Consider the following 56980-nt stretch of genomic DNA (forward strand, 5'->3'; position numbering starts at 1 on the left):
GGACAATTAAAAGAGGGTGAAAACCGGGTAATTTCCGGCTCAGTGTTTGGCGGGCGTTTTGGCGGTGCCGCGGTACGTTACCTCGGTCGCTTCCACAACCAAGTCAGCGTTTTGCGCGAAGGACGGGATCGAACTTTCCTTCACTATTTGCGCCCTGGCCTCAAAAACTTCTCGGTTCTGTCGATTTACGTTTCCAAGTTGCTCGGCGGCAAATTTGATTTCACCACCTCTACAAATGGTAGTGAAAGGGCCATGGTTCCAGTGGGCTCCTACGAAAGAGTCATGCCGCTCGACATACTGCCTACTCAGCTGCTCCGCTCTCTGATCGTCGGTGACACTGAAACTGCTCAGCAGCTCGGCTGCCTTGAGCTGGACGAAGAAGATCTTGCGTTGTGCACTTTCGTATGTCCTGGGAAATACGAGTACGGCCCAATTTTGCGCAAGAATTTAACGCGCATCGAACTTGAGGGGTGAGGCATGAGTTTGCGACGCTTATTAGACAATCTGGAGCCACACTTCCACAAAGGTGGCCGTTATGAAAAGTGGTACTCGCTTTACGAAGCGGTAGATACCATTTTCTATAAACCAGCTGATGTAACCAAAACCACATCCCATGTGCGCGACGGCGTTGACCTCAAGCGCATCATGATCACGGTCTGGTTGTGTACTTTTCCCGCAATGTTTTTTGGGATGTACAACGTCGGCTATCAAGCCAACACCATTTTGGCAGAACTGGGACAAGCTGGTCTGGAAGGCTGGCGCGGAGCCTTGGTGGCGGCCTTAACCAGCCACAACCCTGCGAGCATTTGGGATAACTTCCTGTTAGGTGCTGCTTATTTTGTTCCCATCTACGCCACGGTATTTATTGTTGGTGGCTTCTGGGAAGTCCTCTTTGCGATCAAGCGCGGTCATGAGGTTAACGAAGGATTTTTCGTTACTTCCGTGCTGTTCTCCCTGGCGTGCCCACCGGACCTGCCACTGTGGCAGGCAGCCTTGGGTATCAGCTTTGGTGTGGTGATCGGTAAAGAAGTTTTTGGTGGTACTGGTAAAAACTTCCTCAACCCAGCATTGGTTGGTCGTGCATTCCTGTTCTTCGCTTATCCAGCGGATATGTCCGGTGATGCTGTATGGACCGTTGTTGACGGTTACAGTGGTGCGACTCCTCTCTCCATCGTTGCGCAAGAAGGCATGACTGCTCTGTCCGGCCATGTTACTTGGATGGATGCGTTCCTTGGCTTCGAACAAGGATCCATTGGTGAAACATCAGCTCTGGCCCTGGCTATCGGTGGTGTCATCCTGCTGATCACGGGAATCGCTTCAACGCGGATCGTTCTCGGCGTGATTATCGGCACTATCATCACGACCTTGGTGTACAACTGGGCTGGTTCCGACAGCTCTAATCCGATGTTCGCGGTTCCGTTCTGGTGGCATTTTGTTATGGGTGGTTATGCGCTTGGTCTGTTCTTTATGGCAACGGATCCTGTGTCTGCATCCATGACCAATACAGGAAAGTGGTGGTTCGGAGCGTTGATCGGCTTTATGGTTGTTACCATCCGAGTGGTTAACCCTGCGTTCCCAGAGGGCATGATGCTGGCGATTTTGTTTGCCAACATGTTTGCTCCAACCATCGACTATTTCGTCGTTCAATCCAATATCAAGCGGAGACTGGCGCGTGGCTAAGCAAGAGACAGCAAAGTACACCATTACCGTGACCTTGGTCATGTGTATCGTGGCGTCTATTTTGGTGGCTGGCTCTGCGGTTCTTTTGAGGCCGCACCAGCTGGCGAATAAAACTCAAGACTTCAAACGCAATGTTCTGATTATCGCTGGCATTTACCAGCCCAATCAGTCCGTTGAAGAGCAGTTCAAACAGATCGATGTAAAACTCGTTGATCTCGAAACTGGGCGCTTCAGCGATGCAGTGACGGATCTCGATAAGTTCGACCAAGTGGCTGCAGCGAAAAAGCCGGAACTGTCAGACAGATTGGCCCCGGAAGAGGATATCGCCAAAATCGTTCGCCGGGAAAAATACGCGAAAGTGTATCTGGTGAATGATTCTTCTGGACTTTCGAAGCTGATATTGCCAGTTCGCGGCTACGGTTTGTGGTCCACTATGGTCGGTTTTATCGCCTTGGATAAAGATCTCAACACTGTGCTCGGTTTTGGTTTTTACGATCAAAAGGAAACTCCCGGACTGGGGGGTGAGGTAGATAATCCGAAATGGAAATCACTTTGGGTCGGCAAAAAAATCTATTCCGAATCCGGTGACGTGAAAATTGACGTGGTGAAAGGTCATGTCGAGCCCAACGTGCCCGATGCGGAATACAAAGTGGATGGCTTGTCCGGTGCCACTTTGACGAGTAAAGGTGTCGCGAATCTGTTGCAATTCTGGATGGGCGAGAAAGGTTACAAGCCTTTCATCGATAATCTGAAAAACGGGGAGGCTTGATTATGAGCGCTAAAACGAAAGAACTCCTGGTCAAACCCATATTTGAAAACAACCCGGTTGTTTTACAAATTCTGGGCATTTGCTCTGCTCTGGCAGTTACCTCCAGCGTAAAAGTCAGCTTGGTATTGGCTATTGGCCTGACACTGGTATCTGCGTTTTCCAACTTCTTTGTGTCGTTGGTGCGCCACTACCTGCCGAACAGTGTTCGAATCATCGCCCAGATGATCATCATTTCTTCACTGGTGATTGTGGTCGACCAGATTCTCAAGGCTGTGGCATACGACGTTAGTAAACAATTGTCAGTGTTCGTTGGCTTGATTATTACGAACTGCATTGTGATGGGTAGAACGGAAGCATTCGCGCTGAAAAACCCACCTATTCCGAGCTTTCTTGACGGTATCGGACATGGTCTCGGTTACTCGGTGTTGTTGCTGGTGGTTGCCACCATTCGCGAACTCCTCGGATCTGGAAAATGGTTTGGAATAACAATTCTTCCAACAGCGGCGGATGGTGGTTTTTATATCCCCAATGGTTTGCTGCTGCTTCCTCCCAGTGCATTCTTCATTATTGGTCTGGTGATTTGGGCATTGCGCACTTGGAAGAAAAATCAGGTGGAGAAGCCCGAATATAAGATTGGCCCTAACTCCACTACTACGCAGGAGATCGCCTAATGGAACATTTTCTCAGTTTATTTGTTCGGACTGTTTTTATTGAGAATATGGCTTTGGCGTTCTTCCTTGGCATGTGCTCATTTTTGGCTCTGTCAAAAAAGATCAACGCTGCTATAGGTCTCGGTATAGCGGTTATTGTGGTGCAAGCGGTTACCGTACCTGCCAATAACCTCATTCTGAACTATTTGTTGAAGGAAGATGCTCTTGCTTGGGCTGGTGTCTCCGGTGTAGATCTCACTTTCCTCACGTTCATTTCGTTCATTGGGGTAATTGCTGCGATCGTGCAGATCATGGAAATGGTCATGGATAAATACCTGCCTGCTCTGTACAACGCGCTGGGCGTGTTTCTTCCATTGATCACTGTGAACTGCGTAATCATGGGTGGTTCTTTGTTCATGGTGGAACGCGACTACACCTTTGGCGAAAGTATTGTTTACGGCGTAGGTTCCGGTGCAGGTTGGGCGCTCGCCATTCTTTTGCTCGCTAGTGTTCGCGAAAAGCTCAAGTATTCCGATGTCCCCGAAGGCTTGCGTGGCCTGGGCATCACTTTTATCACCGTGGGTTTGATGTCATTGGGCTTTATGTCCTTTGGCGGCATTTCCCTCTAAGCCTGACGAGGACGACTCGGTATGAATTTAGAAATTATTCTGGGCGTCGTGATGTTCACGGCTATCGTTGTGTCTCTGGTGGTCATTATTTTGGCCGCCAAAGCCAAGCTCGTGAGCAGCGGTGAAGTTCAGATCGTTATCAATGACGAAAAAACAATTTCAGCCGCCGCGGGTGGCAAGCTTCTGCAAACTCTGGCTGCGAACAACGTCTTCCTGGCATCTGCCTGTGGTGGTGGCGGTAGCTGTGCCCAATGTCGCTGTATTGTGACGGAAGGTGGTGGTTCTATTCTTCCAACCGAAGAAGCCCATTTCAGTCGCCGCGAGCAAAATGAAGGCTGGCGTTTGAGCTGCCAGGTACCTGTAAAACAGAACATGAAAATTCATGTGTCGGAAGAGGTATTTGGTGTTAAGCAGTGGGTTTGTACTGTGGAATCCAACCCCAACGTTGCCACCTTTATTAAAGAGTTGACCTTGCGACTCCCGGAAGGCGAGAACGTGGACTTCCGTGCAGGTGGTTACGTGCAGTTGGAAGCTCCGCCGCACCATGTGAAATTCTCGGATTTCGACATTGCGCCGCAATTCCGTGGAGACTGGGAGCGTTTTGGATTCTTTAACCTCGAATCCAAAGTTACTGAGCCGGTGATTCGCGCTTACTCTATGGCGAACTATCCGGAAGAAAAAGGCATAGTGAAGTTCAACATCCGGATTGCCACTCCGCCGCCGCGATCACAAGGTATTCCGCCAGGCAAAATGTCATCTTTTGTGTTCAGCTTGAAACCGGGCGATAAAGTGACGGTTTACGGACCATTCGGTGAGTTCTTCGCCAAAGATACAGATGCCGAAATGGTGTTTATCGGTGGCGGTGCTGGTATGGCGCCAATGCGCTCTCATATTTTCGACCAGCTGCGTCGAATCAAGACCAAGCGCAAGATGACCTTCTGGTACGGTGCGCGTTCGCTGCGCGAACTTTTCTACAAGGAAGAGTATGACCAGTTGCAAGAGGAAAACGAAAACTTCAAATGGTTCATCGCGCTGTCCGATCCGCAACCGGAAGACAATTGGACTGGTCTGACTGGGTTTATTCACAACGTTCTCTATGAACAATATTTGAAGAACCACCCGGCTCCAGAAGATTGCGAGTACTACATGTGTGGACCGCCGATGATGAACGCAGCTGTGATCAAAATGCTGAAAGATCTCGGTGTAGAGGACGAAAACATCATGCTGGATGATTTCGGGGGCTAAGCTGATTTGCCTTCGTGATCTATCGATAAAGCGAGGCTGCACATGCAGCCTCGCTTTTTCTTTTTGAGATTGGCTGATTCGAGTTGTCAAAGTAGCGGAAGAGGCATAACTTGAACTCGAATGGCTGTTGAGAGGTGAACATGACGACTATATTTTTAACGTTCGTTATTTTGTTGCTGATAGTTGCAGGTATGGCTGTCGGCGTTATTTTTCGCGGTAAGCCCATCAAAGGCACCTGCGGTGGTATCGCTTCACTTGGCATGGGGCAGGCATGTGAAATCTGCGGTGGCGACAAAAACAAATGCGAGAAAGAGAGTGGCTCTGCTGCAGCGGAACCTGCTCCGAAGAAAAATCTGGCTTATAACGCTGCGGAAAAATAATAGATTTTTCGGTTACATACTTTAATTTGATCCCTGGATCGATTCGATGACATTGTGGTGAGGAAAATAGACATATGGCGGACTACACCTACGATTTTTTGGTGATTGGAGCAGGACCGGCCGGAGAGGCAGCTGCTATGGCAGCGACCAAAAGTGGTTTGAAAGTTGGTGTGGTGGATGATTCGGGTAGTTTGGGCGGCAACTGTACGCATCGCGGCACTATTCCTTCCAAAGCAATCCGGCATGCGGTAAAGCAGGTGGTTCACTATCGCCAACAGCCTGATGTGCTGCAGATGACATCCTTGCCGCCGATTTCGTATCCCACAATTTTGGCTGCGGCGAAAAAAATCATTCCGCGCAAAGTAGCTATGCATAAGTCCTACTTTATGCGGAACCGGGTATACGTCCATTCGGGCACCGCGCAATTTGCGGGCCCTAATCAAGTCGATGTGCAAATGCCCTATGGTGTTATCGACAAAATTACCGCCAAGCATATTTTGATCGCCACAGGTTCAAGACCTTATCGCCCAAAAGATGTGGATTTTTCCCATCCGCGTATCTATGACAGTGACACAATCCTGGAAATGAACCACACCCCACGCACGCTCATTATTTACGGTGCGGGCGTGATCGGATGTGAATACGCCTCTATTTTTTCCGGGCTGGGTGTCAAGGTTGATCTCATCAATACACGTGAGCATCTGCTCGAATTTCTCGATAGTGAAATTTCTGACGCTTTGAGTTACCACTTGCGCGAAAAGGGTGTGCTGGTGCGTCAGCTGGAAGAATTTGAAAGCCTGCAGGCAACGGATCACGGTGTGAATCTGCGACTCAAATCGGGCAAACGAATCAAAGCCGATGCACTGCTGTGGTGTAACGGTCGTTCCGGTAATACCGAACAGTTGCAATTGGAGAAGGTCGGTCTGAAGGCGAATCATCGCGGTCAAATTGACGTGGACGAAGAGTATCGCACCAGTCAGCCGTACATTTACGCCGCTGGTGATGTTATTGGTTGGCCAAGCCTTGCAAGCGCGTCCTATGACCAGGGGCGTGCTGTAGTGGCTTCAATAACGGGCCAGCCTGTCCGCCGTGTCATCGATGCTCCGACAGGGATTTATACCTTGCCTGAGATCAGTTCTGTGGGTAAGACGGAAGCGGAATTGACCGCGGCCAAGATTCCTTACGAAGTAGGGCGAGCTTTTTTCAAAGATATAGCCAAGGCACAAATCAGCGGCGAAGAAGTCGGCATGCTGAAGATCCTGTTCCATCTGGATACTTTGGAAATCCTCGGCATTCATTGTTTTGGTGCGGAGGCGGCCGAGATTATCCACATCGGCCAGGCGATTATGAATCAGCCGGGCTCTGCCAATAGCATCGAATACTTTACCAATACCACGTTCAACTACCCGACTATGGCGGAAGCTTACCGGGTGGCTGCATTGAACGGTCTGAATCGCCTCTACCGGCAATAGCCGGTTAGAGGTGATCTGCTTTGCGGAAAAGCTTTGGCGGAAAGAAAAAGCTTTTACGAAAGTTGTATCAATCAGTTTTTTTGGGGAATTTTGGCCACACTGTGGATGACGTAGTCACCTTCAAAATAAACGGTGAATTGTTCGTAATCCCAGGTATAGATCGGCGGAGTTCCTACCGGCCCCTTCTTGTCCAGAGGGGATCCATATTTCGCTTCTACCTGATCCTTTCTCATTCCTGTCTTCGGTGATTCTATATTCCAAGCTTTGCCTTGCTGGCCCAGTGGGATAGTGACGGTTTCAGCAACAGAAATGCCGCTCAATAAAAGGGTTGATAAGCCGAGACAGCAGCTTAAAACCAAGGAGCGGCTGCGATGGGTCCGATTGATCATAGGTTACTCTCCGGTGTTGCCTCGTTTGCGATGTTGGATTTGTGCCTTGATGAGCTGCCGGGCAATTTCTTGGCGGTCTTGCTCGCGCAGTCTGTGAAACTGAGCTCCGATGCGATAGCGGTTGTCACCTTCATTATCGCAGCGACACACTGTCGCGAAGACTACCACGGGCGTATAACTGGGTAAAAAAATCAGTCGCAAAACCAAAAAGTTGCCTTTATAGAGGGCACGATCACTGGGAAAAGACACTCCGCCCTCGCTGATATTCAGGCGGGTCACCTGTTCCGAAGCTCCGGCTGGAAACATGCTTTGGCGGGCGATCAGGTCAATCTTTTGATTCAATTTCTGCAAATAATCCGCGATCAGCCTTTGCTTGTCCGAGATGACTTTCAGCAATTGCTGGGCCTCCCGATCGATGCGCCGCAGTTCGGTCATCATCTGCATAGCGCCGCCAATGCCGAAGGCAGTTTCCGGATCGCACTGCTCTGCCGTATGGGTATCGACTTGGCGGAAGTCGAAGATGACGTCCTGGTTGAGACGAAAGGTGTTGCGGCGGTCTGATGGGGAATTCGTGGTCATGGGACCCTATCTCGTTTCGCGGATTAACCGGTCTCGTTTGGCCAGTATTCTGATTAATCAAATATAGCCCATATCAAAGGTGCGCCTGGCGTTATCGGTTACCAATGTGGGCTTTGGTTGCCGCTTGGCGTTCATCTCCGACTATAATCCGCGATCTTCAAAATCGAGCCGCGGTAAATGATTCAACTACAAGCTTTGGGGCTGCAACTGGGCAGCAAGATCCTTCTGGAAAAGGCGGATTTGACCGTCTATCCCGGCCAGAAGTGGGGCATCATTGGAGCCAATGGCAGCGGCAAGTCCAGTCTGTTCAAGCTTTTGCTCGGCGAACTCCAGCCGGATAGCGGCTCCTTGAGCATTCCACGCGACTGGATATTGGCCCATATGGCGCAAGAGGTCGGGCATCAGGAACGCCGGGCGTTGGACTACGTCATCGACGGTGATGAAGGCCTTCGCGAACTGGAAGCCCTTATTGTCCAGGAAACTGATGGCGAGGAGTTGGCGCGTCTCTATGGTCGTCTGGAAGCAATTGATGGCTATACCGCCGATGCCCGTGCGCAAAAGTTGCTGAGAGGTTTGGGCTTTTCCGCTACTGACGCCATGCGCAACGTCACGGAGTTTTCCGGTGGTTGGCGCATTCGCCTCAACCTCGCCCGTGCCCTGATGTGCCGCTCAGACTTATTATTGCTCGACGAACCGACCAACCACTTGGACTTGGACGCAACGGTTTGGCTGGAGCAGTGGCTCAAGCAATATTCGGGAACCTTGTTGATTGTTTCCCACGACCGGGATTTTCTCGATAACGTGGTCGGCAATATCGTGAATTTCGAGAACACCCGGCTGATCAGCTATAGCGGCAATTATTCCGCGTACGAGCGGCAAAAGGCGGAGCGTTTGGCGAACCAGGCGGCCGCATTTGCCAAGCAGCAGGAGCGCATTGCCGAGATTGAAGATTTTGTTCGCCGTTTCCGCGCCAAAGCCAGTAAAGCCAAACAAGCGCAAAGCCGCCTAAAAGAATTGGAGCGCATGGAAAAAATTGCGCCGGCGCATATAGATTCACCCTTTAATTTTCGTTTCCCCGAGCCCGACCGTGTTCCGCAGCAGTTGCTGAATTTTGCGGAAGCCAATATAGGTTACGGGCAAAAAACAGTTCTTCAGCAGGTCAATATCAATATCTTCGGCCAGTCGCGCATAGGTTTGCTCGGCCATAACGGTGCGGGTAAATCGACTTTTATCAAAGCGCTGACTGGCAGTCTGCCTTTGGTTTCGGGTGAGCGTGTTGAATCTCCTCATCTGAAAATTGGTTATTTCGCCCAACATCAGTTGGAGGCGTTGGATTTGGATGCTTCATGTGCGCTTCATCTGCAACGCCTGCGCCCCAGTGCATCCGAACAGGAAATTCGCAATTTTCTCGGCAGTTTTGATTTTCGCGGCGATCGCGCTTTTGAATGTATTCGCCATTTTTCCGGCGGCGAAAAAGCGCGTTTGGCGTTGGCGATTCTGGCTTGGCAAAAACCCAATCTGCTGGTGCTCGACGAGCCGACTAACCACTTGGACTTGGAAGTGCGCCACGCCTTGACGGTTGCATTGCAGGCATTTGCCGGCGCTATTGTGGTGGTTTCCCACGACCGCCATTTGTTACGCAATACAGTTGATGAGTTTTGGTTGATCGATTCCGGCAAAGTCCAGCCGTTTGCCGGTGATTTGCAGGATTATCAGGTGTGGATGTCCGGCGCAAAAACCACCGCGAAAGAGGTGGAGGCAAAACCTACAACAGAAGACAAAAGTGTCGACAAAAAGGCGCAGCGTCAGTCCGCTGCAGCTTCCAGGGAAAAGCTCAAGCCCTTTACCCAGGCCATTAAACAGTTGGAACAAAAAATTGACGCCGCACAGAAACGCTTATCTCAGGTCGAAGAAAAGCTGGCGCAACCTGAGTTATACGAAAGCGCCGGCGGCGAATTGCAAAAGCTGCTGAAAGAGCAGGGCACTATCCGGCAGGAATTAAGCGAATTGGAAGAAGCGTGGTTGGAAAAAACCGAAGAGCTGGAGCAATTGCAGCAATCGCTTTAATTCATCGAGAACCAATGGCACATCTATGACACGACATTTTTATAAGGCGTTGTTCTGCACTTTACTTGGCTTGGCTGCGGTTGCCGACTCTGTGGGTGCCCAAACTCCAGAGTTTCGCGGGCAGTGGCAGCAAGGTGGGACAATTTTCGGCAAGGTTCCTGCGGGACATGGTGTGCGTGTCGATGGCAGGCAAGTGAAAACCACGCCGAACGGCGATTTTGTTTTCGGTCTGGGACCGGATGCGGCCAAAGAGGTGAAAGTGGAAGTCGTCGCGCCCGATGGTACCACTGCGGTTTTCGCCCGACCGGTCGTGCAGCGGGAATATAAGGTTCAGCGCGTAAACGGCGTTGAGGAAAAACATGTAACGCCACCGGCTGAATTGACTGAGCGTATTCAACGCGAGGCCGAATTAGTAAACGCTGCGCGCCGTCGCGTCGATGAGCGTGCGGATTTTCTCCAGGACTTTATCTGGCCGGTGACGGGGCCAATCACCGGTGTTTACGGCAGTCGGCGTGTGTACAATGGCACACCGCGGTCGCCACACTACGGTTTGGATATAGCGGCTCCGACCGGTACCAAAGTGGTCGCGCCAGCGGCCGGTATAGTGACCCTAGCTGAGGGTGACCTGTTTTATTCCGGCGGCACGCTGATTGTCGATCACGGCTATGGGCTTTCGTCGACCTTTATTCACCTGCACAAAATTCTTGTCAAAGTGGGCGAGCGGGTGGAGCAGGGACAGGCCATAGCCGAGGTGGGCGCGACCGGCCGGGTGACCGGCCCACATTTGGATTGGCGTATGAATTGGTTTGATGTGCGCCTGGATCCCGCGTTAGTCATGGCCGATAAACCCATGCCCAAGGGCACACAGGATTGAGTTATGAGTGAAACCATCGATAAAAAATTGTTGGCCATCTTGGTTTGTCCGGTCAGTAAAGCCCCGCTTGTCTATGATCGCGACAATTCTGAATTGGTATGTCCTGCGAGCGGCTTGGCTTATCCGATCCGGGACGGCATTCCAGTGATGCTGGAATCCGAAGCCCGTCAGATTTCCCTCGAAGAAAAAGAAAAATACTCTTAATCAAGTGGAGCGTGCCCCATGGCAGAACGGTCTATATTTAGCCGTATCATCGACGGCGAGATCCCAACGGAATTTGTTTACCAAGACGATCTTTGTGTCTGCATTCGCGACATAGCGCCGCAGGCCCCCACGCACTTGTTGATCATCCCGCGCAAGTCCATCCCCAAGCTGGTGGATGCCACTGCGGAAGATCAGGCTCTGTTGGGGCATTTAATGGTAAAAGCCGGGGAAATTGCCCGCCAGCTCGGCGTCGGTGATGCATTTCGGTTGGTGATCAATAATGGCGCTGGAGCAGGACAAACCGTTTTCCATCTCCATATTCATTTGCTGGCCAACAAAACCTTCAAAGAAGGCTCTTTGGGTTTTTAAAGGGCTGCTGCTACTTGGCGCCTGCAAGGGCGCCATCACACTCCCTATGCTGGAAAGGACACACCCCGTATACTTAGCGCTTTTTTGCGGCGACTGGGGTTAGGTCCTATAACGCCCCCATATCCTCTCGGAACTCGTTTATCTATGAAAAGCGCTGATATTCGCGAAGCATTTCTGTCCTTTTTTTCCAAGCACGGACATACCGTAGTGCCCAGCAGTTCGCTCATTCCGGGCAACGATCCAACATTGCTGTTCACCAACTCTGGCATGGTGCAGTTCAAGGATGTCTTTCTCGGTTCTGATAAACGAGCCTACACGCGGGCGACCAGCGCGCAGCGTTGCGTCCGTGCAGGCGGTAAGCACAACGACCTGGAAAACGTCGGCTATACCGCGCGCCACCACACCTTCTTCGAAATGTTGGGGAATTTCAGCTTCGGCGATTACTTCAAGCGAGATGCCATCAAATTCGCTTGGGAATTCCTGACTCAAGTTTTACATCTGCCGCCGGAGCGTCTCTGGGTAACCGTCCATATCAGCGATGACGAAGCGGCGGACATCTGGATCAAAGAAGTCGGTATAGACCCGACGCGTTTCTCTCGTCTCGACGCAGACAACTTCTGGCAGATGGGTGATACCGGACCCTGCGGTCCAAGTTCAGAAATTTTCTACGATCACGGCCCCAATGTTCCCGGTGGCCCTCCGGGCAGCCCTGACGATGGCCTGGACCGTTATATCGAAATCTGGAATCTGGTATTCATGCAGTTCGAGCGCCAGCCCTCCGGCGAACTGATTCCTCTGCCCAAACCGTCAGTTGATACGGGTATGGGACTTGAGCGCATCGCCGCAGTATTGCAGGGCGTGCATAGCAACTATGAAATCGATTTGTTCCAGGCTTTACTGCGCGCCGCGGCCAGCGTCACGGGATGTCAGGACCTGGAAGAAAAATCCCTCCGCGTTATCGCCGACCATATTCGCTCCTGCTCCTTCTTAATTGCCGATGGCGTGTTGCCTTCCAATGAGGGGCGCGGCTATGTGTTGCGTCGTATTATCCGCCGGGCAATTCGCCACGGACACAAATTGGGCCAGGACAAGCCGTTTTTCCATAAGCTCGTTGCTTCCTTGGTTGAGCAAATGGGAGATGCTTACCCCGATCTGGCCGCGCAGAAAGCTCATATCGAAAAAATCCTGCTCTCTGAAGAAGAGCAGTTTGCCAAAACTCTGGATAAAGGCTTGGCAGTTCTGGCGAGCAAGCTGGAGTCGCAAACCGGCACCGTTATTCCTGGAGACGTCGTTTTCACGCTTTACGATACCTACGGCTTCCCAGTCGACCTGACCAACGATATCGCCCGCGAGCGCGGTTTGACCTTGGATATGGACGGCTATGAAGCGCTTATGGAACAGCAGCGCGAGCGCGCTCGTTCCGCTGGTGCGTTCAAGGTCGACTACACCGCCGGCTTGGAATTGGAAGGTGAAACCGGCTTCCGCGGTTATGAAAGTTTGGAATGCGAAACTTCCGTTGCTGCATTGGCGCGCGGCAAGTTTCAGGTTGATCGCCTCGCTGAGGGCGAAGAAGGTGTTGTTGTGTTGGCCGAAACACCTTTCTACGCCGAGTCAGGTGGACAGATTGGCGACTGCGGTTATATCGAAAGTGCCAGCGGCCGTTTTGAGGTTCTCGATTGCCGCAAAGAAGGCTCCCATCACCTGCATATCGGGCGTGTTACCCGCGGAGAATTGGTGCTCAACGCTCAAGTTACCGCAGTTGTGGAAACTGGCCTGCGTCAGGCAACAGCGTTGAACCACTCTGCGACCCACTTGTTGCACGCAGCGCTGCGCCAAGTGCTTGGCACTCATGTGACGCAGAAAGGCTCTTTAGTGGATTCGCAACGCCTGCGTTTCGACTTCACCCATTTTGAAGCTGTATCCGCAGAGCAGCTGCAGGAAATCGAAAACATTGTGAACGAGCAGATTCGTTTGAACACTGAAGTGAAGACGGAAATCCTCGATATCGAAACCGCTAAAAAGAAAGGTGCAATGGCGCTGTTTGGGGAAAAGTACGGTGACAAAGTGCGCGTACTCACCATGGGCGAAGGATTCTCCATAGAACTGTGTGGCGGAACCCACGCCAAGCGTACAGGGGACATCGGCCTTTTCCGCATTGTCTCCGAATCTGGCATTGCTGCAGGTGTGCGCAGGATTGAAGCGGTAACTGGCGCTGGAGCATTCGAATATATGGCGCAAGCACAGAAAAAATTGCTCGCGGCCTCACAAATGTTAAAAACCGCACCGGATGCGCTGCTGGAAAAGTTGGATGCTCTATTGAATCAAAATCGCCAGCTCGAAAAAGAACTCACACAGATAAAAGGAAAGCTGGCTGCTGCCTCTATAGATGAATGGATCGCCGAAGCGGAAGACTTCAAAGGTATACGCCTGCTGGTGAAACAGGTTCCTGGAAACGACGCAAAACTCCTGCGTGACCTGGTGGATAAATTGCGCAACAAGTTAGGCAACTCCGCAGTATTGCTGGCGGGTACTGACGGCGAGAGAGTCAACTTGGTGGCTGGCGTCAGCAAAGAGGCCACCGCACTCGTCAAAGCCGGTGACATGGTAAGGGTCGTTGCAGAAAAGATTGGCGCCAAAGGCGGCGGTCGACCTGATATGGCTCAAGGCGGTGGTGCAGACAACGGCCATTTGCCCGAAGCTCTGACCGCTCTTAAAGAGTGGCTGCGCCAAGCTTAATGAGAATGAAAATATTTTGCGCAATCGGTCGATTTTTTCACCGGACCAGTTAACAATCGAAAGCAATTGGTGTTTAATTGGCGCCCCTTAGAACCTGGGTGTTTCGAGCGTCTCGCTTGAGCAGTGGCGGTTTGGCGGCAGCGCCAGTACCTTAATCGCGATTTTTTGGAATAGGCACAGCATGAGTCTGATCGTGCAGAAATACGGTGGTACCTCTGTGGGTAGCATAGAGCGTATCAAAGCAGTGGCGGCAAAAGTGTGTAAATTCCGCCAGCAGGGGCATGACGTAGTGGTAGTGGTTTCTGCTATGAGTGGTGAAACCAACCGTCTGATTTCCCTGGCAAAAGAAATTCAAAAGAATCCAGCCCCTCGTGAGCTGGATGTGTTGGTGTCTACGGGCGAGCAAGTCACCATTGCGCTGCTTTGCATGGCGTTGATGGAGCTGGGACAAGATGCTCGTTCCTATACAGGTGCTCAAGTCAGAATCCTGACGGACGATGCGTTCACCAAAGCTCGAATCCAGGAAATCGATGTCGACCGCATGAAAGCTGACCTGCAAGCGGGTAGGGTAGTCGTGGTTGCAGGGTTCCAGGGTGTGGACGAAGCCGGCAATATCACCACTCTTGGTCGTGGTGGCTCTGACACCACAGGTGTCGCATTGGCTGCGGCCCTCAAGGCTGATGAATGTCAAATCTATACCGATGTTGATGGTGTCTATACCACTGACCCACGGGTTGTGGAAAAAGCGCGTCGCTTGGATCGCATCACCTTCGAAGAAATGCTCGAGATGGCAAGTCTCGGCTCCAAAGTTTTGCAAATTCGTTCCGTGGAGTTCGCGGGCAAGTACAACGTCCCCCTCCGTGTTTTATCGTCCTTCCAGGAAGGCCCTGGCACTTTGATTACCATTGATGAGGAATTCTCGACTATGGAACAACTTGTAGTCTCTGGCATTGCATTTAATCGTGATGAAGCCAAAATTTCAGTCCGCGGAGTTCCAGATCAGCCCGGCGTTGCTTCTCGCCTGTTAGCCCCGATTGGTGAAGCCAATATTGAAGTTGATGTAATCGTGCAAAACCTGGCAGCAGACCAGACCACCGACATCACCTTTACCGTAAACCGCAACGACATGAACAAAGCCCGCCAAGTTCTGCAAAAAGTTGCAGACGAACTGGGGGCGCGCGAAGTTGTAGCGGACGATACAGTGGTGAAAGTCTCTGTTGTAGGCGTTGGCATGCGCTCTCACGCGGGCGTAGCCAGCACCATGTTCAAAGCCTTGGCTGCGGACAACATCAACATCCAGATGATTACCACTTCCGAGATCAAAATATCGGTCATCATTGACGAAAAATATCTCGAATTAGCAGTTCGTAGCTTGCATACCGCGTTTGGTCTGGATAAGGCTTCCGCGTAATCGCTCGCTGAAATGGCGCGTCGGTCCCGCAGTTGTGCGGGACTCGCATCAAGAGTCCAACTGGACTCGCTCACAGGCTTTAGCCGGACCTGTTTCCCCTTAGAGGGATAATTAAAAGAAAAATCTGGCTGGCATAAAGCCGACGAGGGCAAGGTTTAGGCCCTGCCTTCGTTCTCACAGGATGAACGTAAGGAGAATAACCGATGTTGATTTTGACCCGCCGTATCGGCGAAACCTTGATGGTTGGTGATGATGTCACTGTCACTGTGTTAGGGGTAAAGGGCAATCAGGTGCGAATTGGGGTTAACGCACCAAAAGAAATTGCCGTTCACCGCGAAGAAATTTATCAGCGTATTCAACGCGAAAAACAACAACAGCATCAGCACGAGCCAGAACCGGGTAATTCTCTGTAAGACGTGGTTTCCATTTTTATAGAGACGCTGCATTTTTGTAATAATACTGGCGGGTCTTCAAATATTTTGCATTATAACTATTTGAAATTCGCCAGATTATTGATATTATGCCGCTCCTCCTTCAGCGGTAGGTTTAAAACGAAGGAGTCCTACAAACTGCGGGAAATGAAATAAATTCTTGTTGTTTGCACACAAAAATTTTTCTACTGAAAAATTTTTGCCGGAGAGGTGGCCGAGTGGCCGAAGGCGCTCCCCTGCTAAGGGAGTATACCCTAAACCGGTATCGGGGGTTCGAATCCCCCCCTCTCCGCCATCGTTCTTCCCCTTTCTTGCTTCGCTCTAATAAGCCTTCCACCACTTCTTGACGCTATTAGACGCCTCTCGTCTGGCTTTCCCGCCAGCGGTAGAATTTTGCCGCTTTTCGCTGGGTCGGTCGTCAGTATAAAGCTTCATCTCAGGGCTAAAGTTTCCCGGAGGCCCGTCGATAACCAAGATGTCACTGATCATCCAATAGCGGAGAGAGACATCTCGTGAATACCCAAGCTGCATTGAAGTCTTACGCCAAGGTCCAATATCGAGCCAATGTTGAAATTGCGTCTCCGCATCGTCTTATCGACATGCTGTACGAAGGGGCAATAGAGCGGATCGTACAGGCCAAAGGCGCTATGGAATTTGGCAATGTCGAGTTGAAAGGTGCCAAGATCAACAGTGCAGTCAGCATTGTTGGCGGTTTGCGTGAAAGCCTCAACACCGATGAGGGCGGCGAGCTGGCCATGAATCTCGACAATCTTTATGTATATATTCAGAGCCTACTGAGCACAGCTCATTTGAAGAATGATCCGAAGAAATTGGATGAGGCTATAACCCTTCTCAGTGATCTACGCTCTGCCTGGAAACAAATCGGTTGATCTCTCGGGCGGCTGTTCGGCCGCCTTTGGCATTATCTCTGCATTATCCCTCCTGAAATTCAAAAAGCGGCAATTTCCCGCCGCTTTCATAAACTGCAGGAGATAATCCATGGCTGTTGCTCAAACCAAAGCGGCTTCTTTTATTCAAGAACATTCCGAAGAGATTTCCTCTCATCGTGTTATTTCCCTTTTGATGGACGGTGCGCTCGAGCGTATTGAGCAAGCGCAGCAGGCCTATGCCGATAAAAATATTGCAGATCTTGAAGTGTTGGTCGGTAAATTGGTGGCCATCATTAATGGTTTGAGAAATTGCCTGAATATGGATGCCGGAGAAATTGCCGTCAATTTGGATGCGCTATACGAATATATGGTTGAGCGCATAACTCTAGCGACAATGGAAACATTGCCCTCAGTGTTGGCTGAAGTGGATGGGCTTGTTGGTGAAATCAAATCGGGTTGGGATCAAATGGATTTTTCAGCGATTCCAGCAATGGAAACGAATGTTGCCTAATTGACGCTGCAGAAATAGCCCAAACTGATATTTAAGTTCGCAAAATAAAAGCGGCAAAATATTGCCGCTTTTTTGTGTTTTCTCAATTTTTTAAGTTTTTTCTGCAAATTCATTTTTAATTTTTCTCAAGTTTTTAAGCTCTTTGCCGTTAACTCCTTCAGTGATGCTAATTCTGGAGTTTGCCATGAGCCTTGTTTCCCTCAGTCATCTTTCCCTGGTGCGTACCCGTCGCGAAATGGAAAAATCTTTTGTTAATCAGGATTGGGACGCGGTGAAAGATTGGGATCAATTGTTGGCTCAGCAGTTGACTCAGGCATTTGACGATCCAAACCACGATCCTAAAATGCTGGTTGGTGAAATGGAGAAAATTTTGGCGCTTTATTCGGATATGGTGCGCCGTCTCCCCGAGGCCACCATTGAAAACTGGCTTTGCCCGGAACAGGCTCGCTAAACAGCGCTTATACAAATGGAGTCGTAATTATTTTTGATCTTTTTATTAAAAGCCCAGGTTGATCTGGTAGGTGAACGCTTCAGATCGGCTGGGCGGACCAAGTCGGGAAGTATAGGCAAGGAAAAGGGAAGTTGCCGCCTGTCCAATCCTCAATCGAGTCAATTTCGTTCATCCTGCATCCTTTCTCTCCTCAGCGCCGCCATTGATCGCCAGAAATTTGACCACTGGCGAGGCTTTGACTATTACTTACTGTGGCTGTATAGCCGCGCCGAAAAAGGTCAAAAAAAAGGCGCGTTACTAATGTTTTTGATCGCGTAGAGCGTTTCGCTTCTGCTGACCACGTGATCCTTCTGAGGCAATTTTGCATGCTGGATGACAAGCGCATTCTGGTGGTTGAGGACAATGCGGCTGTTAGGCATGACCTTTTGGTCATTTTAAATTTTCTGAGTGAAAATGCGGTTGCTGTGGATTTTGCTGAATGGAACCGCTTTCCCGAGAATTTGCGTCAATTGGCACCGGATATAGGTGTCGTTATTTTGGGACACACCGAACAGGCAAGTGATCTTCAGTCCGAGTTGAAAACGGTGCGTGAACGCTTTGGCACCACGCCTGTTGTCACTTTGGGAAGTGGCTATCCGGATGATTGCGCCGAGGCGGAAAGTTCGCTGCGTCAGCGAGTCATTGCCACGCTGGAGCTTCCCTTATCCTACAACTCCTTGATGGATGCACTGCATCGGGCACAGCGTTATCGCGAAGCGCTGGCGCTTGCAGAAAAGTCACACGAAAAACGACCCGTCCATCTGTTTCGCAGTTTGGTAGGCACCAGTCGCCATATCCAAGCGGTGCGGGCGATGATGGCGCAGGTTGCTGATAAAGACGTAACGGTTTTAATCGTGGGAGAGTCGGGCACTGGTAAAGAGGTGGTTGCCCGAAATCTTCACTATCATTCTCCGCGTCGTGATAAGCCATTTGTTCCGGTGAATTGCGGCGCTATTCCTGCCGAATTATTGGAGAGCGAACTTTTCGGTCATGAGAAGGGCGCATTTACCGGTGCGATTAATTCGCGCGCAGGCCGTTTTGAAATGGCCGAAGGCGGAACATTATTTCTTGATGAAATTGGCGATATGCCCCTGCATATGCAGGTGAAAATTCTGCGGGTATTGCAGGAAAAAACCTTTGAGCGTGTCGGTGGCAATAAAACCTTTCAAACCGATGTGCGCATCATCGCGGCGACGCACCGCAATTTGGAAGAGATGATTGAAAAAGGCCAATTTCGCGAAGACCTTTATTACCGGCTCAACGTATTTCCCATTGAAATGCCTTCGCTGAAGGATCGGGCCGAAGACATTCCGTTGTTGATCAATGAATTAGTTTCGCGCATGGAGTCGGAAAAACGCGGCTCGATTCGATTTAATTCCGCAGCCATTCTGTCCCTCTGCAATCATTCCTGGCCGGGTAATGTGCGCGAACTGGCGAACCTGGTGGAACGCATGGCGATCATGCATCCGTACGGTGTTATCGGTGTGCAGGACTTGCCGCCGAAATACCGCCACGTGCAAATTGAAGAAGATTTTCCCGTCGAAGAAGTGCGAGAAAGTTCGGGCGGCCCAAATGTGGTCAGTATGAGTGACCGTGTGTTATTACCGGAAAATGGTATTGACCTGAAGGAATATATTAACGGTCTGGAGCAAAGCTTGATTCAGCAGGCTTTGGATGACAGTGGTGGTGTAGTGGCAAGGGCAGCCGAGCGCCTTGCAATGCGACGCACTACGCTGGTGGAAAAAATGCGCAAATACGGCATGCAGCGTTAGAGACTTCTGTGAGCAATAGTATCGGCATGACCTAACAATATTGCCGATGCTATGCCAGAATTGTCGATGGTTTATCAACTGTCTATTGCCAGCCATCCAGGCAATGCCATAGCATCCGGGCGCTAGGATTTTCCTTATTTTCTATAGTATCGGTGACGCACGTCGGCGATACATACTTGGACGTGGCAATATGAAAGAACTCTCTCTTTATGAAACCCGCATCATTGGGTCCTTGATCGAAAAATCCCTTACCACCCCCGAACAATATCCTCTCTCCCTCAACGCTCTCACCAACGCTTGTAATCAGAAAAGCAATCGCGAACCCGTTCTGGAATTGGCTGAGGCAACGGTACAAGACACGGTAGACGAACTGGTCAAGGCGGGACTGGTAACGGCGCTGACGGGCTTTGGCAGCCGTGTCACAAAATACCAGCATCGTTTTTGTAATACTGAATTCAGTGAGTACAAATTTTCGCCACAGGAGCTCGGCATTATTTGTGTTTTGTTTTTGCGCGGTCCACAGACACCAGGCGAATTGCGCACCCGTACCAATCGGTTGTGCGAGTTTAAAGATGTGCAAGAAGTGGAAGTAGTACTTTATCGCATGATGAATCGCTCTGAGCCGCTGATTGCCAAGCTTCCTTTGGAACCGGGTAAGCGAGAGTCCCGCTATATGCACTTGTTCAGCGGTGACGTGGAGCAAGCCTTAAAAGCCATACCTCATTCAACGCGCGCTGAAGCAGGCGGGGAGGGGTTGGCGGAAAGGGTGACAACGCTTGAACAGCAGGTCGCCGATCTGCAAGCTGAAGTAGCGTCCCTGCGCCAATTGCTGGATGATTTGACCTCCTGAACCTCCCGCTCTTGTTGAGGTCCGTTAAACCCGTCGCAGCACAAGTCGGGATAGATGCGTGCATTTTGCTCCTTCCCCTCCTGTGCTAACCTTGGTCACTTCATCAAAGCGGGGCTTCCCTTGGCTGTGCTGTCATCAAAAACCTCTGCTCTTTTTTCGGTATTCTTGTCCGTTATTTTTTGTTTAGCGTTTGGCGCAAGCGCGCAAGATTCTGAAGAATCCCTCTCGCCCGACAAGATTTTTTCCAGCTTGGAACGTTCGTTGTTTCAAATCCGCATCATTGAGAAAAAGTCCGGTAGTCAAGTGGCTCTGGGCAGCGGTTTTCTGGTGGAAGGAAATCGCCTTGCCACCAACTATCACGTGGTTTCGTCGGTGGTCATGGATGCGGAAAAATATCGCATCGAAGTCGAGGTGGATAAAACCAAACAAAGTCTTTCGGTATTAACCGCGGATGTCGTAAACGATCTCGCGCTGTTGGAATTCGCTTCCCTGCCGGAAAATTTACCGCCAGTTTTTAAATTGGCGCAAAACATCCCACGCAAGGGCGAAGTTCTTTACTCTCTCGGCAACCCCCATGATTTGGGCATGACCATAGTTGCTGGCAATTACAACGGACTGGTTGACGATAAATTTCTCGATCGTATCCACTTCAGTGGCGCCATCAATTCAGGAATGAGTGGTGGTCCGACGGTCAATCGACGTTCGGAAGTGGTGGGTATCAACGTTGCGTCCGCGGGCAACCAAGTCGGCTTTTTAGTGCCGGTAAAAGCGCTCAGTGCACTGTTAGCCCGCGCCCGAGATCTGCCGGAAAATTACCGTCTTTTGGAAGATATGGCTAACCAGATTGGCAATCTGACCGATGCCATGCTTGAGGAAATGCTCAAAGGTGAATGGAAGAGAGAGGAAATGGGGCAGGTGATGATTCTCGGCGAAGTGGTCGCCTGGCTCGAATGCTGGGGTAACAGCGATTACGACAAGGAGGCATTGACTTTGGAGATCGCCCGCGGCTGTAACAATGTTGATACGGTTTACGTCAATCGCGATTTCACCACAGGTTTCTTCGAATACGAGTATTACTACTTTGAGGCGGAAGAGTGGTCTCCACCGGCGTTTTATCGCCATTGGCGAGCCAATACCGCAGGAGCCAGGCCTGGAAACAAAGCAGGTAAGGACAATGTGGAAAATTATTCCTGTGTCGACCGCATTGTCACCACTGCGAATCCTGACAACGAAAAATCCATGCGGCGGCGTCTCAGTTATTGCGTGCGTCCTTACAAAGAACTCAAGGGACTCTACGATGTTTTTTATATGGGGGCCACCGTAGATCAGGACAATCGCGCGGCAATGGATCACTTCACTCTTGCTGGAGTGAGAGCTGACGCAGCTCAGCGTTTCCTTGCGCGTTTCGTTGAGGTGATGTCATGGCGCTAGTGGTACAGCAGGTAAATCGCGCTGGCGCGGTTATTTCGACACAGAAATTTCCGGGGCATCGAATTGTGCTGGGCAGAGCATTGGATTGCGATGTCATTCTGCAGGATCCTCACATCGAGCCTCATCATTTGGTGATAGAGCAGGATCCCGTGACTGACCGATTGTCCGCAACGGATCTGTCTTCGCTCAACGGCTCCTGGCGTATCGAACAGAACCGCCGTGGCGTGCTCGGGCACAAGAAAACCAAGCTGACTGCAAACAGCCCGTTTTTTTCCGGCCAAGTGTTCGAGTTGGGACGCAGTCACGTGCGTATTTGTTCTGAGTCCCATACCGTTGCGCCTGCGATTCCGCTGTCGCGCTGGGAGGCATTGGGACATCGACTGTCGCATTGGTGGGTTTACGGGACTTTGGTGATTTTGTTGATTGCCTTGCAGGTCTGGGATTCGTATTTGTCGAATCCGGAGCGCAAAAAATTATCCCAATTCCTTCTTAGTGCTTTGTATCCGGTGTTGGGTGCTGTGGTATTTGCGGGTATTTGGGCATTTATCGGCAAGAACATTCGCCACGACACAAAATTTTCCACCCACTTGAGTACTGCTTTGGCAGCCTTGCTGGCGGTGGCAGTGTTCGAATTTATTGCGCCTTATTGGGTTTATCACTTCGGGGTGTGGAACTGGCAGGGAGGGAGCGTCACCCTGTTCACTGCCGCGACTGTTTTTGCGCTGGGCTATATGACGCTCAGTTTTGCCACCCATTTGGTGGGGCTGATGCGGGTGGGCGTTGCCGCTGTTGTGCCTATGGTGTTGTTGATTCCTATGTTGCTCGAAATTCTCGGGCAACCTGAATTCAATTCGTCACCGCCTTACGACCGGTCAATGGTCGAGCCGGCAATGCAGTTTCGCAAGGCAACCGATGTGGCTGAATTTATTGAGGCCAGCGAAAAACTATACCAACAAGTTTCCGATCAATCCGATCAGTCCATTGGAGAGTAAACATATGAAGAAAGTGATCATCCTGGCCTTGGCTGCTGCTGTATCGACCGGGTGCACTTGGGTGAAGCCTTCAGCCAAAAGTCATGAAGTTGCCTTACTAACACAGGACCGAGTCGTTAACTGTGTGAAAAAAGGTGTCACTACATCCAAGACTTTGTCCAAAATCGTCATCATTCCTCGTTCAAATGACAAAATGTTCAGCGAGCTCGTCATGCTGGCGAAAAACGAAGCTGTTGTGCTCGGTGGCGATGCCATTGTTGCCGAAGGTGTAATGAGTGAAGGCAGTCAGACATTCGGTGTCTATCGCTGCAAATAATGCTCCGCTCTATCCGTCTTACCTATTAGCTAAATAGCTCTCCGCCGGCTTGCCGGCGGTTGAAAAATCCCATCCCATCCCCATCTTGGCCTCCATGTTTTTAAAAAGGCATTCACTAAGGAGCCAAGATATATGACTGCTGCCGTCGCCAAAGAAACCCGTGGATTTGCCACAGAAGCCAAGCAGCTTCTGCACCTGATGATTCACTCCTTGTACTCCAACAAGGAAATCTTCCTGCGTGAACTGATATCCAACGCGTCCGATGCGGCCGACAAACTCCGCTTTGAAGCCTTGGAAAACTCCAGTCTGTATGAGGATGATCCCAACCTCCGCATCCGCGTTTCCTTTGATAAAGACGCCAACACCATCACTATCGAAGACAACGGCATCGGTATGAGTCGGGAAGAGGTGATTGAGAACCTCGGCACCATTGCCAAGTCGGGAACTGCGCAATTTATGGCCAAACTTTCCGGCGATCAGAAAAAAGATGCGCAATTGATTGGCCAGTTCGGCGTTGGTTTTTATTCCGCATTTATAGTGGCCGACAAAGTGGAAGTGTTTACCCGCCGCGCGGGAGCGCCCAAAGATCAGGCAGTCCATTGGGTCAGTACCGGTGAAGCGGAATACACAGTCGAAAATACCGAAAAGGCGAGCCGCGGAACTCAAGTGGTTCTGCATTTGCGCAAAGGTGAAGAAGACTTTGCCGACGGCTGGCGTCTGCGTTCCATCATCAAAAAATATTCCGATCACATTTCTCTGCCCATCGTGATGGAAAAACAACGCTTTGGTGACGAAGCGGAGAAAAAAGAGCCGGAAGACGAAACCATCAATAAGGCGACCGCGCTCTGGACTCGTTCACGCAGCGATATCACGGATGAGGAATACAAAGAATTCTACAAACACATCAGCCACGACTTTTTGGATCCGCTGACCTGGAGCCACAATCGGGTCGAAGGCAAGTTGGACTACACCTGCTTGTTGTACCTACCTGCACGCGCACCTTTCGATTTGTACAACCGTGAAGCGGCGCGCGGACTGAAGCTTTACGTGCAACGCACCTTCATCATGGATCAGGCCGAACAATTCCTGCCGTTGTACCTGCGTTTTATTAAAGGTGTTGTCGACTCCAACGATTTGTCATTGAACGTTTCGCGCGAAATTCTGCAGAAAGATCCCAATGTCGACAGTATGAAGTCAGCGCTGACGAAACGCGCGTTGGATATGTTGGCAAAACTTGCCAGCAACGAAGAGGAATACAGCAAGTTCTGGAAAGAGTTTGGTCAAGTCCTCAAAGAAGGACCGGCAGAGGATTACGCCAACAAAGAAAAAATCGCCAAGCTGTTGCGCTTCTCCACCACTCACACGGATTCGCCAGAGCAGAACCAGTCGCTCGATCAATACATCTCACGGATGAAAGAAGGGCAGGAAAAGATTTATTACGTGGTGGCGGAGAATTTCAACACTGCGAAAAACAGCCCGCACCTGGAAATCTTCCGCAAGAAGGGCATCGAAGTGCTGTTGTTGACCGACCGCGTCGACGATTGGCTGATGGGCCATCTGATGGAATATCAGGACAAGCCGTTCCAGGATGTCAGCAAAGGTGCGTTGGATCTCGGTGCTATAGAGACGGAAGAAGAAAAGAAAAATCAGAAGGAAACAGAAAAACAATTCGAAGGCATGGTAGGCCGCATGAAAAATGCGCTTAAGGACCTCGTCGAAGATGTGCGCATCACCCATCGTTTGACCGATTCACCGGCCTGTCTGGTTGTTGGTGAACATGATATGGGCGCGCAAATGCGCCGCTTGTTGGAATCGGCGGGGCAAAAAGTCCCGGACACCAAGCCCATTATTGAAATCAATCCTGAACATCCCTTAGTGGTCAAACTGGATCAGGAAGCCGACGAAGACCGTTTCAATGAGCTGGCGGCGGTATTGTTTGACCAGGCGACACTGGCGGAAGGCGGTCACTTAAAAGATCCCGCCGCCTATGTTCAGCGTCTGAATAAATTGCTGCTCGAGTTGTTCCGTTGAGTTGGGACGACGCTAAAAAGGCGTGGACTCTGCTCCACGCCTTTTTTATTGCCTGCAATTTAACCGAATTTGTTTAGGCTCCCGGCAGCGGCTTGTCGCTATCATAAGGGTCTGATAGTTTCTCGACGCCGCACCTGCTTCGTAGGCCGCACGTGGGCACAACTGGAACACATTAAAACGAGGGTTCGAGATTGAGTATTACTAACCCAAATTCAGCGGAGAATCGGGTACAAAAAGTCGCGGTATTAGGTGGCGGCAGTTTTGGCACTGCGCTGGCCAATATCGTTGCTGCCAATGGTCACGCGACAACTTTGTGGTTTCGTGATCGAGAGCGCGCCGAAACCTGTGAACGTACGCGGGAAAATGCCAACTATCTTCCCGGTTATCGTTTGCACGACAACTTGCGTATCTCTGCGGATTTGGTGGAGAGCCTGCGCGATGTCAATGTGGTTGTCGTAGTAATACCCAGCCAGTCCTATCGCGAAGTCGTTCGCCAGGCGGCACCCTATATTCGCCCGGGCACCATGGTGATCAGCGCGACTAAGGGAATAGAAGCTCCTAACTTTACCTTGATGAGCGAAATCCTCGCCGAAGAACTGAAAAATGTGCAGATCGGGGTTTTAAGCGGGCCCAACTTCGCGAAGGAAATCGTCCAGAACCAGCACACCGGCAGTGTGATCGCCAGCGACAGCGATGACGTGCTCGCGGTCATCCCGAAAATGTTTTCGTCCAAAACCTTTCGGGTCTACAAAAGTCGCGATAGGTTTGGCATAGAGCTCGCTGGTGCTATCAAGAATATCTACGCCATAGTGTGCGGGATGGCAGCTGCCTTGGGCACAGGCCATAACACCCACGCAATGATCCTGACACGCAGTCTGGCGGAGATGGGGCGCTTCGCTAATAAGCTCGGAGCGAACGCCATGACCTTTTTAGGTCTTGCCGGGGTTGGTGATTTAATTCTGACCTGTAGCTCGGATTTGAGCCGCAATTATAGAGTTGGCTATTCGCTCGGCAGCGGCAAAACCCTGGAACAGACCTTGGCGGAAATTGGTCAGGTTGCAGAAGGTGTCAACACGCTGCAAATCGTCAAAAAGAAAGCTGACGAACTCGGTGTCTATATGCCGCTGGCTTCCGGTCTGCATGCCATTCTGTTTGAGGGGGCTGATATTGGCCGCGTGGTGCAAGGTCTGATGACAGGTGCCATGGCAAGTGATGTGGAATTTATTTGACCTGAAGCGGTTTTCGCGACACTGTACCTGAATGAGTTTGAGTCAATAACAAAACGACTAGAGAAAGCGGGGAATTTTATGGATCCACAACTCAAATCCAACCTCACCAGTTCCAAACACTGGATTCGCTTGATCTACATGCTGCTGTTCGCATTCTTTTTGTACGTGGCATCGCTGGTGGTGGGGGCGTTGGTAATCGTGCAATTTATCTTTGCCTTGATTACCGGAACCGATAACAAAAAGTTACGGGATTTTGGCTGGAGCCTGACCCAATATATCCATCAAGTTTTGCTGTTCCTAACCTTCAACAGCGAAGAAAAAGCTTTTCCTTTTTCCGACTGGCCAGCTCCGCCGGCAGGTGAGCCAGAGAAGCCTACTGAAGTTGTGGTTACCCCAGCAGCTCCCGTTGCCGAACCGGTGGTTGAACCCGAGACTGCGGAAAGTCAGTCGACCATTATTGTCCCTCCGCCAGGTACGGGCACGCTCAATGATGGTGATGAAGGCGAAAATAAACCATCCAATTGACGCTCTGCGTCTGCCTTACATCATCTAGATAAAAATAAAAGGGTGCGTGTATGGAAGTGTTTTTATTGCGCCACGGCTGTGCGGAGCCGTCGGCCGCCAGAGATCGGGACCGCAGGCTGACGGCGGAGGGGCGGGAGGAGTTGCACCGGGTTCTTCGCGATGTCTCCGGGGAATTGGCAGTTGTTAATCGCGTCTTGGTAAGCCCTTATGTGCGCGCGCAACAGACCAGCGATATTGCGATGGAGTATCTTCCCCATCTCTCCAGCAATCACAGGCAGACGCTCGATTTTCTGACTCCCGGCAGCAACCCGCAGCGCTTGTTGGATTGGCTTGCCGGGCAGCCGGACGATCTTTGCGCGCTCTTTGTGACTCACCAACCCCTGGTCGGCACCCTACTGGATGAACTCTGCGGCTTTGAGACCGGTCGATACAGAATGGGAACGGGGGCATTGGCGCATTTGCATCTGCCGTTGGTAGGCCGCGGACTGGCCGATCTGATTTTTCTCAAGCAGCCCTAAATGACATTTTCTGAGCAGACTTTTGCGGTCGGCGGCTTACATCTGAATGCGAAGCGTTGGGGGACTCCTGGCGGCCTACCGGTCATCGCGCTGCACGGTTGGCTCGATAACGCAGGTTCCTTCGATTTTTTAGCCCCGGAGCTCAAAGGCTGTGACCTGATATGCCTGGATTGCGCCGGCCACGGAAAAAGCGACCGCCGGCCCCATTTGGGCGCCTACAACGTTTGGCAGGACGTTGCCGAAGTTTACGCAGTGGCGGATTATCTCGGCTGGGCGGAATTTAATCTGGTCGGCCACTCCCGCGGTGCCATGATCTGTTTTCTTGCTGCAGGTACCTTTCCCGAGCGGATCAAAAATCTCATTCTTATCGAAGGCGTTTTCCCGCGCACCGCGCCGCCGGAACAGGCTCCCCAGATTCTGGCGGAAGCCATTCGTTCCATTCGCCTTGCTGTGACGCGCAAGCGCCATCACTACTCCGCTTTTGCGGATGCTGTTGCCACGCGGACAAAAGGCACCTATCCGGTGGCCGAATGCGACGCTGAGCGCTTGGCTCTTCACGGTGTGCTGGAAACCCCCGACGGCTTTACCTGGTCCTATGATCCGAAGCTGCTGGCGGGTTCCGAGGTGCGCTTAACTATTCCGCAATTGTTGGCTTTTCGCGACCAGATAACGGCTCATACGTTAGTAGTCCTGGCAGATAAAGGCCTGCTCCTTGAACAACCGGACGTACTCAATCTGTTCAGTCCCAACTGGCGGGTTGAAACCTTAAAAGGCGGCCACCACCTGCATATGCACGAGCAGGCACAGGCCGTCGCTCATCTGATTAACCGACATTTTTCGATAACAGGAGAAGTTTTTGAGAGTCTTTAGTTTGCTACTGATCTTCAGCTTGGCAACGAGTGTGATGGCGGCTGTTCCTTACACCCCGAATTCGGATCTTGTACTCAGCGGTCGAGTGGTATTCCAAACACAGCCCAGTGTCGGTGAGTATCAGTTGGTGCTCAGTGCAATTAAAAAGGTCAATAATCAGTGGCGCGCGAAGCAGGAATTTAAATCGCACGCGCTTATATCCCGTCTCACCGTAGAGCTCGACGAGCGCATCCCCTTTACAGATGCCCGGCGCAAGCTCGAAGAAGACATGGAAAAAGCACAGAATTTTACCGTGCTGTTTCAATGCTTTGGCTTGGATTGTGGCAGCAGTAATGGCTGGGCGAATGAGTTTTTGCGGGTCAAACAGCTCTACGGACTCGATACCAGTCAGTTTTATGCGGTGCAAGTCGGCTTGGACAGCCAGCGCAGAGAAACCTATGTCGTCTGGTATCTGGTACAGCGCGGCAATGGCCGCACCTATCTGCAACAGGATGTCATTCATGCAGGTCCGGATGCGGGTGTCGGCAAATCCTTCGCGCCGGATGTGTGGTGGGAGCTGCTGTCCGACAAAGGTTATTTCGTCCTACCGGGCTTTGCGCTGGCGGGTGATGAGGTCACCGTCTCCGGGGAATCCATTGATTTGCTAGCTTCCCTGTTGGATGCGCATCCAAAGGCGACTGTGCGAATCGTAGGACACGACTACCGCGCAGGCGCATTTGCTGAGCGCGAGCGCCGCTCGCAGTTCTACGCGCAAAAAGTCCGCGATTTACTGGTGGCAAAAGGTGTAGCGGCGAGCCGCTTGTCTGTCCATGGTCTTGGCCATCTGGCGCCGGCCGGAAAGGTCGAGCCGGCGCGTGTGGAAATCGTACTCGACTAGTTACGACTTGATCAGAGAAAGGAATTCCGTACGAGTGGCGGCGCTGGTGCGAAATGCGCCGTACATGGCGGAAGTTTTCATGGACGAATTCTGCTTCTCAACCCCGCGCATCATCATGCACAAGTGTTTTGCTTCAATGATGACCGCCACACCTGCAGCGCCAGTAACCGTTTGAATGGTTTCCGCGATCTGATGGGTCAGTTGTTCCTGAATCTGCAAGCGGCGCGCATACATATCAACAATTCGCGCAACTTTGGACAGGCCGAGCACCATTCCTTGTGGTATATAACCCACGTGAGCGCGGCCAACAAAAGGCAGCAAATGGTGTTCGCACATGGAGTACAGCTCTATGTCCTTGACGATGATCATGTCAGTGGAATCCGACGGGAATAGCGCGTTGTTGACGACCTCTTCAATTGTGCGCTTGTAACCGCTGGTCAGATATTCAAACGCCGCTGCGGCGCGCGCGGGCGTATCAACCAGGCCGGGGCGGGTAGGGTCTTCGCCGATTTGCGTAATAATTTGGCTGAAAAGGTCTTTCATGGTGCTCTCTCACAAGGCTCGCTGAGCGATTACTCGGTAATAACAAAAAGGGACGTACCCTACGTTATACCCCGGCCAAAAGAAAGTGAAATTTAACCGGTGGAAGAGGGTTTTTTCGATGAAATGCGGTTGGTTCGTCTGGCGCTGACGATCAAATTTCTCAGGAACTCGATGTTGGTGCTCGTGGCAGGAGCGTTTTCCGCTAGAATGCGACCTTTTTTAGACCGGTGGGGGACACATGGGCGAGCCGATCATCAACGAGTTGCTATCCGTGCGCGACTGGATCCGTTGGGGTGCATCCGAATTTCAGCGCGCCAATTTGTTTTACGGACATGGAACCGACAATGCTTGGGATGAAGCGGCGCAGATCATTCTGTGGGTCATCAAAACCCCTTGGGAGCGCCTCAATCAGATCGTCGATACCCGCCTGGTCACGGCGGAAAAGCAGGAGATCCTGGCGCTCTTCCAGCAGCGTATCCAGAAGCGAACGCCTGTGCCTTACCTGACCGGCACTGCGTTCTTTGCCGGACTGGAATTTAAAGTCGACAGCAATACCCTGATCCCTCGCTCACCCATTGCCGAGCTGATCGAAAAAGGCTTCCAACCCTGGCTGATCGAAGAGCCGGAATATGTGCTGGATCTCTGCACCGGCTGCGGTTGCATCGGTATTGCGGTCGCTTCCGTATTTCCTTCGGCGCAAGTCGATATCAGCGATATTTCTACCGAGGCGCTGGCGGTAGCTGAAGAGAATATTGCCAAACATCAGTTGGAAGGTCGTGTCACCCCGATTGAATCCGATCTTTTCGCAAATATTCCTGGCTGTTATGACCTGATCGTATCCAATCCGCCCTATGTCGATGCGGAAGATATGGCCTCGCTGCCGCAGGAATATCACGTAGAGCCGCGTTTGGCGCTGGAATCAGGTGCGGACGGTCTGGATTTTACCCGTCGTTTATTGGCTGAAGCGGCTGATCACCTCAATGACAATGGTGTCCTTATAGTCGAAGTAGGCAACAGCGCGGCGGCGTTGGAAGCGCAGTTTCCTGATGTGCCGTTTACCTGGATTGAGTTTGAGCGCGGTGGCCACGGCGTTTTTCTGCTGACCCGGGAACAACTGGTTGAGCACGCGGCAGATTTCAAGCAGAAACTCCTATAATGCGAAGTTTTTCTGCATCCGAGGCAGCATTTGCTGTCACTAAATATATTCACCAACATTCCTTCTAGGTGATCAGCGATTATGGCGGGCAATACATTTGGCAAACTTTTTACCGTAACCACTTTCGGCGAAAGCCATGGCGAGGCGTTGGGCTGCATCATCGATGGTTGTCCTCCGGGAATCGAGTTGAGTGAAGAAGATATTCAGCACGATCTCGACCGCCGCAAACCCGGTCAGTCGCGCTATACCACGCAGCGACGAGAGGAAGATGAGGTAAAAATCCTGTCTGGTGTTTTTGAGGGCAAGACCACCGGCACGCCCATCGGCATGATTATTCAGAATACTGATCAGCGCTCGAAGGACTACAGCAAAATCAAAGATGTCTTCCGCCCGGCGCACGCCGATTACACCTACATGCAGAAATACGGTATTCGCGATTACCGCGGCGGCGGTCGCTCCTCCGCACGTGAAACAGCTATGCGAGTCGCTGCGGGTGCGGTAGCGAAAAAGGTCTTGAAAGAAGGCTGGGGAATTGAGATTCGCGGTTATCTGTCGCAGCTGGGCCCCATAGCTATAGAAACCGTGGATTGGAACGAAGTCAGCAACAATCCTTTCTTCTGTCCTGACGCCTCCAAAGTGCCTGCAATGGAGGAATATATGCAGGCGCTCAGCAAAGAGGGTAATTCTGTTGGCGCCAAAATTACGGTGGTGGCTACCAATATGGTGCCAGGCTTAGGCGAACCTGTATTTGATCGACTCGATGCCGATATCGCCCATGCATTGATGAGCATCAACGCGGTAAAAGGCGTCGAAATTGGTGCTGGCTTCGCGTGTGTCAGTCAGAAAGGAACAGAGCATCGCGATGAAATTACCCCTCAAGGATTTTTGAGCAATAACGCTGGAGGGATATTGGGCGGAATTTCGAGCGGTCAAGACATCATTGCTCACATCGCATTAAAACCAACTTCCAGTCTGCGCATTCCTGGACGCAGTGTCGATGTCAATGGCAATCCAGTAGAGGTTGTTACGACTGGACGTCACGATCCCTGCGTCGGTATAAGGGCTACTCCAATTGCTGAGGCTATGTTGGCATTGGTGTTGGTGGACCACGCCCTGCGTCACAGAGGCCAGAATAGCGATGCTGCGCTTTCTGTCCCGGTTATTCCCGCGTTCGTCGAATAAGGCGGCAGTTGGGCAAATTAAGATGCTGTTTTGATACTTTTTTCTGATAATGGTTTGACTTGGTTAACATTTAAAGGTTGTTGTGGCCTGATTGGGGGTGTAATCTCGGGGGAAGATTTTAGTACGTCCCGTATGGATTATATGGACGATATAACTATAAGGTGAGGCCATGAAAGCACATCTTGTTTTAATTGGATTGTTTCTTCCTCTGTTCAGTGTTCCGGCGATATCGGCTGATTCAAAACAGTGCCCCGTAGTCAATTGTGACTGCGGGGCTATTTCGGATGCGCAGTGGCGCAGTCATTGTGTCAGTCGGGAAAAAAAGGTCATTGAGGACTGCATTGCCAACCAGGGAAATCCAAAAAGTTATTGCGGGTTACACGGCCCAGCGGCTTTTCCTGTAGCGACATCTCTTCAGCCTGATAAAAAACCTCTCGTCATCGAAGATAACGACCCCGCCATTATTGAAAAGCTCATCGCAACCCAAAACTGGTCATTGGATGAGTCCTTTAACATTTTGAAATCCCGCGAGAGCGCCAAACAATATGGCGACGCCGTAAAAATGGCTGGTTTGCTTGAGCGCGACCTGGAGCGTTTATATCAACTGCATCGCCAAGCTGATGCAGTCTACAAGCAACAGGAGCGGGACGATGTCAGCAAGGTGACCGACGCTTTTGCTTTGGCAATGACCGACAGGGCTAAGGCATTGCGGGAATATGCTGCAAAACTTTGGCAATCTGCCGCGAGTGCGGATTCGGACAAAAATCAAAAAGCCCAGCGGGTATTGGCTTTCAGGGTATCCCGGTTGGCTGCGACCGTTTATGAGTATTCAGGTGAGCTCTACAGCTTGGCGGGATCCTCAATTCGATCTGCGGAGTTGTGGCAGGCCGCTGCGGAGGTTTCCCAGATTTTGCGACATTGGGAGCAGGAGACAGAAAACAAACTGCAGCATGTGACGTTTTATCAGGCGCAAGCTGCCTCGCGCTTGCATCGCGCAACCTACCACTTGATCGAAGCTGGACAGGATGATTCCGTTGTCATAACGGCACAGCGTGCTCAAGCTCTCGAAGGTACGCTGGCGGATATCGCCGATACTAGCCACGCCAATCATGAATCTGCGGAAGATATGCGCGCGATCAAACGAGGATCGCGTTAACTAAAGCACCGGCCAATGCCGGTGCGATCAAAAACGCAGGTGCGGTTCAAAAATGCAGAACAAGTTCTGCGAAGGTGCCTGACATTTTGGCGTCTGCGTAAAGATCATCAAATTTCTCGGCGCGTAACGTTAGTACCCGATAGCCGACATTTACGCCTATATCCAGCAAAGGCGTTACTTCAAAAGAGTAGCCGAGGCGCACAGATGCATCCGTCATCTTATCTCCCCGGTAAGTTATCCCTTGTGCGGTTGCTCCTACACGCCAGCCTGAACCTGGAAAATCCAGTTGGAGATTGGCGTAAGCCATGGGCAATACGCCTTCGAGTGTCGCTCGCGCGGGCTGGCTCAGCTCGGATTGCACCTCTACATAGCCTTCCAAAAAGCGCGCTGTGATACCCAGATCGAAGGTTACCCAGTTATCCAACAGCTCGTAGTAGAAGGTCGCATCTGTATGCGAGAGATCTATATCGGTCAGTACTTGAACCTGGGCGTCAATTGGCACTCCGCCAATAATGAAACTCTGTGAAGTGATGGACGATTCCGTTGCAGAAATCGTGCTGTGCATTAAACGCAAATTGGGGATAACCGGAATCGGATGTTCGAGTGCAAGCCAGAACACGTTGCTGTTCTCATTCTCGAACCCGAGGTCGTTCAGCGTCGTAGTAGCGCCGTTTTGTCCCACGTCACCTTGAAGGTCGATATACCAATGGCCAACGCCACCATACAAGCCGAATATGGTATCTCCCCATGCTGTGCCGCAAGCGCTTGCGAGACAGGCTGCCAATATTAAATTTCGTGTTTTTTTATGTTTCATAACAGTTGATCCGTGTACCGAAAGCTCGGCAATCAGTTTCTTATAGCAGAGAAGTTGTTCAGTCTGTGTGCGCTTTACCCTCATGGGGAGCGATTGGCGCGCAGGACTTCATAAAAAGCTTCAGCAGCATTGCTCAGTTGTCTACGTTGATGGCGGGCCAAGCCCAGCCTGCGGGTAAGAACAACGCCGCCAAGTCTCAATGGGCGAATTTGCTCATCCACCATGGACTCTGGCAAAACGCTCCAACCGAGACCTACCGAAACCATCATTTTGATAGTTTCCAGATAATTCGTCGTCATATTTATTGTGAGCGGAAGATTGCGGTCATCGAAACAGCGTTTGACCAGGCGGCCTGTATAAGTGCTGAGGTCGGGGAGGATTGCCGGTGATTCGCTCAGGGCGAGCAGGTTGGTGTTGGTGGATAAATCCGAGTCCAAACTGGTGACGAAGCGCATATTGTCTTGCCAGAGCGGTTCAAATTCCAATTGATCAATAGGGTCCGGAGCCAGAGTTACCACCGCCAGTTCACACTGCCCGCGATGGACGCGTTCCAGCGCCACTTCCGAATCCAGAAACTCGAATTTGAGATTGACCTTCGGATAATTCGACGCAAATGCACGCAGCACCGGCGGCAGTTTGTGCAAGCCTACGTGGTGACTGGTCGCCACGCGCAGTTCACCTTTCACCTCACCGGATAAATCCGCCAGCGCCCGTTTAGCTTCGTCGAGCTGGCGAACGATTTGCTCCGCGCGGGGAAGTAGGGCGCGCCCGGCCTGGGTGAGTTGAATCGTTTTGCCCAGGCGATCAAAAAGAACCGTATCCACCGCCTGCTCAAGTGCGGCAATACGCTTGCTGACGGCGGGTTGGGTGATGCACAGATCATCCGCCGCCAGGGAAAACGACTTAAACCGGGCGACGCTGAGAAAGGCGCGTAGGTTCTCCAATTCCATAAGGATTCCTATTGGGAATTCAATTTATAAAAATAATGAATTGGAGTTATTTTAGATGCTCTCCTACCATAAGCGCTATTCGCCGGATGTATTTTCGGTGCACCGCATTTTCAGGTTACAGCGTTTGGAGATCTCAATGGCTGGAATGACTCTTTATGACAAGTTGTGGCAATCCCACCTCGTGTTGCAGCGGGATGATGGATCGGCACTTATTTACATTGACCGCCATATCGTTCATGAAGTGACGTCGCCACAAGCGTTTGAAGGTCTGCGTCTGGCCGGGCGCAAGCCTTGGCGGGTAAACAGCATTGTGGCCACGCCAGACCACAACGTGCCGACCACCCCGCAAGAGCGCTCTTCCGGCGTCGATGGTATCGCAGACCCCATTTCTAAAATCCAGGTGAAAACACTCGACGAGAACTGCGACGAACTGGGCATTCTGGAATTCAAAATCAATGACCACCGTCAGGGCATCGTCCACGTGGTCGGCCCTGAAACCGGCGCTTGTTTGCCCGGCATGACCATCGTCTGCGGCGACTCTCATACCTCTACCAACGGCGCATTGGGCGCTTTGGCGTTCGGTATCGGCACCAGTGAAGTCGAGCACGTAATGGCGACTCAATGTCTCGTAGCCAAAAAAATGAAAAGCATGCTGGTTCAGGTCGATGGCCAGCTCGGTCCCGGTGTGACCCCTAAAGATGTCGTTTTGGCCATCATCGGCGAAATTGGTACTGCAGGCGGAACCGGATACGCCATTGAATTCGGCGGTGAAGTCTTCCGTTCCATGTCCATGGAAGGTCGCTTGACCGTTTGTAATATGGCCATCGAAGCTGGCGCGCGCGCCGGTATGGTCGCTGTGGATGACATTACGTTGGAGTATGTCAAAAACAAACCTTTCGCTCCCAAAGGCGCTTTGTGGGATAAAGCAGTGGCGGAGTGGAGCCAATTGCACAGCGATCCTGACGCAAAATTCGATCGCGTGGTTCGTCTCAACGGCAGCGATATCAAACCGCAAGTTACCTGGGGTACCTCGCCGGAAATGGTATTGCCCGTTTCCGAGAGAGTGCCCGATCCCGCTGTGGAATCCGACGCAGTGAAAAAGGCGAGCATCGAGCGCGCGCTCCAGTACATGGGCTTGAATGCAGGGCAACCCATTAGCGAGATTGCGATTGATAAAGTCTTTATCGGCTCCTGCACCAACTCCCGTATTGAAGATATCCGCAGTGCCGCTCTTGTGGTGAAAGGCCGCAAAAAAGCGCCATCTGTAAAACTCGCCATGGTGGTTCCAGGTTCTGGACAAGTTAAGGCTCAAGCGGAAGCCGAAGGTTTGGACAAAATCTTCCGCGACGCAGGTTTTGAATGGCGCGAACCTGGATGCTCCATGTGCCTTGCCATGAATGCCGACCGGCTCGAACCCGGTGAGCGCTGCGCTTCCACCTCCAATCGCAATTTCGAAGGCCGGCAGGGTTATGGCGGTCGCACGCATTTGGTGAGCCCGGCAATGGCCGCAGCAGCGGGTATCGCTGGCCATTTTGTCGATGTGCGCCAGTTGCTGGAATCCGGTCAGTAATGGGGAAGATGTTATGAAAAGTTTTACGCGTTTAGTTGGATTGGTCGCGCCTATGGATCGGGCAAACGTCGATACGGATTTGATCATCCCCAAACAATTTCTGAAATCAATTGCGCGCACAGGCTTTGGTCCCAACGCTTTTGATGAACTGCGTTATCTCGACAAAGGCGAGCCCGGCAAGGACAACTCAACCCGGCCGCTCAACCCTGATTTTCCGCTGAATTTTCCGCGTTATCAGGGCGCGAGCATTTTGCTCACGCGCGAGAATTTTGGTTGCGGTTCCAGTCGTGAGCACGCGCCTTGGGCTTTGGATGAATACGGCTTCCGCTGCATCATCGCGCCCAGTTTTGCCGACATATTTTTCAACAACTGCTTCAAAAACGGCTTGTTGCCTGTCGTGCTTCCCGCCGATGTCGTCTCTGAGCTTTTTGAAGAACTCTACGCCAACGAGGGTTATCAATTAACCGTCGATTTGGAGCAGCAGACCGTGACGCGCCCGGATGGCAAAAGCCATTCGTTCGAAGTCGACGCGTTCCGCAAGCATTGTTTGTTGAACGGCTTGGATGACATAGGTCTGACATTACAAGACGCCGACCACATCCGCGCTTATGAAGCCAAGCGCAGAGAAAGCGCGCCATGGCTGTTTGGTATCACTGAATAATTAACGGAGCATTCATGCCAAAAAAAATCGTTTTATTGCCTGGGGACGGTATTGGCCCGGAAATCGTTGCTGAAGCGCGCAAGGTTCTCGAAAAGGTCGATCAGCTCTTTAAGTTGGATTTGTCTTTCGAAACCGATTTGATCGGTGGCAGCGCCCTCGACGTCCACGGCGTGCCTCTGGCGGATTCCACCTTGGATCGCTGCCGCAGTGCTGACGCCATTTTGATGGGCTCTGTAGGTGGTCCTAAGTGGGACCATTTCGAACCTGCTTTACGTCCGGAAAAAGGTTTGTTGCGTCTGCGTTATGACCTCGGTCTGTACGCTAACTTGCGCCCGGCGATTCTCTATCCGCAATTGGCGGATGCGTCCACGCTCAAGCGCGAAGTGGTTGCCGGACTGGATATTTTGATCGTGCGCGAACTGACCGGCGGTATTTATTTCGGTAAACCGCGCGGCATTCGCACTTTGGAAAACGGTGAGCGCGAAGGTTTCAACACCTACGTTTATGCCGAGCATGAAATCGAGCGTATCGGTCGCACTGCATTTGAAATGGCGCGCAAGCGCAAAGGCAAATTGTGCTCCGTGGATAAGGCCAATGTGTTGGAAGTGACCGTATTGTGGCGTGAAGTGATGGATCGTCTCGCTCCGGAATATCCGGATGTTCAGCTGAGCCATATGTACGTCGACAACGCCGCTATGCAGTTGGTACGCGCGCCTAAACAGTTCGATGTCATTGTGACCGGAAATATGTTCGGTGACATTTTGTCCGATGCTGCTGCTATGTTGACCGGTTCAATCGGTATGTTGCCATCCGCTGCGCTGAATAAAGAAAGCCGTGGTTTGTACGAGCCTGTACACGGCTCCGCACCCGACATCGCAGGGCAGGGCATAGCCAACCCGCTGGCGACCATTCTGTCTGCCTCCATGATGCTGCGCTATTCGCTCGCACAGAAAGAAGCCGCTGATGCGATCGACGCAGCTGTCGGCCGAGTTCTGGATCAAGGCTATAGAACGGCCGACATTTACAGTGAAGGCATGAAAAAAGTTGGTACCGCTGAGATGGGCGACGCAGTTGTCGCAGCTCTGGCAAACTGATTCGCTCTTTTGGAGATTTAAAACATGATGCAAGTAGGTTTTGTTGGTTGGCGCGGAATGGTTGGTTCCGTTTTGATGGGTCGCATGCGCGAAGAAAATGACTTCGCGACAATCAACCCGGTGTTTTTCACTACCTCCAATGTTGGTGGTCAGGGCCCTGATGTCGGCAAGCCAGTAGCTCCACTCAAAGACGCTTATGACATTGAAGCGTTGAAAGCGATGGATGCCATTATTTCCTGTCAGGGTGGCGATTACACAACCGCCATCATCGACCAATTGCGTGCAGCTGGCTGGCAAGGCTATTGGATTGATGCGGCGTCAACTTTGCGAATGAAAGATGACGCCATCATCATTCTGGACCCCGTCAATGACCAGGTAATCCGCAATGGACTTAAAAATGGCATCAAGAACTATGTCGGTGGAAACTGTACTGTCAGTTTGATGCTGATGGGCTTGGGCGGACTGTTCCAAAATGGTCTGGTGGAGTGGGTGAGTTCCATGACTTATCAAGCCGCCAGTGGTGCCGGTGCGCAAAATATGCGCGAGCTGATCAGCCAGATGGGAACTATCCATTCTTCTGTCGCTGATAAATTGGCCGATCCTGCCAGTGCGATTTTGGAAATCGACCGCCAAGTTGCCGAGACCATGCGTTCAAGCGATTTCCCGAAAGAGCATTTTGGCGCTCCTTTGGCGGGCAGCTTGTTGCCTTATATAGATAAGCAGCTCGACAACGGTCAGAGCCGTGAAGAGTGGAAAGCGCAAGCTGAAACCAACAAAATTCTCGGCAACGCCCAGCCGATTCCAATGGATGGTATCTGCGTTCGCATCGGTGCTATGCGCTGCCACAGCCAGGCGCTGACCATCAAATTGACCCAAGACCTTCCTTTGGCTGAGATCGAACAGATTATTGCTGGAGCCAATGAATGGGTTAAGGTAATTCCCAATACCCGCGAAGCCTCCATGCAAGAGCTGACACCTACCAAAGTCACTGGAACTCTGTCGATCCCGGTGGGCCGTTTGCGCAAGATGAATATGGGGCCACAATACCTGTCTGCTTTCACTGTGGGCGATCAGTTGTTGTGGGGAGCGGCAGAGCCTTTGCGTCGTATGTTGCGCATCCTGCAACAGCATTAATTCATTTTCCTTCCAGCGCCTCATATCTTTGGGGCGCAATTTTATTTCCCCTTGCTATAGTTTCATTATATTGGCGTTATTTTTTGGTTCGACCATGGCTTGGAAACTTGGTAAAAGCCGAGCTGGCGACAAAACATCGATAACCAAAAGTGTTGTTTAAGTGGCTTATATCTGGCCTTAAGTTGATAAAACGCTACTTATAATGAATACTTACAGCGATAACTGAAAGACTATTCTAGGTTTTCGGCCGTCTGTAGCCTCGCCGTTTACTGGGCGCATCTTTGGCTAATAACCATACATGATAAGGATTCCTCCTATGGGGCTTCGCACTAAAGCGTATTTCATCGGCGCGTATCTGACTTTTTTCTCGTCAGTTGCCGCAGCGCTCGGCTTAGGTGAAATCAAGCTCAACTCCTTTCTCAATCAACCCCTCGATGCCGAAATCCAGCTATTACATGTCCGCGATCTGACCGAGCGCGAGATTTTGATTGGAATTGCTTCGCCAGAGGAATTTCAACGAGCAGGTGTTGATAGAACCTACTTCGTAACAGACCTGCAATTTGCAGTGGATCTGAAAGCTGCAGGTGGCCCGGTAGTAAAAGTAACCAGCCGCCAGCCGGTGAGAGAACCCTTCCTCAACTTCATAGTGACAGCGCGCTGGCCCAGCGGTAAGTTGCTGCGCGAATATACCTTGTTGGTCGATCTGCCGGTGTTCACTGGTACTAAAGCGGGCCCCGTACAAGCTGCGAGTCAGCCGAAAGCAGCGGAAAGACCAGACAGATCTACCTCGAGCACCTCGCAAGCCTCAGAGCGTCGCCGCGAAACCGCTCCTGTTGAAACGCGCAGACCTGCAGAGACCGTTAGTAGTTTTTCGAGTGACACCTACGGCCCTGTAGGAGCTAATGAAACACTCTGGACTATTGCCTCCAAAGCGCGGCCTGATAACTCCGTTTCAGTACAGCAAACAATGCTGGCGATTCAACGTTTGAATCCTGAGGCTTTTATTAACGGCAACATTAATTTGTTACGCCGTGGTCAGGTATTGCGCATTCCCGATAAAGAAGAAATCCAGAAATTGACCGCGCGTGAGGCTATTCAAAAAGTTGCTGAGCAAAATCGCAATTGGAATCGACGTGCAACTCCTGCCGCAGAACAAGCTCAACTTGAAGGCAGCCGAAATGTGGCGCCCAGCCGTTCCGAACCTGCTGCGGTAGAAGGTCGGGTTAAGTTGTCGACCAGTACATCCGGTGCCCGTACTGCCCAAGGAGCTGGTGCAGACGGTGGTGAGGGAGAAGCCGTTGCAGAAGCACTGACTCAGACCCAGGAAGAGTTGGATGCAGCAGGGCGTGAAAATGCCGATCTGAAATCGCGAATCCGCGCGATGGAAGAGCAAATTGAAACCATGGAGCGGTTGGTTGAAGTCAGCAGTGAAGAGATGCGCGCTTTGGAACTTGCAGCTCAGCAAGCTAATGAAGCCCGTTCCCAAACAGCGGAAGAGGTTGCTGAAACCACTTCAGCGACTCAGGAAGAGCCAAAATCTGAACTCGCACAAGTTCAAACGCCGCCGGTACAAACTCAACCGGCACCCATTCAGCCACAAAAATCTTGGCTCGATCTCGCCAAAGAAAACATTGTGTACATAGGTGCGGGACTGGGCGCTCTCATACTCGGGTTGATTGCTCTGATCTTCCTGCGCAAACGCAACGAAGCTGCCGACGACGAGTTCTACGACAGCTACGATGGGGATACAGCTGCGGATCTGAATTTTGAAGAGGATATCCGAGCGGAAGACGACAGGACTGTTCCCTATATTTCCTCCAGTGAAATAGAGAGTGAGGAACCGGAAAGAACATTTGCGGAAGCTGAAACTGAAGACGTCGTTGGTGAATGCGATATTCATATCGCCTACGGTCAATACGACTTGGCTGAAGACAAACTGGTGCGTGCTCTGGAGAAAGAGCCCGACAATGTCGCCGTCCGACTGAAACTGCTTGAAGTCTTTGCTGCTCAAGGGGATGGTGAGCGCTTCGACCATCACTACGCCACCTTGAGAACAATAGGTACACCTGAGGCGATTGACCGCGCGGCAGCTATGCGTGAATCAATAGAGGGAATTGGCGAATTTGATCCAGCTGCGCATGAAGTTTCCGATGCGACCGTTGTGAAAAATCGGGCTCAAGAGGAAACCTTCGACTTTGGCGAAGAAGAGGTAGTACCTACCGATTCCTTGTCCGACGATACGCTGGACTTTGATTTCAATGATGTGGATGAGTTGGTTGATTCATCCAGCGCTCAGAACGAAGGCGCGCTCGACACCCTCGATTTCGATCTGACATTGGAGGGGGAGGAGACTCAAGATACTGATTCTGCATCCTTGGCAACGGACGATTTTGATTTAGACATCAGTAGTGACGAATTGCGCTTGCAGCCAGAAGCGGGAGCCGAGTTTGCAGACGCAGAAACTGAATTTGCAGAGGGCTCAACTGAGTTCGCTGACTCAAATGATCTTGCCGATCTGGATTTCGATTTAGATACCCCTGAAGGGGAAGGCAAATCTGACAGCGATTTCGATCTGGACTTCGCTGATGTTGATCAAATCACCAATGCCGATACAGCCTTTGCTGATGAGGCGCCGGCTGACTTTGACTTGGATCTTGATGATCAAGAAGAGAAGCTAACAACTGAATTCGCTGATGATCTGGTGGCGGAGCGAGCTGCACCCAAGACAGAAGAGGATTTTGAGTTTTCAGACGTAGATCTGGCTCTGACTGATGATCAGGCCGAAGCGAATTTTGCGGATTTGGATGAAAGCCTGGACTTCGACTTGGATGGTGACTTAAAGCAGGAAACAGCGCTCGAAGATGAGCCTCCTGTATTGTCCAGCGACGATCAAGCAGAGGATGAAAATCTGTCTGCGCTTGAATTAGAAGATCTGCAGGATCTGGATTTCGATTCTGATGTGGAATCCGAGTCTGCAGTGGCCAAGGATTTTGAAGACGAATTTGATTTCGACAAAGAAGTCAATCTTGATGAGCTGGATCACGAGCTGGATGCCTTGGCCTCGGACATAGGCGCAGACCATATGGAAGAGCCGGTGCTGGACTTTGACGACAGCAGCAGCTCAACCGCCTCGGAAGAAACAACTTTCGCTGAGGATGACGGGTTCTCTGCGGACGATTTCCTCGCAGATGAAAATTTGGAAGATCTTTCTGCTGTTGATAACGAGGTGGCTGAGACTCAAGAATCCGAACTGTCTCCGGTGGATCAAGAATCTGCGGATTCAGAGGCTGATTTCGAAATCCCGGATTTTGATCCAGAAAATGACGATGACAGCAATTTGGATTTCCTCTCTGATAATGATGAGACGGCAACCAAGCTGGATTTGGCTCGAGCTTACATCGATATGGGCGATGCCGATGGCGCAAAAGACATATTGGATGAAATCATGGAAGAGGGTAATGACGAACAGAAACAGGAAGCAGAAGCTTTGCTGGCCCGCATCGGTTAAGTTCTACAACTTTTGAGTTTGCTAAGGCTTTGCATGTACGCATGCAAAGCCTTTTTATTTAGGTCCTATGACATATTCTCCAAACTGCGAAATAAAACCGGGAATGTCGTTGCCTGAGGGGGTGCGGCGTTTTGCCTTGGTTGTCGAATATGACGGCAGTCAGTATCAGGGTTTTCAACGACAGGCCAGCGCCAAAAAAACGGTGCAAGGTGAATTGGAACGCGCTTTATCACTGATTGCCGCGCAGCCTGTAACACTTGTTTGCGCTGGACGAACAGATGCCGGCGTGCACGCCACTCATCAAGTGGTCCACTTTGATTGTTCTGCCCCGCGGGCAGAAAAAGCCTGGTTGGACGGGACCAACACCAAGCTGCCGGATTCCATTCGGGTGAAATGGGCTGCGCAGGTGCCAGGAGAATTCCACGCGCGTTTTTCTGCATTGGCGCGCACCTATAGGTATTTCACCTATATCAGCAAGGTCCGTTCAGCCTTTTTGCCAGTGAGCGCCACCTGGTCGAGGGATGACCTGGACGTAGAAGCTATGCAAGAGGCCGCCAGGCGTTTAGTGGGCGAGCATGACTTCTCGTCTTTTCGCTCTAGTCAGTGTCAGGCACATAGTCCTGTGCGACGAATCGATTACATCCGGTTTGTGCGCCAAGGGGATTTCATCGGCATGGAGATCAAGGCCAACGCCTTTCTCCATCATATGGTGAGAAACATCATGGGATGCCTGTTTGAGATCGGACGAGCGGCGCGTCCTGCTGAGTGGTTGGATGAGCTGCTCACCGCTCGGGATCGCCGTCTGGCCGCTCCTACGGCACATCCGCACGGGCTCTATCTTGTGGGGGTGGACTATCCTGCCGAATTTGGGATTCCGGCTGGATCTGCCCACAAAGGCATGTTTGGGTTCTCGGAGGCTGATTTCACAAACCTCAAGGTCGATTGAGCTGAATTCAGCTTGATTTGTGAACAGTGTCTGGGCGCTGCTATGCTGTTTAGGTGAAACTGCAAACAGATGTTGCGGTGGCGCTCCCAACGCGCCGGTAAGATGTTTCCATTCCGATAGATCCAACAATAACGAGAGGAAGGTACTCTATGAGCCATCAAGAAATTGAAATGCAGGAAACAGGTGACAGTGTTGCCGATGCGGTAGCAGCAGTGGTTCTGATAGCTGTATTTGTAGTTACCTGCATTTTTTGGGTGAGCGGACAATAGATCTTCGAGCGAGCAGGCTATTGCTTGGGCGGGCAGCAATAGCCTTAGCTGCTTTGGCTTATGGGGCTATGCTTTTCGCTATTAAGACAAGCCCGCCAATAAATAAGCCCGCCAAGATGATCCCTACAATCATGAACGGCAATATGCTGCTCTGTTGAAAATCAGCTTGGCGATTCCGTTCGCTCTGTACGCCAATAAAAGCAGCCAAGGTACTCAGCAATACGCGCCCGAGTGATGCTTTTTGCGGTTCTTCTGCCATATTTCACCTATTAAGGTTATGTCGGGCTGTAATCGAGATTCGGTTGCAGCCATCTTTCTATTGACTGTTTATCGACGCCTTTTCGTTTAGCCAGTTCTTCAACTTGGTCTGCGCCGATTTTGCCAACACCAAAATATTTCGCTTGCGGATGCGCAAAATACCAGCCGGACACTGCTGCCGTCGGGAACATGGCGAAATGTTCCGTCAGTTTCACTCCGGTCTCATTGGTGGCATTTAACAAACGAAACAGAGTGGCTTTTTCCGTATGGTCCGGGCAGGCTGGATAGCCCGGAGCGGGTCGAATTCCTTGATAACGCTCTTTGATCAAGGCTTCGTTATCGAGGCTCTCGGCCGCCGCATATCCCCAAAATTCTTTACGGACACGCTCATGCATACGTTCGGCAAAAGCTTCGGCCAAGCGATCCGCCAAGGCTTTTACCATAATTGAATTATAGTCATCGCCTTTGGCTTCATACTCTTTAGCGAGTTCTTCAGCTCCGATTCCTGCTGTAACTACGAAAGCTCCAATGTAATCCTGTTTGCCTGAAGTTTGCGGAGCTACGAAGTCCGCGAGCGAATACAAGCGTCCATCGACGGTGTTTTTGTCCTGCTGCTGGCGAAGATGATGCAAGCGTACCGGAGCAGAATCCTGTGGCTGAACCAGAATATCGTCGTCATCCACAGTATTGGCGGGCCAAAAGCCAATGACTGCGCTGGCTGAGATTCGGTTGTGGGCGATTATGTCATCCAACAAGCGGCGCGCATCTTGATACAACTGCGTTGCTGCCTGCCCAACGACTTCATCCTGCAGAATGTCCGGATATTTCCCGGCTAAATCCCAGCTCATAAAAAACGGCGTCCAATCGATATAGTCGACCAGTTCTTTTAATGGGTAATTCTTGAAGGTGCGAATACCTGTAAAACTCGGTGCCGGAGGCGTGTAATCATCCCAATTGATTTCGGGGCGGCGTTTAATTGCTTCTTTATATGGGATAAGCGGGCGGCGCTGCCGGTTGGCATTGCGCTCGCGCACTTTTTCGTATTCCGCTTTTACACCCGCGACAAATTGGTCGCGCTGCTCCGTCGATAAAAGTTGGCTGGCAACGCCGACAGCGCGCGACGCATCGGGAACATAAATAACTTGGTTATTGTGATATTGCGGTTCGATTTTTACCGCGGTATGCGCTTTTGATGTAGTAGCTCCGCCAATCAACAGGGGGATATTAAAACCCTGGCGCTGCATTTCAGAAGCGACGGTCACCATTTCATCCAGAGACGGTGTAATCAAACCCGATAGACCGATAATGTCGCAAGATTTTTCCCGCGCGACTTGCAGAATAGTTTCGCAGGGCACCATAACGCCGAGGTCAATCACTTCAAAGTTGTTGCACTGAAGAACAACACCGACGATGTTTTTGCCAATGTCGTGCACGTCGCCTTTTACGGTCGCCATTAAAATGCGGCCGTTGGTTTTGGTGTCGGCAGTTTTTTCCTGCTCAATAAAAGGCCGTAAATAAGCGACCGCTTGTTTCATAACACGAGCGGATTTTACCACCTGAGGCAAAAACATTTTTCCCGCGCCGAAAAGATCTCCCACAACGTTCATGCCGTCCATTAGGGGGCCTTCGATAACGTCAAGCGGACGAGAGGCTTGCTGCCGCGCTTCCTCAGTATCTTCGATGATATGAGTGGTGATGCCTTTTACCAGCGCATGTTCCAGTCTTTTATTGACGGGAAGTTCGCGCCAAGCCTGATCTTCTTTTTTGGCAGTTGCGCCGTCGTCGCGATATTTTTCCGCGAGTTCAACAAGATTTTCCGTCGCATGCGGATGGCGATTCAAAATGACATCTTCCACCGCGCCGCGCAGTTCGCTGGGCAGATCATCATAAATTGCCAGCTGGCCGGCGTTTACGATACCCATATTCATGCCGGCTTTAATGGCGTGATAAAGGAACACGGAATGAATGGCCTCGCGCACGGGATTATTGCCGCGGAATGAGAAAGACACGTTACTCACTCCGCCGGAAACGGATGCGTAGGGCAAATTTTCACGAATCCACTGGGTAGCTTCTATGAAATCAACCGCATAGTTGTTGTGCTCATCAATGCCTGTAGCTACCGCAAAAATATTGGGGTCAAAAATGATGTCTGCCGGATTCATTCCGACTTGCTGCGTCAAAATCTTATAGCTGCGTTCGCAAATTTCTTTTTTTCTTGCTGCAGTGTCCGCCTGGCCTTTTTCATCGAACGCCATCACAACAACCGCTGCACCGTATTTTCGGCACAGAGTTGCTTGCTTGATAAATTCTTCTTCGCCGCCTTTTAGACTGATGGAATTGACAATGGCTTTGCCCTGGATGCATTTGAGGCCGGCTTCAATAACGTTCCATTTGGATGAATCCACCATAATGGGAACGCGGGCGATATCGGGTTCCCCGGCGATCAGGTTGAGAAATCGCACCATGGCTTTTTCGGCATCCAACATGCCTTCATCCATGTTGATATCTATAACCTGCGCGCCGTTTTCCACTTGTTCCAATGCCACTTCGAGAGCGGTGGTGTAATCGCCGCTGACGATGAGTTTTTTAAAGCGAGCAGAACCCGTAACGTTGCAGCGTTCGCCGACATTAACGAACAGTGAGTCTTTGGAAATGTTGAAGGGCTCCAAGCCAGACAAACGACATGCAGGTTCGATTTGCGGCAGGGAGCGCGGCTTATAGGCTTTCACCTTTTCCGCGATGGCCGCTATATGCGCAGGAGTAGTTCCGCAGCAGCCGCCGACGATATTGAGAAATCCGCTCGCGGCAAATTCGCCTACGATTTCTGCCATTTCCTCGGCGGATTGATCGTAGGCGCCAAATTCGTTGGGCAATCCCGCATTGGGGTGAGCAGACACGTAGCAAGCGGAAATGCGCGATAGCTCTTTGATATAGGGGCGTAATTCAGCTGCACCCAGCGCGCAGTTGAGGCCTATGGAAAGTGGTTTTGCATGGGCGAGCGAGTTGTAGAAGGCTTCGGTTGTCTGACCGGACAGGGTGCGACCAGAAGCATCGGTAATGGTGCCCGAAATCATGATCGGCAGCTCGCATGCGTTATCTTCGAAATAATCGAAGATCGCGAATATGGCAGCCTTGGCGTTTAAAGTGTCGAAGATGGTTTCGACCATCAATATGTCTGCGCCACCTTTTACGAGTCCATCAATGGCCACTTTGTAGTCGCTGACGAGTTGGTCGAAAGTAATATTGCGCGCGCCCGGGTCGTTTACGTCCGGAGAGATAGAGCAGGTTCGGCTGGTTGGGCCTAAAACTCCCGCAACAAAACGAGGCTTATCAGGTGTCTGTGCAGAAAATTTGTCAGCTGCCTGGCGTGCGAGTTGCGCTGCAGTGAAATTTAATTCGAATACCAGCTCTTCCAGATGGTAATCTGCTTGAGATACCGCTGTACTATTAAACGTATTGGTTTCGATGATATCCGCACCCGCCGCCAAATAGGCTTCATGGATCTCCGTGATGATATGAGGCTGGGTGATGCACAGTAGGTCGTTATTTCCCTTGAGATCAGATCGGTGCTCGGCGAAACGCACGCCCCTATAATCTTTGTCGCTTAACTTATAGCTCTGAATCATGGTGCCCATGGCACCGTCCAGAATCAGAATACGCTGACGAAGCTGGTCGTGAAGAGAGGTTAGGCGACGGTTTTGGTCCACGGAAATATACCTATATCAAAATTTTTTGATGCAGAGTCGAAATTGTAACAGAATCCCGTTACGCCATGCTGTTTAAATCCCTTGGAATTGGCTAAAATACCCGAGTAATTTACTCGGTCTTTGTTCGTTTATAGTTACGAACGTTTGTTGTGAGAAGGTTTTTATGTCCCAAGCTGAAAAGTGGGTTCCTGCTGTCACTATTACTGAATCCGCCCAAGCATACTTGGCGGAGCTTTTGCGCAAGCAGAACTGTGAAGGCATTGGTATCCGAATGTTCGTCGCTAGCCCCGGAACTCCCCAGGCGGAAACTTGCATTGCTTACTTGCGTCCAGGTGAGGAAAAGGAAGGGGATGTGTGCGTACCGTTAAATGGCTTCAATGCTTGGTTTGAAGGAAAGAGCATCCCGTACCTGGAAGATGCCAAGGTGGATTATTCTCCCGACCGTATGGGCGGACAACTCACTATCCGGGCACCCAATTCTAAGATGCCCAAAATCAGTGACGACAGTCCGATCGAAGACAAGGTCAACTATGTGCTTTACAACGATGTAAACCCTGGTTTGGCAGCTCACGGTGGTAACGTAAGCCTTGTGCAAATTACCGAAGATGGATATGCCGTATTGAAATTTGGTGGCGGTTGTCAGGGATGCAGTGCAGTTGATTTGACCCTTAAAGAAGGGGTTGAAAAAACCTTGGTATCAAAAATCCCCGAATTAAAAGGCGTGAAAGATGTAACGGACCACAGCGATACATCAAATGCTTACTATTAATTAATCGACTTCTGAATCTGAGGTGATGCGGGAATGCGTCACCTACGCATCAAGGATGAGTTTCTCGCTATGCTCAAAAAGCGTTTTGACGAAATCAAATTGCGGACTGCCGTCGAGAGATTGTCTCGCCCAATTGATGGCGATATCGTCGGCCCACTCCACGCAATACTTTTCAAAATGTTGCTCGCGATATTTATCGTGCCAATAACTAATAAGAAGCGTACGAGATTTTGGTGATCCAAGGATCGCCTGGATGTTGTTGAGGAATTCCGCTAGCGCTTTGATGCTGGAAAGTTGGCGACAAACTGCGTCTGGCGCGAATATGTAGTCATAGCCAGACATTTCCGCGACGCGCAAGTCGTACCAAAGTGAGCGCTTATCTCCCAGTTCACTGACGAGTTGTTCCAGTGAATTATCTTGATAACTTCTATTTGAGTTGCTGGTAGAAAACATCGCGATGCCGGAGATTGGCTGTCCGTGCATTGGAATTGCGACCTGCACCCTGCAGGCCTGAAGTTTTTCATTACGGATGAATGAAGAATGTGCAAAAACTACCAGCGCAACATTAGAAAATCCAGTTCTGATTTTGCACTTTTAAACTTTGTAAGAAATTTCTTCGTGAAAACGTGACCGAGTGGCGCCGTTTTTCGCGAAGGCTTTCTCTAAGTTGAGGGGATTGCTGGAAAAATCGGAGAGAATGGCGGAGCACAAGGCTCCGCCTAGAGGATTAATTGCGGGTAGGCAGTATGTCTTTGATTTTTTCGCGAGCGGATCGCAAGCAGTCTTCTGTTGTTTGCCAGTCAATGCATGCGTCGGTCACAGACACGCCGTACTTGAGCTCGGACAAGTTGGCGGGAATTTTTTGGTTTCCGCCGCCAATGTTGCTCTCGATCATGACGCCAATAATGGATTTGTTGCCTTCCAGGATTTGGTTGGCCACGTTGTCCAATACCAGGGGCTGAAGCTCATGGTTTTTGTTGGAGTTGGCGTGGCTGCAGTCGACCATTATGTTCGTCGGCACACCGGCTTCGGCCAGTTCTTTCTCGCACATGGTGACGCTTACGGAATCATAGTTGGGTTTGCCGTTGCCACCGCGCAGAACCACATGGCCGTATGGATTGCCACGGGTATGGATAATGGACACCTGGCCTTCCGCATTGATGCCGAGAAATCTGTGTGGGTTGCTGACAGATTGCAATGCATTAATGGCTACTGTGAGGCTGCCGTCAGTGCCGTTCTTGAAGCCTACCGCTGACGAGAGGCCGCTCGCCATTTCTCTGTGGGTCTGGGATTCGGTTGTGCGCGCGCCTATCGCTGACCAGGAAATCAAATCTTGCAGATATTGCGGCGAGATGGGGTCCAGGGCCTCGGTGGCCGCGGGCAATCCTAGTTCAGCGATATCCAGCAATAGCTTACGTCCGACGTGCAATCCGTCTTGAATCTTGAACGAATCATTGAGATAGGGATCGTTGATCAACCCTTTCCAGCCTACTGTTGTGCGCGGTTTCTCGAAATAAACGCGCATGACGATAAACAGAGTGTCGGCAACTTCATCGGCCAAATTCTTGAGCCGCTGCGCATAATCCATCGCAGCTTTGGTGTCGTGGATGGAGCAGGGGCCGATGACCACCAGCAGGCGATGATCTTGTCTGTCGAGAATGCGACGAATGGTTTCCCGTCCAGAAGTGACCGTTTCAATGGCCTTCTCTGTAACAGGCAGGTTTCGCTTCAATTCCGCGGGGGAAATCAAAATTTCTTGCGACACGACGTTTAAATCGTCGATGGAAAGGGATTTGCTCATTAGTATCACTGTAATCGTTTGTTCAGATGAGATAAGTGCCCGTTGGCTGAGAAAACAGCCAGATGTATTGCATTCTACTGAATAGTTTGGGAAAAGTCTGAATTCTTAGACTATGAACAGGATAGCTTTTATTTTGGAAGGAGCGGAGCGGAAAGTTTTGCGGAAGTGCTTCATTTGGTCGGAGAGACAGGATTCGAACCTGCGACCCCTGCCTCCCGAAGGCAGTGCTCTACCAAACTGAGCTACTCTCCGACGAATCTGTGAACGCCTCTTAACACCTTGAATTCGGTAGTGATAAGGCTGCCCAAAAAAGCGCGCGCAGTATCGCTTTTTTTAAAATTTTTGGCAAACATTTGTTGTCCTGTGAGTTGTCACTAATGATCAGCTCAGGGAAGTTGTTATGATCGCACCCTTGCTTATAGCTGACGACCCTAGATCACAAAAAGAAGTCTCATCGAATGAAATCAACTTGTATTGAAGCCTTGGAGCAGTGGGTGTCTTGGATGCGACAGGAAGTGCTGCCTTTCTGGATGGCAAAGGGGCGCCACGGCAAGGAAGGGTGGTTTGCTCGTCGCCTGACGGTACGCGGCGGACTTGTTGATGAACAGCAGGTATTCCTTGGGACCCAGGCGCAGATGATCTATATAGTCGCGCGCGCGGAACAGGCTGGCTGGGTTGAAGGGACGCGCCGGTTGACTCATGACCTCATAGGCGTTTGCGGCCGATACGGTACTTTGCCTTGTCGAAGCGACGGTTATGTGCGATTGATTTCGAATCAGGCGGACATTCTGGATCAGCACTTTGATCTTGCGGATCACGCCCTCTTTCTATTGGCCAGCACTTCCATGTTTGCCGCTTACAACGAGGGATCTGATTTCCGCCGTGCTGGCAATATTCTCGAGTGGCTGAACCGGCTGTTCGCTTGCAATAACGGCGGTTGGGAGCAGGGTAATTATGCGGAGAAAACCCGCTTTAGCCGCTCGCATCGCCAAATGTTATTGGCATTTATTCTTCTTTATCAGATCACCGGTAAGTCAGTTTGGCAGCAGCGCGCCAGCGAGGTTTATTCATTATTCCGCGACAAGTTTTACGATGCGGCCAAGGGCGTCGTATACCAGCGGTTTGATTCAAGTTGGAATGTGCTGGATGAAAAAGCTGAAGTGGACCTGCAGGAGCAACTGGCATGGGTTCATGCCCTTTGTGAGTATCGAGGTATTGTCGAGCAGTCTGTTCCTTCTGCAGACATTTATCGGTCAACCCTGGCGCTTTTGGCCAGTCAGTCCAATGAGGGCGCGGCTGTAACTGCGCAGCGCATTTTGGCGGGGCTGGCTCTTCTGCAGCGTGGAGTTGATGTCGAAGCAGATGTAACGCAGAAGATGGCGGGGTTTTTCCAGAACTTTGTTCCAGGGAAAACCCAGGGTTCGTTTGTCGATGCCACTGGAGCTGACGAAAACTCGACCGGATCTGTGGATGTGTTGTTCCTGCTGTTCGAATCGGCACTTCAGGCTGATCGCCTTTTGCGCGCCCCTCATTAGCGAGGGCGGCAAGTGCTTTTGCGGATAATAAGCTCAGTCGGCAGAACGATTTCCGAGGTCGACAGATCTTCTCCTTCAATGACGCGCAGCAGTGTGTCCATGGCGAGTTTGCCGATTTCCTCCGCCGGCTGGGCCATAGTGGTTAAGCCCGGGTCCCAATATTTCGAATAGGTGATGTCATCGAATCCGGTGACGGATATATCTTCGGGCACTCTCAATCCCCGTCCCTTTATGGTCTGAATCGCCCCCAGCGCCATCTCATCGTTCATGCAGCAAATTGCCGTCGGCATTTTGCTGAGCGCGAAGAATTGTGTGGCGGCATTTTGGCCGGACCACATGGTGAAATCGCCTTCGATTACCAACTCCTTTTCGAAGGGAATACCCGCTGCTTCCAGGGCCATTTTGTAGCCTCGCAGTCGGTCAATCGTGTGTGGATTCTCTTTCAGACCGGAAATAACTCCGATGCGTTTATGGCCGAGGCTGATCATGTAGTCGACTATGGTTTTGGTCGCGCCAGCGTTATCCACCCGAATGGAAGGGCCAGGGGTGTCTTCGCAGCCGCACGCATTGACCCAGGGAATGCGCTCTCTTCCGGAACTCATGGAATGTGGACGGAGTTGAATGACACCGTCAGCCAGCCGGGTTTCAACACGATTGACATAGTCTTGCTCGCGTTTGGACGTTTCCCTGGTATCTCCCAGCAGCACGGCATAGCCTTTTTGTTGGGCGCGGTCCTCAATGGCTTGGATCACCTGGGAAAAAAACGGGTTGGTGATATCGGGCACCAAGACCACAATGGCAAAGGATTTGGCGGCACGGAAGTTGCGGGCAAGAAGATTCGGGCGGTATCCGACTGCCTGGATGGCGTCGTGGACTTTTTTGAGGCTTTCCTCCGACACTTTTTCGGGATTGGTCAACGCGCGTGAGACAGTGGCAACCGACACTCCGGCTGCTTGGGCGACTTCTCGAATGTTCGACATGGTAAATCACTGATTTTTCGAAAAATTCACAAAAATCTACCGGAAGCATTATGCGCTTGCCAGTAGATTTCGGTTGTAACCGGTTACGCGAATGACTAACTATGCTAGGTTGGCGCTCCTGGAGAGCCACTGAATCCTCCGTCCCTATTAAGAAAGAAGCCGAAGGTAGTGTATGTCACACTTTGAAGTTCGCCTGAAGGCGCTTTTGCAGGATCATGAAGCCCTTATCCGCAAGAAAAATACCCCTACCGCTGCAAGCAACGGGATTTACCAGCGCTGGCAAAATCCGATACTCACCGCCGACCACACGCCTGTTTTTTGGCGCTATGACCTCAATGCTGCCACCAATCCTTTTTTGATGGAGCGCTTGGGGGTAAATGCGACTTTCAATTCCGGGGCAATTTACCGCGACGGAAAATATTTATTGGTGGTGCGGGTGGAGGGGCACGATCGTAAATCCTTTTTCGCCGTTGCTGAGAGCACCACTGGCGTCGACGGTTTTCGGTTTTGGGATTATCCGATCACCATGCCGGAAACGGAGCATCCCGATACCAATGTTTACGATATGCGCCTAACGGAGCATGAGGACGGTTATATCTACGGGCTTTTCTGCACGGAACGCAAAGATCTGACCAGGCCTGACGATACCTCCGCCGCGGAGGCTCAGTGCGGCATTGCGCGCACTCGGGATTTTGTTGAGTGGGAGCGTTTGCCAGATCTCATTACCTATTCGGGGCAGCAGCGCAATGTAGTGCTGCATCCGGATTTTATTGACGGCCAATACGCCTTCTATACCCGTCCGCAAGACGGGTTTATCAGTGTCGGCACTGGCGGTGGAATTGGCTGGGGGTTGGCAGAGGATGTCACTCGCGCCGAAATCAAAACGGAAGTCATTGTCGACAGCAAGCAATATCACACCATCAAAGAAGTGAAAAACGGCCAGGGGCCTGCGCCGCTGAAAACTCCAGAAGGCTGGCTGCATCTGGCTCATGGTGTGCGCAATACTGCCGCGGGTTTGCGCTATGTGCTGTACGTATTTATGACGGATTTGCACGAACCTTGGGTGGTAACTTATAGCCCCGGCGGACACTTTATTGCTCCGCAAGGTGATGAGCGGGTGGGCGATGTGTCCAATGTGGTGTTTTCGAACGGCTGGATTCTAAATGAGCACGGTGAAGTTTTTATTTATTACGCCTCTTCGGATACCCGTATGCATGTCGCCACTACCAGCGTTGAACAATTATTGGATTACGTGAAAAACACCCCCGCGGATGGATTGCGGTCGGCGGCTTCGGTGCAGGTGAGAAACGACCTTATCCGGCGCAATCTGGAAATTCGACATCAATGGCAATAAACATGTTGCATGCTGGGCGCAGGCAGAGGCGATGGTGGGATTTGCCAATATGTGGGATCTAGGAGAAGGCGCTCATTCTTCAGAAGCTGCACTAACTGTTTGGAAACATGTTCAGGATTTTTACCGGGATAAAGAACATGGCGAATGGTTCTGGTATTCGACGCGCGATCTGCGTCCTGAAGACAATGGTTATAAAGCTGGCGCCTGGAAGGCTCCTTATCACAATGGACGCGCAATGCTGATGATGTATCCGTTTCTGGCGTAAACTCCTGGACTTGGCTTATCGCAAAAATCCAAGATGGATCTTTAAAGAAGAGAATCTCATGTCCTACGCTCGATTGTGTTTTCTAGTCTGCATTTTTATTGCGCTTGCCGCATGCGGCACCCTTGATAAAGAGAAGCGTGCAGCGGGTAGAGGCGAGCCGGCTATTTCCGGCAGTCCATTTGTGACAGTTGCGGGAAACCAATTGTTGCGTCGTGGTAGCCCCTACTATTTTGTCGGAGCCAATTTTTGGTACGGCGCTTATCTCGGCAGCACAGATGAGGGAAGGAGGCGACTGCAGAAAGAGCTCGATCAGCTCAAGTCTCTCGGCATAGATAATCTGCGTGTCTTAGCCGCATCTGAGCAGACCGAACTCTCTATGGCGGTGAGTCCCGCGCTGCATCTGACCCCCGGGCAATATAACGAGGCTTTATTAATTGGACTGGACGTGTTGCTGGCGGAAATGGCCAAGCGCGATATGGTTGCCGTTTTGTATTTCACCAATTTCTGGCAGTGGTCCGGCGGCATGTCCCAATACATGGCTTGGTTGACTGGCGAGCCGCCGCTCGATCCGGATGTCACCAACGACTGGAGCGGATTTATGCAGAATTCCGCAAAGTTTTACCGTAGCCGGGAAGCGCAAGAGTGGTATCAACAGCTGATTCGCACCATTGTCACCCGGACAAATTCTATAACGGGTGTCCCCTACGTAGATGATCCGACCATCATGGCCTGGCAGCTCGCCAATGAGCCGCGGCCAGGCAGCGATGAAGGTGGGCGGCCTTTTTATCCCCACTACAAGGAATGGATACAGCAGACCGCGCAGTTTATTAAGTCACTGGATGCCAACCACTTGGTAAGCTCGGGCAGTGAAGGATCAATGGGCACCCTGCGCGATCTTGATTTATTCAGAGATGCGCATGATGTGCCGGAAATCGACTATCTGACCTTCCATTTGTGGCCGAAGAACTGGGGATGGTTCGACGTTAAAAAGGCCGAGCAGACCTATCCTCAAACTGCCGCGAATTCCAAGGCCTATATCCTCCAACACCTTCAAGTTGCCAAAGAGCTGGGTAAACCGATTGTGCTGGAGGAGTTTGGTATTGAGCGCGATGGCGGGGATTATCGCGCGACTGCCGGAACTGGTCAGCGGGACCGTTTTTTCCGCGAGTTGTTTGGCTTTGTCGAAACCCAGGTCAAAATCGGTTCCGCATTAGTGGGAACCAATTTTTGGAGTTGGGGAGGGTTGGGCATCGCGCAATCTGCCGATTTCGTGTGGCGGCCCGGTGATCCTTTTACCGGCGATCCACCGCAGGAGCCCCAGGGGCTGAATTCGGTGTTCAGTCGCGATGCGTCCACGCTCGAAGTGGCGCGAGAGCACGCAAAGTTTATGAAGTCTCGCTAGTTTCCCTTTGTCTCGCTGTCGCGACCCGGCGAAGTTTTGTATGCTGCGCCGGTCGCATTTCCTTGAGGACAGAACCATTTCCACGTTTTACACCATTCTCGATAACCAGCCTGAATTTCTAATATTGAGCAAAAATCCTGGAGTTGCAGTTCAGGGAAATATCGGCGGCGAATCATTGCTCGATCTCGTCCGGCGCGATTTGCAGTTGCCGGAAGTGTACCCGGTGCATCGGCTGGATCTCGCCACCTCGGGGGTGTTGGTTTTGGCCAAGACGACCAGGGCCAATAGGGAATTGTCGATGACCTTTCAGGACCGCAAAGTCCAAAAGCATTATTTGGCCATATCCGCCAAGAAGCCGGCCAAAAAACAGGGATGGGTCATCGGTGATATGGAAAAAAGTCGCAACGGCAACTACCGTCTCTCCCGCACTATGAACAACCCGGCGCGCACGGCTTTGCGCAGTTTCGCCTGGGAGGAGGGCAGAAGAATTTGGGTGTTGCGGCCGCTGACTGGAAAAACTCATCAATTGCGCGTCGCCATGAAATCCCTCAGCGCGCCAATTATTGGTGATGAGCGTTACGGCGGACAAATGGCGGATCGGTTATATCTCCACGCTTGGCGTTTGGGTTTCCCGTTCGAAGGGCAATGGTTTGAATACAAAGCAGAGCCATCGTCCGGACAGTTTTTTCTCAGTTCGTCCTTTCAGCATCGCTTGGCGGAGTTGGAACAGGAAGGTTCG

At 51.2% G+C, this 56980-nt stretch carries 56 protein-coding genes and 2 tRNA genes (3 of these 58 only partly in view); 47 read left to right on the forward strand and 11 right to left on the reverse strand.

Translation table 11 applies throughout. The annotated features are described in order from the left end of the window. The 8 genes from DWB84_RS04385 to sthA all read left to right on the forward strand — a co-directional run. On the forward strand, nt 1-474 hold the 3' portion of the coding sequence (locus DWB84_RS04385) for a Na(+)-translocating NADH-quinone reductase subunit A (protein WP_187408511.1). Its footprint begins 867 nt before the window's first position; 474 of the gene's 1341 nt are visible here — the last part of the coding sequence; its start codon lies beyond the left edge, outside the window; it ends in the stop codon at nt 472-474. 3 nt (nt 475-477) lie between these two features. Then, nucleotides 478-1680: an NADH:ubiquinone reductase (Na(+)-transporting) subunit B gene (locus tag DWB84_RS04390; RefSeq protein ID WP_187408512.1), complete on the forward strand. Its 1203-nt coding sequence runs from the start codon at nt 478-480 to the stop codon at nt 1678-1680. Further along, nucleotides 1673-2449, forward strand: a complete 777-nt coding sequence (locus DWB84_RS04395; RefSeq protein ID WP_187408513.1) for a Na(+)-translocating NADH-quinone reductase subunit C — start codon at nt 1673-1675, stop codon at nt 2447-2449. The genes DWB84_RS04390 and DWB84_RS04395 overlap by 8 nt, the downstream gene beginning before the upstream one ends. Nucleotides 2450-2451: 2 nt before the next feature. Next, entirely contained in the window at nt 2452-3120 is a 669-nt protein-coding gene (locus tag DWB84_RS04400) for an NADH:ubiquinone reductase (Na(+)-transporting) subunit D (protein WP_187408514.1), read from the forward strand. Continuing rightward, on the forward strand, nt 3120-3728 hold the full coding sequence (gene nqrE, locus DWB84_RS04405; RefSeq protein ID WP_187408515.1) for an NADH:ubiquinone reductase (Na(+)-transporting) subunit E: 609 nt from the start codon (nt 3120-3122) through the stop codon (nt 3726-3728). The genes DWB84_RS04400 and nqrE overlap by 1 nt, the downstream gene beginning before the upstream one ends. Nucleotides 3729-3749: 21 nt before the next feature. Then, the gene (gene nqrF / locus DWB84_RS04410) at nt 3750-4973 is read left to right on the forward strand and encodes an NADH:ubiquinone reductase (Na(+)-transporting) subunit F (RefSeq protein WP_187408516.1); all 1224 of its coding nucleotides are present in this window, start codon (nt 3750-3752) and stop codon (nt 4971-4973) included. Between the two features lie 140 nt (nt 4974-5113). Continuing rightward, nucleotides 5114-5353 carry a (Na+)-NQR maturation NqrM gene (gene nqrM / locus DWB84_RS04415; RefSeq protein ID WP_187408517.1) on the forward strand — a complete coding sequence of 80 codons (240 nt, stop codon included), beginning with the start codon at nt 5114-5116 and terminating at the stop codon, nt 5351-5353. A gap of 74 nt (nt 5354-5427) precedes the next feature. After that, nucleotides 5428-6825, forward strand: coding sequence for a Si-specific NAD(P)(+) transhydrogenase (gene sthA / locus DWB84_RS04420; RefSeq protein ID WP_187408518.1), 1398 nt, complete (start codon nt 5428-5430; stop codon nt 6823-6825). A 71-nt stretch (nt 6826-6896) separates the two neighbouring features. Here the strand turns inward: sthA and DWB84_RS04425 are convergent, their stop codons facing one another. Further along, nucleotides 6897-7214, reverse strand: a complete 318-nt coding sequence (locus DWB84_RS04425; RefSeq protein ID WP_255428824.1) for a hypothetical protein — start codon at nt 7212-7214, stop codon at nt 6897-6899. 3 nt (nt 7215-7217) lie between these two features. Beyond that, entirely contained in the window at nt 7218-7793 is a 576-nt protein-coding gene (locus tag DWB84_RS04430; protein WP_187408519.1) for a PilZ domain-containing protein, read from the reverse strand. Nucleotides 7794-7970: 177 nt separating this feature from the next. Between DWB84_RS04430 and DWB84_RS04435 the strand changes: the two genes are divergently transcribed. From DWB84_RS04435 to DWB84_RS04545, 23 genes are all read left to right on the forward strand, one after another. Then, nucleotides 7971-9860 (forward strand): ATP-binding cassette domain-containing protein, encoded by a 1890-nt coding sequence (locus DWB84_RS04435; protein ID WP_187408520.1) that lies wholly within the window; start codon nt 7971-7973, stop codon nt 9858-9860. 25 nt (nt 9861-9885) lie between these two features. Continuing rightward, complete coding sequence (locus DWB84_RS04440) at nt 9886-10734, forward strand: M23 family metallopeptidase (protein WP_187408521.1); 849 nt, start codon at nt 9886-9888, stop codon at nt 10732-10734. Nucleotides 10735-10737: 3 nt separating this feature from the next. After that, on the forward strand, nt 10738-10938 hold the full coding sequence (locus DWB84_RS04445; protein WP_187408522.1) for a Trm112 family protein: 201 nt from the start codon (nt 10738-10740) through the stop codon (nt 10936-10938). Nucleotides 10939-10956: 18 nt separating this feature from the next. Continuing rightward, nucleotides 10957-11307, forward strand: a complete 351-nt coding sequence (locus DWB84_RS04450) for a histidine triad nucleotide-binding protein (protein WP_187408523.1) — start codon at nt 10957-10959, stop codon at nt 11305-11307. Nucleotides 11308-11451: 144 nt separating this feature from the next. Then, the gene (alaS, locus tag DWB84_RS04455) at nt 11452-14043 is read left to right on the forward strand and encodes an alanine--tRNA ligase (RefSeq protein WP_187408524.1); all 2592 of its coding nucleotides are present in this window, start codon (nt 11452-11454) and stop codon (nt 14041-14043) included. A 181-nt stretch (nt 14044-14224) separates the two neighbouring features. Next, a complete protein-coding gene (locus tag DWB84_RS04460; protein WP_187408525.1) occupies nt 14225-15454 on the forward strand; it encodes an aspartate kinase in 1230 nt (409 codons plus the stop codon). 203 nt (nt 15455-15657) lie between these two features. Then, nucleotides 15658-15867, forward strand: coding sequence for a carbon storage regulator CsrA (csrA, locus tag DWB84_RS04465; protein ID WP_187408526.1), 210 nt, complete (start codon nt 15658-15660; stop codon nt 15865-15867). Between the two features lie 222 nt (nt 15868-16089). After that, nucleotides 16090-16180, forward strand: a tRNA-Ser gene (locus DWB84_RS04470). Between the two features lie 217 nt (nt 16181-16397). Further along, nucleotides 16398-16775, forward strand: coding sequence for a flagellar export chaperone FliS (gene fliS / locus DWB84_RS04475; RefSeq protein ID WP_187408527.1), 378 nt, complete (start codon nt 16398-16400; stop codon nt 16773-16775). Between the two features lie 109 nt (nt 16776-16884). Continuing rightward, nucleotides 16885-17286 carry a flagellar export chaperone FliS gene (fliS, locus tag DWB84_RS04480; protein ID WP_187408528.1) on the forward strand — a complete coding sequence of 134 codons (402 nt, stop codon included), beginning with the start codon at nt 16885-16887 and terminating at the stop codon, nt 17284-17286. Between the two features lie 184 nt (nt 17287-17470). Next, the gene (locus DWB84_RS04485; RefSeq protein WP_187408529.1) at nt 17471-17737 is read left to right on the forward strand and encodes a hypothetical protein; all 267 of its coding nucleotides are present in this window, start codon (nt 17471-17473) and stop codon (nt 17735-17737) included. Between the two features lie 33 nt (nt 17738-17770). Further along, complete coding sequence (locus tag DWB84_RS04490) at nt 17771-18055, forward strand: hypothetical protein (protein WP_187408530.1); 285 nt, start codon at nt 17771-17773, stop codon at nt 18053-18055. Nucleotides 18056-18102: 47 nt separating this feature from the next. After that, the gene (locus tag DWB84_RS04495) at nt 18103-19548 is read left to right on the forward strand and encodes a sigma-54 dependent transcriptional regulator (protein WP_187408531.1); all 1446 of its coding nucleotides are present in this window, start codon (nt 18103-18105) and stop codon (nt 19546-19548) included. 190 nt (nt 19549-19738) lie between these two features. After that, nucleotides 19739-20398, forward strand: a complete 660-nt coding sequence (locus tag DWB84_RS04500) for a YceH family protein (protein ID WP_187408532.1) — start codon at nt 19739-19741, stop codon at nt 20396-20398. A 261-nt stretch (nt 20399-20659) separates the two neighbouring features. Further along, a complete protein-coding gene (locus DWB84_RS04505; RefSeq protein ID WP_187408533.1) occupies nt 20660-21829 on the forward strand; it encodes a S1C family serine protease in 1170 nt (389 codons plus the stop codon). Continuing rightward, the gene (locus tag DWB84_RS04510) at nt 21820-22821 is read left to right on the forward strand and encodes an FHA domain-containing protein (protein ID WP_187408534.1); all 1002 of its coding nucleotides are present in this window, start codon (nt 21820-21822) and stop codon (nt 22819-22821) included. Before DWB84_RS04505 ends, DWB84_RS04510 begins: the two co-directional genes overlap by 10 nt. Nucleotides 22822-22825: 4 nt before the next feature. After that, nucleotides 22826-23137, forward strand: a complete 312-nt coding sequence (locus tag DWB84_RS04515; protein ID WP_187408535.1) for a DUF4156 domain-containing protein — start codon at nt 22826-22828, stop codon at nt 23135-23137. 132 nt (nt 23138-23269) lie between these two features. Next, on the forward strand, nt 23270-25168 hold the full coding sequence (gene htpG / locus DWB84_RS04520) for a molecular chaperone HtpG (RefSeq protein ID WP_187408536.1): 1899 nt from the start codon (nt 23270-23272) through the stop codon (nt 25166-25168). A gap of 197 nt (nt 25169-25365) precedes the next feature. Continuing rightward, nucleotides 25366-26397 (forward strand): NAD(P)H-dependent glycerol-3-phosphate dehydrogenase, encoded by a 1032-nt coding sequence (locus DWB84_RS04525; RefSeq protein ID WP_370589680.1) that lies wholly within the window; start codon nt 25366-25368, stop codon nt 26395-26397. 78 nt (nt 26398-26475) lie between these two features. Further along, nucleotides 26476-26922, forward strand: a complete 447-nt coding sequence (locus tag DWB84_RS04530; RefSeq protein ID WP_187408538.1) for a DUF4389 domain-containing protein — start codon at nt 26476-26478, stop codon at nt 26920-26922. A gap of 50 nt (nt 26923-26972) precedes the next feature. Continuing rightward, nucleotides 26973-27440: a phosphohistidine phosphatase SixA gene (sixA, locus tag DWB84_RS04535; RefSeq protein WP_187408539.1), complete on the forward strand. Its 468-nt coding sequence runs from the start codon at nt 26973-26975 to the stop codon at nt 27438-27440. After that, nucleotides 27441-28310, forward strand: coding sequence for an alpha/beta fold hydrolase (locus DWB84_RS04540; RefSeq protein WP_187408540.1), 870 nt, complete (start codon nt 27441-27443; stop codon nt 28308-28310). Continuing rightward, nucleotides 28297-29187: a DUF4892 domain-containing protein gene (locus DWB84_RS04545; protein ID WP_187408541.1), complete on the forward strand. Its 891-nt coding sequence runs from the start codon at nt 28297-28299 to the stop codon at nt 29185-29187. The genes DWB84_RS04540 and DWB84_RS04545 overlap by 14 nt, the downstream gene beginning before the upstream one ends. Here the strand turns inward: DWB84_RS04545 and folE are convergent, their stop codons facing one another. Next, nucleotides 29188-29730, reverse strand: coding sequence for a GTP cyclohydrolase I FolE (folE, locus tag DWB84_RS04550; protein WP_187408542.1), 543 nt, complete (start codon nt 29728-29730; stop codon nt 29188-29190). Nucleotides 29731-29968: 238 nt separating this feature from the next. Between folE and prmB the strand changes: the two genes are divergently transcribed. From prmB to DWB84_RS04565, 3 genes are all read left to right on the forward strand, one after another. Continuing rightward, nucleotides 29969-30886, forward strand: coding sequence for a 50S ribosomal protein L3 N(5)-glutamine methyltransferase (gene prmB, locus DWB84_RS04555; RefSeq protein WP_187408543.1), 918 nt, complete (start codon nt 29969-29971; stop codon nt 30884-30886). 81 nt (nt 30887-30967) lie between these two features. Beyond that, nucleotides 30968-32068 (forward strand): chorismate synthase, encoded by a 1101-nt coding sequence (aroC, locus tag DWB84_RS04560; protein ID WP_187408544.1) that lies wholly within the window; start codon nt 30968-30970, stop codon nt 32066-32068. Between the two features lie 169 nt (nt 32069-32237). Beyond that, a complete protein-coding gene (locus DWB84_RS04565) occupies nt 32238-33224 on the forward strand; it encodes a hypothetical protein (protein WP_187408545.1) in 987 nt (328 codons plus the stop codon). 46 nt (nt 33225-33270) lie between these two features. On the opposite strand, the gene DWB84_RS04570 is transcribed toward DWB84_RS04565, so the two are convergent. Both DWB84_RS04570 and DWB84_RS04575 read right to left on the reverse strand, forming a co-directional pair. Next, a complete protein-coding gene (locus tag DWB84_RS04570) occupies nt 33271-34038 on the reverse strand; it encodes a TIGR04219 family outer membrane beta-barrel protein (RefSeq protein WP_187408546.1) in 768 nt (255 codons plus the stop codon). An 80-nt stretch (nt 34039-34118) separates the two neighbouring features. Then, on the reverse strand, nt 34119-34988 hold the full coding sequence (locus tag DWB84_RS04575) for a LysR family transcriptional regulator (RefSeq protein ID WP_187408547.1): 870 nt from the start codon (nt 34986-34988) through the stop codon (nt 34119-34121). 136 nt (nt 34989-35124) lie between these two features. On the opposite strand from DWB84_RS04575, the gene leuC reads away from it, so the two are divergent. The 6 genes from leuC (at nt 35125) to truA (ending at nt 43901) form a co-directional block, all read left to right on the forward strand. After that, nucleotides 35125-36558, forward strand: a complete 1434-nt coding sequence (gene leuC, locus DWB84_RS04580; protein WP_187408548.1) for a 3-isopropylmalate dehydratase large subunit — start codon at nt 35125-35127, stop codon at nt 36556-36558. A gap of 13 nt (nt 36559-36571) precedes the next feature. After that, a complete protein-coding gene (gene leuD / locus DWB84_RS04585; protein ID WP_187408549.1) occupies nt 36572-37219 on the forward strand; it encodes a 3-isopropylmalate dehydratase small subunit in 648 nt (215 codons plus the stop codon). Between the two features lie 14 nt (nt 37220-37233). Beyond that, nucleotides 37234-38313 carry a 3-isopropylmalate dehydrogenase gene (gene leuB / locus DWB84_RS04590; protein ID WP_187408550.1) on the forward strand — a complete coding sequence of 360 codons (1080 nt, stop codon included), beginning with the start codon at nt 37234-37236 and terminating at the stop codon, nt 38311-38313. A 27-nt stretch (nt 38314-38340) separates the two neighbouring features. Beyond that, nucleotides 38341-39447, forward strand: a complete 1107-nt coding sequence (gene asd, locus DWB84_RS04595) for an aspartate-semialdehyde dehydrogenase (protein ID WP_187408948.1) — start codon at nt 38341-38343, stop codon at nt 39445-39447. Between the two features lie 316 nt (nt 39448-39763). Beyond that, nucleotides 39764-42955 carry a FimV/HubP family polar landmark protein gene (locus tag DWB84_RS04600; protein WP_187408551.1) on the forward strand — a complete coding sequence of 1064 codons (3192 nt, stop codon included), beginning with the start codon at nt 39764-39766 and terminating at the stop codon, nt 42953-42955. A gap of 103 nt (nt 42956-43058) precedes the next feature. Continuing rightward, on the forward strand, nt 43059-43901 hold the full coding sequence (gene truA, locus DWB84_RS04605; protein ID WP_255428827.1) for a tRNA pseudouridine(38-40) synthase TruA: 843 nt from the start codon (nt 43059-43061) through the stop codon (nt 43899-43901). A 327-nt stretch (nt 43902-44228) separates the two neighbouring features. Here the strand turns inward: truA and DWB84_RS04610 are convergent, their stop codons facing one another. Both DWB84_RS04610 and metH read right to left on the reverse strand, forming a co-directional pair. Next, the gene (locus DWB84_RS04610; protein ID WP_187408553.1) at nt 44229-44429 is read right to left on the reverse strand and encodes a DUF2970 domain-containing protein; all 201 of its coding nucleotides are present in this window, start codon (nt 44427-44429) and stop codon (nt 44229-44231) included. 16 nt (nt 44430-44445) lie between these two features. Beyond that, a complete protein-coding gene (gene metH / locus DWB84_RS04615) occupies nt 44446-48141 on the reverse strand; it encodes a methionine synthase (RefSeq protein ID WP_187408949.1) in 3696 nt (1231 codons plus the stop codon). 157 nt (nt 48142-48298) lie between these two features. Here metH and nfuA point away from each other — a divergent pair, with 157 nt between their 5' ends. Beyond that, nucleotides 48299-48904 (forward strand): Fe-S biogenesis protein NfuA, encoded by a 606-nt coding sequence (gene nfuA / locus DWB84_RS04620; RefSeq protein ID WP_187408554.1) that lies wholly within the window; start codon nt 48299-48301, stop codon nt 48902-48904. A 42-nt stretch (nt 48905-48946) separates the two neighbouring features. Here the strand turns inward: nfuA and DWB84_RS04625 are convergent, their stop codons facing one another. The 3 genes from DWB84_RS04625 to DWB84_RS04635 all read right to left on the reverse strand — a co-directional run bounded on the left by DWB84_RS04625 (nt 48947) and on the right by DWB84_RS04635 (nt 50957). Then, the gene (locus tag DWB84_RS04625; protein ID WP_187408555.1) at nt 48947-49405 is read right to left on the reverse strand and encodes a hypothetical protein; all 459 of its coding nucleotides are present in this window, start codon (nt 49403-49405) and stop codon (nt 48947-48949) included. 226 nt (nt 49406-49631) lie between these two features. After that, nucleotides 49632-50705: a 3-deoxy-7-phosphoheptulonate synthase gene (locus DWB84_RS04630; RefSeq protein WP_187408556.1), complete on the reverse strand. Its 1074-nt coding sequence runs from the start codon at nt 50703-50705 to the stop codon at nt 49632-49634. Between the two features lie 175 nt (nt 50706-50880). Continuing rightward, nucleotides 50881-50957: transfer RNA gene (locus tag DWB84_RS04635), tRNA-Pro, on the reverse strand. Nucleotides 50958-51163: 206 nt separating this feature from the next. On the opposite strand from DWB84_RS04635, the gene DWB84_RS04640 reads away from it, so the two are divergent. Continuing rightward, on the forward strand, nt 51164-52240 hold the full coding sequence (locus DWB84_RS04640) for an AGE family epimerase/isomerase (RefSeq protein WP_187408557.1): 1077 nt from the start codon (nt 51164-51166) through the stop codon (nt 52238-52240). On the opposite strand, the gene DWB84_RS04645 is transcribed toward DWB84_RS04640, so the two are convergent. Continuing rightward, complete coding sequence (locus tag DWB84_RS04645) at nt 52237-53220, reverse strand: LacI family DNA-binding transcriptional regulator (protein WP_187408558.1); 984 nt, start codon at nt 53218-53220, stop codon at nt 52237-52239. The genes DWB84_RS04640 and DWB84_RS04645 overlap by 4 nt on opposite strands. A gap of 172 nt (nt 53221-53392) precedes the next feature. Here DWB84_RS04645 and DWB84_RS04650 point away from each other — a divergent pair, with 172 nt between their 5' ends. Continuing rightward, nucleotides 53393-54574 (forward strand): glycosidase, encoded by a 1182-nt coding sequence (locus DWB84_RS04650; RefSeq protein WP_187408559.1) that lies wholly within the window; start codon nt 53393-53395, stop codon nt 54572-54574. Beyond that, on the forward strand, nt 54561-54839 hold the full coding sequence (locus DWB84_RS04655) for an AGE family epimerase/isomerase (protein ID WP_370589681.1): 279 nt from the start codon (nt 54561-54563) through the stop codon (nt 54837-54839). Before DWB84_RS04650 ends, DWB84_RS04655 begins: the two co-directional genes overlap by 14 nt. A 58-nt stretch (nt 54840-54897) precedes the next feature. Next, a complete protein-coding gene (locus DWB84_RS04660; RefSeq protein ID WP_187408561.1) occupies nt 54898-56241 on the forward strand; it encodes a cellulase family glycosylhydrolase in 1344 nt (447 codons plus the stop codon). A gap of 40 nt (nt 56242-56281) precedes the next feature. Next, a protein-coding gene (locus DWB84_RS04665) for a pseudouridine synthase (RefSeq protein WP_187408562.1) crosses the window boundary here: on the forward strand, nt 56282-56980 show its 5' portion. Its footprint extends 18 nt past the window's final position; only the first 699 of its 717 coding nucleotides appear in the window; the start codon lies at nt 56282-56284; the stop codon falls past the right edge of the window. After that, nucleotide 56980, forward strand: a 1-nt sliver of a protein-coding gene (locus tag DWB84_RS04670; protein ID WP_187408563.1) for an alpha/beta fold hydrolase. Its footprint extends 1523 nt past the window's final position; a 1-nt sliver of its 1524-nt coding sequence is all that appears in the window; only part of the start codon is in view: it crosses the right edge, with 1 base visible at nt 56980; the stop codon falls past the right edge of the window. The genes DWB84_RS04665 and DWB84_RS04670 overlap by 19 nt, the downstream gene beginning before the upstream one ends.

It is taken from the genome of Saccharophagus sp. K07 (assembly GCF_014336955.1).
Taxonomy (GTDB): Bacteria; Pseudomonadota; Gammaproteobacteria; order Pseudomonadales; family Cellvibrionaceae; genus UBA5868.

What these genes read in the sequence shown, in the direction of transcription:
- DWB84_RS04390 (WP_187408512.1), top strand. Translation starts at nt 478, where the DNA reads ATGAGTTTGCGACGCTTATTAGACAATCTGGAGCCACACTTCCACAAA.
- DWB84_RS04400 (WP_187408514.1), top strand. Translation starts at nt 2,452, where the DNA reads ATGAGCGCTAAAACGAAAGAACTCCTGGTCAAACCCATATTTGAAAAC.
- nqrE (WP_187408515.1), top strand. Translation starts at nt 3,120, where the DNA reads ATGGAACATTTTCTCAGTTTATTTGTTCGGACTGTTTTTATTGAGAAT.
- nqrF (WP_187408516.1), top strand. Translation starts at nt 3,750, where the DNA reads ATGAATTTAGAAATTATTCTGGGCGTCGTGATGTTCACGGCTATCGTT.
- nqrM (WP_187408517.1), top strand. Translation starts at nt 5,114, where the DNA reads ATGACGACTATATTTTTAACGTTCGTTATTTTGTTGCTGATAGTTGCA.
- sthA (WP_187408518.1), top strand. Translation starts at nt 5,428, where the DNA reads ATGGCGGACTACACCTACGATTTTTTGGTGATTGGAGCAGGACCGGCC.
- DWB84_RS04425 (WP_255428824.1), bottom strand. Translation starts at nt 7,214, where the DNA reads ATGATCAATCGGACCCATCGCAGCCGCTCCTTGGTTTTAAGCTGCTGT.
- DWB84_RS04430 (WP_187408519.1), bottom strand. Translation starts at nt 7,793, where the DNA reads ATGACCACGAATTCCCCATCAGACCGCCGCAACACCTTTCGTCTCAAC.
- DWB84_RS04435 (WP_187408520.1), top strand. Translation starts at nt 7,971, where the DNA reads ATGATTCAACTACAAGCTTTGGGGCTGCAACTGGGCAGCAAGATCCTT.
- DWB84_RS04440 (WP_187408521.1), top strand. Translation starts at nt 9,886, where the DNA reads ATGACACGACATTTTTATAAGGCGTTGTTCTGCACTTTACTTGGCTTG.
- DWB84_RS04445 (WP_187408522.1), top strand. Translation starts at nt 10,738, where the DNA reads ATGAGTGAAACCATCGATAAAAAATTGTTGGCCATCTTGGTTTGTCCG.
- DWB84_RS04450 (WP_187408523.1), top strand. Translation starts at nt 10,957, where the DNA reads ATGGCAGAACGGTCTATATTTAGCCGTATCATCGACGGCGAGATCCCA.
- alaS (WP_187408524.1), top strand. Translation starts at nt 11,452, where the DNA reads ATGAAAAGCGCTGATATTCGCGAAGCATTTCTGTCCTTTTTTTCCAAG.
- DWB84_RS04460 (WP_187408525.1), top strand. Translation starts at nt 14,225, where the DNA reads ATGAGTCTGATCGTGCAGAAATACGGTGGTACCTCTGTGGGTAGCATA.
- csrA (WP_187408526.1), top strand. Translation starts at nt 15,658, where the DNA reads ATGTTGATTTTGACCCGCCGTATCGGCGAAACCTTGATGGTTGGTGAT.
- fliS (WP_187408528.1), top strand. Translation starts at nt 16,885, where the DNA reads ATGGCTGTTGCTCAAACCAAAGCGGCTTCTTTTATTCAAGAACATTCC.
- DWB84_RS04485 (WP_187408529.1), top strand. Translation starts at nt 17,471, where the DNA reads ATGAGCCTTGTTTCCCTCAGTCATCTTTCCCTGGTGCGTACCCGTCGC.
- DWB84_RS04495 (WP_187408531.1), top strand. Translation starts at nt 18,103, where the DNA reads ATGCTGGATGACAAGCGCATTCTGGTGGTTGAGGACAATGCGGCTGTT.
- DWB84_RS04500 (WP_187408532.1), top strand. Translation starts at nt 19,739, where the DNA reads ATGAAAGAACTCTCTCTTTATGAAACCCGCATCATTGGGTCCTTGATC.
- DWB84_RS04510 (WP_187408534.1), top strand. Translation starts at nt 21,820, where the DNA reads ATGGCGCTAGTGGTACAGCAGGTAAATCGCGCTGGCGCGGTTATTTCG.
- DWB84_RS04515 (WP_187408535.1), top strand. Translation starts at nt 22,826, where the DNA reads ATGAAGAAAGTGATCATCCTGGCCTTGGCTGCTGCTGTATCGACCGGG.
- htpG (WP_187408536.1), top strand. Translation starts at nt 23,270, where the DNA reads ATGACTGCTGCCGTCGCCAAAGAAACCCGTGGATTTGCCACAGAAGCC.
- DWB84_RS04530 (WP_187408538.1), top strand. Translation starts at nt 26,476, where the DNA reads ATGGATCCACAACTCAAATCCAACCTCACCAGTTCCAAACACTGGATT.
- sixA (WP_187408539.1), top strand. Translation starts at nt 26,973, where the DNA reads ATGGAAGTGTTTTTATTGCGCCACGGCTGTGCGGAGCCGTCGGCCGCC.
- DWB84_RS04540 (WP_187408540.1), top strand. Translation starts at nt 27,441, where the DNA reads ATGACATTTTCTGAGCAGACTTTTGCGGTCGGCGGCTTACATCTGAAT.
- folE (WP_187408542.1), bottom strand. Translation starts at nt 29,730, where the DNA reads ATGAAAGACCTTTTCAGCCAAATTATTACGCAAATCGGCGAAGACCCT.
- prmB (WP_187408543.1), top strand. Translation starts at nt 29,969, where the DNA reads ATGGGCGAGCCGATCATCAACGAGTTGCTATCCGTGCGCGACTGGATC.
- aroC (WP_187408544.1), top strand. Translation starts at nt 30,968, where the DNA reads ATGGCGGGCAATACATTTGGCAAACTTTTTACCGTAACCACTTTCGGC.
- DWB84_RS04565 (WP_187408545.1), top strand. Translation starts at nt 32,238, where the DNA reads ATGAAAGCACATCTTGTTTTAATTGGATTGTTTCTTCCTCTGTTCAGT.
- DWB84_RS04570 (WP_187408546.1), bottom strand. Translation starts at nt 34,038, where the DNA reads ATGAAACATAAAAAAACACGAAATTTAATATTGGCAGCCTGTCTCGCA.
- DWB84_RS04575 (WP_187408547.1), bottom strand. Translation starts at nt 34,988, where the DNA reads ATGGAATTGGAGAACCTACGCGCCTTTCTCAGCGTCGCCCGGTTTAAG.
- leuC (WP_187408548.1), top strand. Translation starts at nt 35,125, where the DNA reads ATGGCTGGAATGACTCTTTATGACAAGTTGTGGCAATCCCACCTCGTG.
- leuD (WP_187408549.1), top strand. Translation starts at nt 36,572, where the DNA reads ATGAAAAGTTTTACGCGTTTAGTTGGATTGGTCGCGCCTATGGATCGG.
- leuB (WP_187408550.1), top strand. Translation starts at nt 37,234, where the DNA reads ATGCCAAAAAAAATCGTTTTATTGCCTGGGGACGGTATTGGCCCGGAA.
- asd (WP_187408948.1), top strand. Translation starts at nt 38,341, where the DNA reads ATGCAAGTAGGTTTTGTTGGTTGGCGCGGAATGGTTGGTTCCGTTTTG.
- DWB84_RS04600 (WP_187408551.1), top strand. Translation starts at nt 39,764, where the DNA reads ATGGGGCTTCGCACTAAAGCGTATTTCATCGGCGCGTATCTGACTTTT.
- truA (WP_255428827.1), top strand. Translation starts at nt 43,059, where the DNA reads ATGTCGTTGCCTGAGGGGGTGCGGCGTTTTGCCTTGGTTGTCGAATAT.
- DWB84_RS04610 (WP_187408553.1), bottom strand. Translation starts at nt 44,429, where the DNA reads ATGGCAGAAGAACCGCAAAAAGCATCACTCGGGCGCGTATTGCTGAGT.
- nfuA (WP_187408554.1), top strand. Translation starts at nt 48,299, where the DNA reads ATGTCCCAAGCTGAAAAGTGGGTTCCTGCTGTCACTATTACTGAATCC.
- DWB84_RS04630 (WP_187408556.1), bottom strand. Translation starts at nt 50,705, where the DNA reads ATGAGCAAATCCCTTTCCATCGACGATTTAAACGTCGTGTCGCAAGAA.
- DWB84_RS04640 (WP_187408557.1), top strand. Translation starts at nt 51,164, where the DNA reads ATGAAATCAACTTGTATTGAAGCCTTGGAGCAGTGGGTGTCTTGGATG.
- DWB84_RS04645 (WP_187408558.1), bottom strand. Translation starts at nt 53,220, where the DNA reads ATGTCGAACATTCGAGAAGTCGCCCAAGCAGCCGGAGTGTCGGTTGCC.
- DWB84_RS04650 (WP_187408559.1), top strand. Translation starts at nt 53,393, where the DNA reads ATGTCACACTTTGAAGTTCGCCTGAAGGCGCTTTTGCAGGATCATGAA.
- DWB84_RS04660 (WP_187408561.1), top strand. Translation starts at nt 54,898, where the DNA reads ATGTCCTACGCTCGATTGTGTTTTCTAGTCTGCATTTTTATTGCGCTT.